Consider the following 57671-nt stretch of genomic DNA (forward strand, 5'->3'; position numbering starts at 1 on the left):
AGGCGGCGGACGCGCTGGCGTCGGGTCGGGTCGATGCGTTGTTTCTGCCGCCCATCCCCAACCGGATGGCGACCGATTTGAGCCGGCGCGTAGATCTGCGCGTCGTCGAATACGGGCCGGACGAGATCGATAAAATCGTTTCCGAGGTCGGCTACTACCGCAGGGTGACGATCGAGCCCGGCGCGCTCCGCGGGGTCGGCTCCGCGTCGCGGCAGATCGGCGTGATCAACGTCGTGGTGACGCACGCGCGGGTCCCGGAAGAGGCGGTGTATGCCATGGCGAAGACGATCGTCGACCACCTCGAGGAGCTGCCGCGAAAAAATCCGCTCTTCAAAGGGCTCGAGGATCTTTTCGTCTCGCTTCGGTCGGGGGACAGGGCGGCGTTCGAATTCGGCGGGGTGCCGCTCCATCCGGGCGCGGCCCGCGCGCTGAAGGAGAGCGGCTGGTTGAGCTGAGCGGGAGTTCGACCGCGCCTTCCTAGTTCGCTTCGCGGATCGACCAGCTCCCGGAATCCTGGCCGGAGGCCCAGATCCCACGCACGACCGCACGTCTTGCGGCCTCGAACATCTCCGGCAGCCGTGCCGATCCAGGAAGCCGCAGGTCGGCCGTCCAGCTTCCCGAACGCCCGCCGGCCCGGCCTTCGACCGATGCACGCCAGCTGCCGTTCCAGCCGGTGGAAAATTTTCGCGCCGACCAGGTGCCGCGCAGGATTATCTTGCCGTCCGGGCCCCGCAGCGTCCAGCGACCGGAGACCTCCTCCGCCGAGCTCTGCTCGACGGTATAACTGCCCTGGAACGCCTGACCACCGCTCGTCACGGCGTTCCAGAGGGCCTCGGCGGGCTCCTGAAGAGCCTCCTTCAGCTCCGCGCTGCCGTCGACCTCCGACGCCTGCACCCAGCCCACGAGCCCCTGGCGCGTTCGAACCAGGTACCAGACGGTGGTCCCCACGGCTTCCGCCAACGGGGTCAGCGGCTCGCCGGCGGCCAGCACGGCGAGCTTCTCCGACCGCACGTCCTGGCGACTGTAGAGCGAGGCTCCGGAGGAACCGGCACTGAGCCCTCCGCCCTTTCCGGCGGCGTGTCCCGTTACGGTCGGAAGGAGAAGAAAGACGAGGCAAGCGAAGCTGCGGAAAGCAAGCCCTGACATGGAAGACCTGCCGCTTTGCCGCGGTTCAATCGATCAAAGGTTCAATGAAAACCAGGAAAGGGCCCCGGCAAGAAGGCCGGCCTTCGATTCAGGCGGAAAGCTTCTCCCAGTCGGGCCCGGAAGCGTCACGCGCGATGCACAGCCCGCCGTCGGAGCCCGCAAACACCGGATCTTTCACCACCGTCGCACGCCCGCCGCCCAGCTCCTGTAGCGTCTTTTCCACCGCGCCGGCGAGGCCCGAGATCAAGGAGCTGCCGCCGGCAAGGATCACGTTGTTCCGCACCTTCTCCTGATATTCCGGGTCCACCCGGGAAATGAGATCGATCGCCGTCTCGCAGATCGGCGGCAGGATGCTCTCGCACGCCGCGCGCATCTCGTTCGTGATGTCCAGCTCGGTGTTCTTTCCCTTGACCGGCACGGTCACGACGACGCGGCTCGGAGGCTCGCCGACGAAGCTCCATTTCTCCTTCCAATCGCGAATCATGTGGATCGAGAACTGGGCTTCCGGGTGATGCTCGCGGATGAGCTTCGCGAGCTGCTCGTCGATCGCGTCTCCGGCGTTGGGTAACGTGCGTTGGTCCTCCTCGGTCGGGTAGCGGCCCCGCATCACGCAGAAGTCGGCCGTGCCCGCGCCGATGTCGATGATCAGGGCGTGCAGCAGAGCCTCCAGCCCGTAGGCCACGGCAAAAGGCTCCGACACCAGCATCACGCTGTCGGCGATGCCGTCCATCAACGCGCGCAGCCTCTGCTTGCTGCCGCGAAACGCCTCTGCTGGAACCCCGACCACCGCGCGGACCTTCGGCCGGCTCTTGCCCGCTTTGGGCTTGAGCCCGGCGAGGACGACCAGATGGCGCAGGATCTCGCGCACGGCCTGCTCATCCTTTTCGGAGCCTTCCTTGATCAGCCCCCTTTCGAGAGGGCGCCTGAGGTCCAGCATCGAGCGGTTCTCGAGGGCCTCGCGCCCGACGAGCAACGGTTTCTTGACCAGCTTGCGGGCGACCATGTCGACGGGCCAGCCGACATAGCTGTCAACGACGTGGCGCTGGCCGTTGGACGCCGAAATGGAGCTCCGGGAGGTGCCGAGGTCTATGCCGACGCAAAGCGTGTCCGTGTTCTCTTCCATAGCTCCTAGCCGCCTTTTTTGGCCGAGCCGTTGAGGCCGTCGGCGTACGCGCGGATGCCGCGCAGCAACGCCTGAGCGATCTTTTCCTGATAGTCGGGGTTTGTCAACAACCGGACGTCGTCCTCGTTCGCCAGCGAGGCCACCTCGACGAGGATCGCCGGCATCTGCGTGCCGATCAGCACGACGAACGGCGCCTTTTTCACTCCGCGATTGTCGAGGCCGGGATTGGACTCGCGAAGGGCGTGGTAGAGCTCCGCGTGGATCGTTTCGGCGAGTCTGCGGGACTCATCGCGGCGAGCGTGCATGTAAACTTTCTCCAGAAGCTCGCGATAGTCGGCGAGCGAATAGCCCGACTCGCGATTCTCGATTCCGGCAAGCCTCATTGCCGCCGGATCGTCGGTCGGCCCGACGTAATACGTTTCCAGAGGACGGAGCTCGCGCTGCTCCATCCAGTTGACGTGGATCGAGACGAAGAGGTCCGCACGGCTGGCGTTGGCGAACGCGACCCGCTTGTCGAGCGGGAGCGTCTGATCGCCCTCGCGCGTGAGGATCGCCTGAAACGAGGCCTGCTCCAGAAGCCGTCTCAGCCTGAGCGCGATCTCGAGGGTCAGGTGCTTCTCCGATACGCCGGACTGGGAAATCGCGCCGTGCTGGCGTCCGCCGTGGCCAGGATCGACGACGATCCGGCGCACGGAAAGCGGCAGGACCGCGCGGTGCAATGCCTGGGGCGGAGAAACCGGAAGCTCCGGCTCGACGGCCTCGGCCGGCGCCACGCCCTCGGCCGGCCCGGGCGCCGTCGCGACCTCAGGTGTCTCGAGGCCCGGGCTGGGGGAAGTCGCCTCAGATACGACCGGCGCGGGCGAGTAAAGGTAGCCGAGACCGGCGGCCAGGAAGCAGCCCCACAAGCACACGGGCAACAAGCGCCTGGCGCGCCCGGTGCGCCGCGCTTGGAGGGGCCTTGCCAACTCCAGGTTCCGCTCGATCGCTTCGCGGATCAAGCGAGCTTTCGTGCGTTCGAGCGTTTCCATGCCTCGTGCGGCCGAGTTGAGCCTGCGGAAGTTTCAAAACGTAACTCCGGCCGTTTTCCCTGTCAACAATTTTTCGCGGCGCGGCGAAAAGGGCGGCACTTCGCTCAGTTCTTCTGGTCCGCCCGTCGCCGCGCGAGCACGCTGTGATGGCGGCCGTAGCCGAAGTAGACACCGAGACCGAGGAGCAGCCAGACGAAAAGACGCAGCCAGTTCTCCCCGGGCAGGGAAAACATCAGCAGCAGGCAAAAACCGATGCCGAGGATCGGAACCACGGGAACCCACGGGCAGCGAAAAGGTCGCGCGATCTCGGGATGACGGCGGCGCATGATGAGCACCGCCGCGCAGACGATCGTGAACGCCAGCAGGGTTCCGATGTTGACCAGCTCCGCGAGGACGCGCAGGGGCAGCAAGGAAGACATGAGACCGACGACGGCGCCGGTGAGCAGCGTGGATTTCCAGGGGGTGCGGAAGCGGGGATGCACCGCCCCGAAAAACCCCTGCGGGAGCAGCCCGTCGCGCGCCATCGCGAACATGATGCGGGGCTGGCTGAGCATCAGCACCATCAAGACCGAGGTGATGCCCGTGAGCGCGCCGAGTGAAACTATGAAATGCACCCAGGGCAGGCCGACCCGGCTGAACGCGTCGCCGAGCGGGGCATCGATATTGATTTCCCGGTAGGGCACCATGCCGGTCAGCACTGCGGCGACTCCGATGTAGAGGACCGTGCAGACGGCGAGCGAAGCGACAATGCCGATCGGGACGTCGCGGGCCGGGTTGCGAGCCTCTTCGGCGTGCGTCGAGACCGAATCGAATCCGATGTAGGCGTAAAACGCTATCCCGGCGCCGGCCATCACGCCGAGCGGCTCTCCGCCGGGCCCGTGTTGCCCCAGCACGGTTTTGCCGAAAAAGCTGATCCCGGAGTAGCCGTAGGGCGCAAACGGCGTCCAGTTTTCCGGGACGACATAGAACGCGCCGACGGCGATGATCAGGAGGACCACGGAAAGCTTGATCGCCACCATCACGGCGTTGAACGCGGCGCTCTGGCGGATCCCGATGACCAGGATGGCGGTGAGCGCGGCGGTGATCGCCAGCGCGGGCAGGTCGAGGAGCGTTCCAGTGGCGACGAAAGCTCCCGTGGCGGGATCGTAGTCGAACGGCGCGCGCGCGACGGCCGGCGGGACGCGCAGGCCGAAGATCTTCAGAAAGTCCGCGAAGTAATGCGACCAGCCGTGCGCCACGCTCGCGGCGCCGACGCCGTACTCCAACAGCAGGTCCCACCCGATGATCCAGGCGAGCAGCTCTCCGAGCGTGGCATAGGCGTAGGTGTAAGCCGAACCGGCGACGGGGACCATGGAGGCGAACTCGGCGTAGCAGAGGGCGGCGAAGGCGCAGGCGGCGCCCGCAATCACGAAAGAGAGCATGGTCGCTGCGCCCGCCTTGTCCCGGGCGACCAGACCGATCACGACAAAAATACCCGCGCCGATGATCGCGCCGACCCCGAGGTTGGTGAGCTGGAGCGGGCCGAGGGCGCGGCGCAAACCCGTCGTCGCGCTCATCTCCCGAAGGAGGATCCCGATCGGCTTCCTGGCGAACAGCGTACCGGGCATCCTAGCTGAATAGCCGAAGTCTCCGGGCACTTCAAGGTTTTCGCGCGCTGGACGGCCCCGCTCCGCCGTGCTATACGCGGAAAAACCGCAACCGGCCGGCAACACGCCCGTTTCCTGCCGTCAAGGGAGCGCTACGCTGAGTCCGACGACGACCAAGCCCGAAGGGGCCGAGCCCCGAGCGTCCCGCCCTTCCGCCCTGTTCTCCAAGCGGTTCCGGATCGCCGGGCTGGAAGCGCTTGCCTTTCGCGACTTCCGCCTGCTGTGGTTCGGTCATTGCTTCGCGTCGACGGCGTTCTGGATGGACCAGGTGACGCGTGGCTGGCTGATCTACGAGCTCACCAATTCCGCGCTCCAGCTCGGCCTGGTGCGCGGAATCCAGGCGATCCCGACGCTCCTGCTCTCCCCGCTGGCGGGGAGCCTCGCCGACCGCTACTCGCGCAAGGCCCAGATCGTTCTCGCTCAGGTCGCCGACGGGCTCATGTTCGCGGCCCTGGCGGCGTTGATCGTGACCGAGCGGATCGAGGTGTGGCACGTCTACGCGACCGCATTCGGCATGGCGGCCGTTCAGACTTTCCAGCAGCCGGCGCGCGGCGCGATCGTCGCGGACGCCGTGCCGCCGAGCCGGCTGACCAACGCCATCGGGCTCAACTCCATCGTTTTTAATGTCGCCCGCAGTACCGGTCCGGCGCTGGCTGGCATCCTGATCTCGAGGTTCGGGACCGGCGGGTGCTACGCGGTGCAGGCGGCGTTCTACATCCTGGCGACGTTCTGGACGGCGCGCTTGCAGGCGGCGGGCCGGCCGGCCCCCGGCCGTCACGGCGCGGGCGCTCCTTCCCCCACGCTGGGACGCAGCATCATCGAGGGGTGGCAGTTCAGCTGGCGGACCTTCAGTGTTCGCACGGCCCTGCTCGTGGTGATGTTCGCCTCGTTGTTCATCGTTCCCTTCACCACGCTGTTGCCGGTTTTCGCCCGCGACCTTCTCGGGGTGGGGGCGACCGGGCAGGGCTTGCTGCTGACGGCGATGGGAATCGGAGCGCTCGGCAGCGCCATGATGATCGCTTTTGTCGGCGACCGTCTGCGACGGGGGCTTTTCATGCTCGCGGGGGTGGCCCTCTACGGCGTGAGCGTCGTCGCCTTCTCCGTTTCTCCGTGGTTCTGGGCTTCCATGGCGTTGATGGTGATCGTGGGATTCGCCAACGTCTGCTCGCACGCGCTGGTGCAGACGGTGATCCAGAGCTATTCACCTTCCGAGTTTCGCGGCCGGACCATGGCCGTGTTCCACATGAGCGGTGTGGTGTTGACCGTGGGCAGCATGCTGATCGGCGTGCTGGCGACGCTGCTCGGCCCGCGCTGGGCCGTGGCGCTCATGGGCGCGGCCGGCGCCGCGGCCATGGCCGCCATCCATTTCGCGCTTCCCGGAGCCCGGCACATCCGCTGAGGCGGTACCGCCGTCTCTCATCGAAGCATGCCGATTGATACCTCGTTCCGAGGTCCCGCTCCATCGTCCTTGCTGCGAAAAGAGCGGCCATCGCGTCCCGCGTCGGCCGCAACCGGAGGTCCAGGTTCATTCCACGAAGCGGTGGACGAGAAGAGCCGCCGCGAGGGCCACGGTCAGATGGAAGAAGACCAGCACGGAGCCGATCCAGCGACGATTGCGCCGCTCCGCAGCGCTCTCGCTGTCGCCCCGGTCGACGACGAGAGCCGTCGCGAGCTTTACCAGTCCGACGATGAGCGGCGGAAAGACCGCGAAAAGGAAGCCGGGCGCGAGCAGCTCGGGACGCGACAGAAGATGGGAGATGAACCGGCGCAAGTCGGCGCCGGGGCGGAAGGTGAAATAGGCTCGCGCGATCCACAGCACGACGAACAGGCAGGACAGCACCTGAGACATCGCCACCCCGGAATAAGGCTCCGGAGGGCCCGAGCGACCGCTCGTCGCCCAGTGCTGGCTCTTGCCCGCCTCGCCGACCAGGAAAAGGCTTACGGACCAGAGGAGCAAGGCCACCAGGAGCAGGATGAAGCTTCCCATCGCGTCGGTTCCGCTCGGCGCGTCTTCCTCGAGAGCCGATCTTCGTCGGGAGGCGTGGGTTCTCAGCGGCTGCGTCCGACGCTGGACGCGGTTCGCCAGCGCCTTTTTCGCGCGCCGTAGCCTCCTTCTTCCGTGCCGCCCTCGACCGGGGGCGCGCCGACCCAGCCTCCGGCGGAAACGTCGATCACCTGTCCATCAGGCCCGAGGCATTTCACCTCGTAATAGGAGCGGCGGCCCGGGTCCGTGGGCGGGGTCTCATCCCCTTCGGCGAGCGTGGTGCCGCCGCTTCGGCGGATGCGATCGAGGGCCGCCTCGAGGTCGTCCACCTGGAAGCCCAGGTGATCGAGGCCCAGACGCAGCGGCTCGCCATCGGCGCCGGCCTGAAAGCCGAGAACGGCGACGTTGAGGTAGCCGTCGGTCAGATAAACGCCGTTGCGGCCCAGCCCGACTTCCCTGAGACCGAACGCCGCCTTGTAGAACGCCGCGGTTTTCTCGACGTCCCGCGTTCGGATCGCGATGTGTTTGATCTTCGCCATGCCTGCCTCCTGTCGCCGCAGCGGGCGAGCTTTCGCCTGCGCCCGCGGTCACAGGTAACTTGCGCGCGCGGCCCGGCGCTCATTCCAGGCCGGCCAGCGCTTGTCGGTAGAAGCGCTCGTCGACGTATTTCTGCGGGCCCGGCAGCGGCGCCTTCATCAGGCCGGCGGTCTGGCGCAGCTCGAGGACCGTACGAATCCCGTCGAAATCTATCCGGCCGCGCGGCGTCAGCCCGAAACGAGCGCTAGTGGTCTCTTCGTAGGCTTCCTCCGCCCGCGCCCGCTTGTTGCCGCATTCCGGCAGCAGCAGCGCGACCACCTCTTCTTTGTTCCCGGCGGCCATCGCCCAGTCGGTCGCGCGAATCATCGCGCGAATAAAGCGTACCAGCAGCTCCTCATGGCGCTCCGCCCACTCGCGGCGCGTCGCTCCCAACCCTCTGGCGTAGTGAGGCACGTGGTCTTCGGCGCGCGCGAGAATTTTGAAGCCGAGGTTCCGGATGTCGTCATCGGCCATCCCGACCATCGCGGCCGACGCCTCGCCGCGCGCGAGCGCTGCCACGCGCCTGGGCGTGTTGCCGAAGGCTTTGAAGCCATAATCGCGATGCGGCTCGAGGCCGTGCTTCTTGAGAATGGCGATGCCGATGATGGCGTACCCGGTCGTGGGCGCGTCGACGGCGAAGACTTTGCCGCGGAGATCGGCGAAGTCGTCGATTCCCGCCGCGGCCACCAGCCGTTGCTTCACTCCCTGGAGCCCGCCCATGAAGATGACGAAATCGTTCGGCTCGGGATCCTCGCCCTGGCCTTCGGCCCAGGCGATGACGTTGTCGGCGTTGTTGAGAATGAGATCGTAGCGCCCGTTGATGAGGTTGCGGAGCAGCGTCGGCGAATCCGTCACCGTGTTCAGTTCCACCCGGATCCCCTCCGCTCTGAGAAATCCTCTGGCTTCGGCGGCGAGAATCGCCGCGTCCTTGTTGAACAGTCCGATTCGGATCAGGTCTTCAGCCATGGGGCCTCCGCAGGGTCCGGGCGAGCCGGCACTCGAGTTCGCCGGCAATTTCCCACTTCGGACGCCGGTTTGTCAAATTTGGCGGTCACGATCGATTCCGCCTGTGCGGCGCGGTCGGTCTTCGGCGGCGGCTCGATGACGGTTGGGGTTCCATGCGGGCAGAAACTACGGTTCGGAGCCGAGGCCAGGGAGGTAGTCTTCAAGCCTGATCCGCTGCATCACCTCCTCCGGGACCTTCAGCTCGGGCGGAAAACCTTCGAGCGGCTTGGTTGCGTCGAGGCCCATTTTGGCGTTGACACCGCCGGGCCCGGCGGAAGGGTCCAGCTCGCTTCCCTGGGCGTTGGCGATCACCACCAGGTCGCGGTCCGCCTGAAAACGATTGGCAACCGCCCACAGCACCCGTTCTTCGTCGAACACGTCGATGTCCTCGTCGACGACCACGACGTGCTTGAGCAGCATGTCGGCCGCCAGCGCGGCGCAGATGGCGTTCTTCGCCTGGCCGGGGGCCCGCTTGGCGATCGAGATGTACGCGTGGAATCGACAGTTGCCCGAGACCGGCATGCAGACGTCCTTGACCGTCGGCACGGCCTGGCGCACCGCCCGGAGCAGCGCCGCCTCGCGCGGCACGGCTCCCATCAGCTTATGCTCCGTAAAACCCGCGTGGATGTCCTGGAAAATGTAATTTCTCCGATGCGTGACGGCGGTGACCTCGATCACCTGCCGCTCGTCCGACTCGACGGCGTGACCGGTGAACTCGCCGAAGGGTCCCTCGGAACGGCGCACGTGGGGCAGAATCCGTCCCTCGATGATCATCTCCGCGTCGGCCGGCACGAGGAGCGGGACGGTTCGACCGCGCACGAGGCGAAGCGGCTCGTTCATGATGCCGCCGATCACCGCGTATTCGTCCTGGTCGGCCGGCGTGAGCGCCTGGGCCCCGAGCGAGAACAGGGGATGGACCCCGATCACGATCGCGACCGGCAGCGGCTCGCCGCGGCTCTCCGCGCGGTGGTGCAGGGTCCAGAGGTGGCGGCCCACCGCCATGAAGATCCGCAGCTCCCGCCTTCCCGCGAGCATCAGGCGGTTGTAGCTGGTGTTTCGAACTCCGCTCTCGGGATCGGCGGCCACCACGATTCCGGCGGTAATGTAAGGCGCCGCGTTGACGTCGTAGTGGGTCAACACCGGGACGCCGTTGAGATCGACCTCGTCGCCGACCCGGACGACCTCGTGGACCGGGGCGTCGCCGATTTCCACCGGGGCGATCGGGCGTGACTGCCGCTCGGCGAACACGCGGGCCAGATTCCCGGGGCTGGTCTCCAGCGCAAACGCCATCAGCGCGCGGCTCGCCTGAGCGTTGATCAGCACGGGGGCGTCCGCGCCCTGGACGTTTTCGAACAACAGCACCGGGAACCGCTTTCGCCGCTCGAGGTGCGCGAGGATCGCGGAAATTTCGTAACGGGGCGAAATCGCCTTCGAGACGCGGACGACGCTCGCCGGCGAGGCGGCCTCCAGCCGGGCGACGAAGCTGCGCAGATCCTTGGCCATAGGGCCCTTATAAACGGAGTCCCGGCGGGAAGCAAAGCCGGCGGCGCCTCCGGAGCCGAAGGCCCGTCACGGAGAGACGCCGGGGCGCGCCCTGGCATCCGTCCGGCGAGAGCCCGGCTCGAGGCGCCCCGTTACAGGTTGTAAAGCGCGCGCGGGTTGTCTTCGAGGATCTTCTTCTTGGCGGCTTCGTCGACCGCCGGGTTTCCGCGGAACACTTCGATGGCATCCACCTGACTCGAAGCGTCGGTGTGACCGTAGTCGGTGCCGATGACGATGTTGTCCTCGCCGGCATATTTCAGGACGTAGGAAAAGTCGTCGTCGGTCTGCGCGCTGATGTAGATCTTGAATTCACGGCAAGGATTCTTCGGAAACCCCTTGGCGCCGGAGCGGCGGATGGCCTCGTTCACCACCCAGGGTACCCACTGGGCCGAGGCCTCGATGAAGCCCCAACGCAGCCGCGGAAACAGCTTGGGGACGTCGCTCATCATCAACGACAGGCAGGTCACGACCGTCGGGATCCTGAACTGAGCGAAGCCGCCCATGCGGTCGTAACGCGGCTTGAAGTAATCCAGGAGCACCGGACTGCCGTTGGCGATGTGGATCGCCACCGCGAGGTCCAGGCGGGCCGCCTCTTCGTAGATCGGATAGAAATAGGGCTCCACCAGGTGCTTCTCGTACTCGAAAGGGCGGAGGCTCACGGCCACCGCGCCGTTTTCCCTGGCGAAACGCATCTGCCGGAGCGCTTCCGGAATCGTCATGGCCGGGACCACGCACGACCAGCGCAGACGACCGCGGCCTTGCCTCCAGATGTCCGCCATCCAGCGGTTCCACGCGCCGCACAGGGCGATCTCCGCTTCGGGCCTGTCGGCGACCCGGGCGATCCACAGCGTGTTGAAGAGGACCTGCACATCGATGCCGAGCTCGTCCATGTGCTTCAGGCGAAGCTCGACATCGCGCAGCTCGCGGGCTTCCGCGGCGGTTTCGAGCGTGCGCCCGGTTTCTCTGGACAGCTCTTCAAGCTCTCTTTCGCTCAACGTGGGGTTGCGAAAGCCGATGACTTTGCCGTCGAGAAACCAGTACTGGGCGTTGGGGTTCTCGGGCGACTGGAAGAGCTGCGGCCGATACTTTACGTCGGAGCCCTCGAGATAGCTCCAGGTCTGCGTCGTCTCCACCACGTGCGCGTCCGCGTCGATGATCATGCTCTTCGCTCCTCCGGGCGTTCGGCACCCTGGCAGAAGGGCGCTCGCCTCCATTAGTTATTCGAAGACCCGATGGGCGTCAAGCTGAAGCGAACGCCGGCGAGATTCGCGACCATGCGGACATCGCATCCCCGCGGCTCGCGGCCGGGAGCAGGGACCTTCGTGCATGCTTGCGGCCCCACCGTTGTCCGTCGGAGCCGGTTTTGATAAAAGGCTTCTAGCTTCGATGAGGTCGCAACGGACGGCTCGAACGGGGCCATGAAAACGGAGCGTGAACGATGAGCGAAGGGTCGAGCGCGCCGCAGTGGCGCTACGGCGACTTGCGCGAATGGATGCGCGAGGCCGAGAAGCTCGGCGAGCTGAGAACGGTTCGCGGAGCTTCGTGGCAGGAGGAGATCGGCCTCGCCGCCGACGTGGTGGTCCCGCGCGACGACGCGCCCGCCGTCGTGTTCGACGAGGTTCCCGGATGTCCGAGAGGGTTTCGGCTGCTGGTCAACGTGTTCGGCGGGCGGCGGCGCAACATGACGCTCGGATTTCCCGACCACCTGACCAAGCAGGAGCTGAGCGAAGCCTACTTCGAGCACTACCAGAAAAATCCACGGTACATCGCCCCGGAGTTCGTCGAGGACGGGCCGGTGCTCGAAAACGTGCTGACCGGCGAGGACGTCGACGTCGAAAAATTTCCGGCGCCGATCTGGCACGTTCACGACGGCGGGCGCTACATCGGCACCGGGGGATATTCGGTCACGATGGACCCGGACGAGCGGTGGATCAACGTCGGCTGCTACCGCGCCATGATCCACGATCGCAGGACCGTGGGCATGCTGATCGTGCCGGGCAAACACGGCTACATGCACCGGGAAAAATACTTCGGCCGCGGCCAGCGGATGCCGCTGGCGCTGGTCGTGGGCGGCGACCCGGTCCTGTTTTTCATGGCGGGTACCGAGCACCCTTACGGGGTGTGCGAATTCGACATCGCCGGCGGAATGCGCGGCCGGCCGGTCAAGCTCGTGCGCGGCCGGGTGACCGGTTTGCCGTTTCCGGCCGATGCCGAGGTCGTGCTCGAAGGGTTCGTGAGTCAGGAGGACCGGAGGCGGGAAGGGCCGTTCGGGGAGTGGACCGGCTACTACGCGGGAGGCGCGAGCCCGCAGCCGGTCCTGCACGTGGAAGCGATCTATCACCGCAACGATCCGGTGCTGCTCGGCGTGCCTCCGCTCGGGGGCGGATCGGACGAGATGGCGCGCTACCGCGCGGTGATCCGCTCGGCGATGCTCAAGCGCGAGCTGGCGAACGCCGGGGTGCCCGACGTCAGACAGGTTTGGTGCCACGAGGTGGGCGCGTCGCGGATGCTCCACGGGATCGCCATCAAGCAGCGCTACCCCGGACAGGCGAAACAGGTCGGCGTGCTGGCGGCGAGCTGCGGCTCGACGGTTTACGGCTGCAAGTTCGTCATCGTCGTCGACGACGACGTCGACGTGTCGAACTTCGAGCAGCTCATGTGGGCCATGGCGACCCGCTGCGATCCGGCGACCTCCATGGACATCCTGCGGCGCATGCGCACGTCGCCGGCGGACCCCCGGCTGACGCCCGAGCAACGGGCGATGAAGGATCTCACCAATTCGCGGGTCGTGATCGACGCGACGCGACCCTTCGAGTGGGCCGACAAATTCCCGAGGGTCAACGCTCCCGCTCCCGAGGTCTCGCGGAAGGCGCGCGAGAAGTTCGGCTATCTCCTCGAGTAGCGGCCTTTACGCGGCGGGCATGACGCCGCCGCATCGTTTGCACGTCCGGAACTCCTCGCTCTCGAAGAAGCGCCGGTAGGCTTGCGACACCGGATCCGCGGCGTAGTCGTCGACCACGAACTCCTCTTCGTGGAGGAGAGCGTCGCACTGCGGGCAGTACCACCGGAAACGATCCACTTCGCCCGGGCGGCGCTGCCGTTCCACGATCAGGGCGAAGGCGTCGGGAGGAAAGCGCGGAGAGTGCGGCGTCCCGGCGGGCGTGTAGATCAGCGCACCCTGGCGCAGATGAGCGATCTCTTCCTTTCCGTCCGCGGTGCGGTAATGGAGCCGCATCTCCCCCTGGATCATGTACATCAGCTCGTCGCTCGGGTTGATGTGGAATTCGCTGCGGTATTCCCGGCCGCGCGCGACGAACGCCAGCGAGTCGGGCTTCTGCCAGAGAACGCTCACGCGCTGTCCGCTCTGCGCGAGGGCTTTCGCCCTCTCGGATAGATCGACGATCGGCATCCGATCCATGAGAACCTCCCGGCCCGCTCCGGCTCCCGCCTCGGCGGAAAGATCTGCTCCCCGGCCCGCTGCTTACCCGAAGCCGTACAGCCGGGCCGGATTCTCGACCAGGATTCTGTTTCTGGTCGGCTCGTCAGGCGCGAACTCGGCCAGGAGATCCACCAGGTCTCCGTCGTTGGGCGTTTTTCCCGGGGTGAAGTGGTTGGAGTGCGGCCAGTCGGTTCCCCAGAGAACCCGGTCGGGAGCGGCGGCGATCACGGCGCGGGCGTACGGGATCACATCGATGAAGGGAAGTCCGAAATAATCGTGGACACGCGTCCGGCAGAGCTTGTCCGCGCCGGTGACCTTGACCCAGAAACGGCTGTCTTTCAGCAGGTCGAGAAGCAGCTGAAAAGCCGGCTGGCTCGGTCCGGCGCCGGGATCGATGCGCGCCATGTGATCGATGACCACCGGCCCGGGAAGCGCGCGTATTCGCCGCTCGTGCGCGAGCAAGTTCCTGGGATCGATGTGGAGATCGACGGACCAGCCGATCGCGGCGGCCTTCTCGACCGCCCGCTCGAAGACGTCGAGCTCGACGTTGCCGCGCGGACGGTCCAGCAGGTTGAAGCGCACTCCGCGAATGCCGGCGTCTTTGAGGCGCTTCAGCTCGTCGTTCGCGGTCTGGTCGTCGATCCGCGCGACGCCGAGAAAGCGGCCCTCCGATTTTGCGATGGCGTCGAGGGTGACGCGGACATCGAGCCCGTGCACGCTCGGCTGGACGACCACGCCGCGCTCGACACCGATCACGCTCGCCATCAGCCGGTAGTGCTCCAGTGGCGCGGCGGGGGGCGTGTATTCGCGGGTGGCGGCGAACGGGAACTCCTCCGGCGGGCCGAAAATGTGGAAGTGGGTATCGCAGGCGCCCGGCGGCGGCCTGAAGCACGGCGTGCGAGTGTTGGGGTCCGGCGGCATGCAGTAGCGCATCGTCGCGGCGCTCCGGCTACAAGCCCATCTGGCGGAGCACGGCCCGAGCCAGAGGGTCCTCGGGGTCGGCCATGCGGTCGGAAACCGTGTAATGGTTAGCTCCGGGAACGACGAGAAACTCCGCCGCAACGCCCCGGTTTCTGCAGAATTCAAAATAATCGAGCGACATCTGCCGCCAGCCCGTGGGCTCGTCGCCGCCGACCGCCACCAGAACGGGGCAGCCGCAGCGCGGCGGGTTGCGGAAGGGGTCGAACTCCCGGGCGAGCTCAGGAGTCAGACGAACCTGGTCGTTCACGCTGATCCGCATTACCACCTCGAGATCATAGACGCCCGAGGTGAGCGCGGCTCCCTTGATCACATCTGCGGGCAGCCCTTCGCCCGCCCAGTCGTGGGCGAGCGCCATCGCGCCGAGGTGCGCGCCGGCGGAGTGGCCGCACACGTACAGCCTCCCCGGGTCCGCTCCATAACGCGCAACGTTGCGGAAAACCCAGGCGACCGCAGTCCGGATCTGTCGCACGATCTCGCCGATCGTGACCGACGGGCAGAGATCGTATTCCACCAGCGCCACGGTGGCTCCGCGCTCCACGAACAGGGGCACGAAGCCGCAGTGATCCTCCTTGTTGCCGCTGCGCCAGTAGCCGCCGTGAATGAAGATCAGGACGGGGCCGCCGAAGCCGGGAAAAACATCGAGCGTCTGCCGCGGGCTGTCTCCGTAGCGGACGTCGAGGTCGTGCGCGACAGAATGGCGGATGATCCGGCTCTTCTCCGAGCGCCGCTGCGCGAGTTGCGGGAATTCCGGCACCGAGACCCGTGGATTGAACTGGTACTCCAGCTCCGCCGCTCGAAAGCCCTTGTAAACCCCGCCGTCCATGCCGTTCACTTGCCGCGCTTGCACCCGTGAACCTAAAGGAAGGCTCGGGGCCTGTCAACGTGCCTTTGCGGATCCGCCGTCCGATTCTGTGTACTTTTCGCCTGTGCGCTGTCTACAAAAGGATACGCCGGGGATCCCTTTCCGGTTCCGACGCCGCCACGGAAGCCCTTCTGCCGCCGGAACTTTTCGCGCCGATACCCGTTTCGGGGGGACGCCGGTCGGATGGTATTCGATTCGCTCTGCCGCGCCTCCTTTTTTCCCTTTGCACGCCCCGAAGCGGTTCTGCTATAGATGCACGCCTGTGGGCTGATCGTGGCGAAAATGGGAGTCCGGCTGTAACCGCGGAGGACGACCGCAATGTCGTTAACGGGACAGGGGCGTCGGGTGCTGCGAAGAACGCTCCTTGTCGGCGGGCTGGCGGCATGCGTGATTGCGGACTTCCCGTGTCGAGGAATCGCTAACCCGCCGGATCCCGGAGACGTCATCGGGCCGCACAACTGGTCCAGGGTCCAGGGGCTGGTCGGAGAGAACCTGCTGAACCGGATCAGATCCGGCTACACCCTTCGCATCAAGCATCCCAGGAAATACGCCGTTCCGGCGGAATACCGGCGGGCCACGGAGACGTATTCCGGAAAGGTCGTTCTCGGGGCCGGCGGGGAGCTCGTCAACTACGTGGCCGGTCTGCCGTTTCCGAACATCGCTCCTTCGGACCCTCGGGCCGGCCTCAAGCTCGCCTGGAACTTCTACTGGCGCTGGCTCGGCGACGATTCCAAGACCGGCGGGGCGATGAGCGGCGGCAAGATCGTCCGCGTCGCGATCGAAAGGGACGGGTCGGAGCGGCGCGCCGACGTGGTTCACTATTATCTGAAGGTCCGGGGGCGGGTGAGCATTGCGAGCCGGCCCTCCTTCCACGGGTACGAGCACATCGACTGGATGCAGCTGCGCGCGGACGAATACCCGCGCGACACCTCCGGTACGACGACCCTCGAGATCCGCTACGCCCAGCCCGACCGGGAGGACGATCTCTACGTCTACGTTCCCAGCATCCGCCGGGTGCGGCGCTCGCCTCCGATCCAGCGGTGCTCGACGCTTGCGCCCAGCGAGTTCACGTTCGACGACATCAACAATTTCAACGGCAAGATCACCGACTTCAACTACCGGCTCCTCGGCGAGAAAAAGGTCCTCGGCAACTTTTTCCAGGAACACGTTCCTTTCCGTCGCAGGCCCGGGGATTACCTGCCGCTCGACGAAACGTGGGAAGTGCACGACACCTACGTTCTCGAGATCACGCCGAAAAATCCCGCTTACTGCTATGCGAAGAAAATCGTCCACATCGATAAACTCAACTACGAGGCGCTCTGGACCATGAGCTGGGACGGCAAGGGGAACTACTGGAAGGAGCAGTTTCCTTTCCTCACGCCGGTGACGCTGTCGGACGGGCAGGAGGTATTGTCGGTCGGCACCGTGGCGGTCGTCAACGTTCTCAACGGCCGCTCGACCCTCGTTACCGCAACGCGAGCCTACAATCAGGGATACCAGCCCACGCTCTTCACGCTGGCGACGCTCCAGACCGTGATGCGGGGCGGGGCGATTCGGTGACGGTCCATGTTGGCATCCGGCCGTTTGCGCGTTTTTGCCCTGCTTTTGGTTTCGGCGAGCCAACTTGCGATCGGGCCCCAAAAACGGCTTTACCGTCTCGCGCTCGTCATCGACGAGCGCCCTGTCCGCGTCCAGCCGCAGGAACAGGGACTGCGCGACGGGCTGGAGGAACTGGGCTACACGCGAGGCCAGAATCTCGCGATCGACTGGATTCACGGGCCGGAGCCGGAGCGCCTGCGTTCCGCGGTTTCGGCCTATCTGGCCGGGCACAGGGCCGATTTGCTGGTGACGATGGGAACCCTCGAGACGAAGGCCGCGTTGAGCAGCACGTCGACCGTTCCGATCCTTTTTGTGCCGGCCGCCAATCCGGTTCTGTCGGGTCTGGTCAAGTCCCTGGCCTCGCCGGGAGCCAACGCGACCGGACTTGCGTTTTTCACCGGGCCCGAAAACGTCGTCAAGCAGATCGAAGTCTTCAAGCACGTGGCGCCCGACATGCGTCGGACCCTGGCCCTTTCCGACGTGCGGGACCCGGCATCGGCCCGGATCGTGGACAGGATCAGGCTCATGGTGCCGAGACTGGGGGTCGAGCTCGTCCATCGTCCGATCGAAGCGATGGCGAGCGCCGTCGCGGCGGTCGATGCGCTGCCCCGGCGGGAGCACGGCTGGAGCGTTTTTACGATCTGCTCCGGGTTGTTCAAGGATCTGAGGGCGCTCGCAGCAGCGGCCCTCAAACAGCGGCGGCCGTTCTTCGGCTGCAATGCGTTCCAGGTCGCGGAACAGGACGTGTTCCTCAGCTACGCGCCCGACCTCTATTCCATCGGCTACCGGGCGGCGTGGTTCGCCGACCAGATTTTCAGGGGAACGAAGCCCGGGAGCCTGTCGGTCGAGAGGCCCGCGAGGTTCGACCTGTCGGTCAATCGCAGGATCGCCTCCGCGATCGGCCTGAAGATCGCGCCGGAAGTCCTGATGCTGGCCGACAGGGTATTCGATTGATGACGAGGTCGACGACAACCCTGCGCCGGGCCCAGGCGCTTTTGCGGCTGGCGTTTTCTACCGCGAGACCGAGGCGCCGCCGGGGAAGGCTGGTTCGCCAGTATTTCCTGATTTTCGTCGCGCTGACGGCCGGCGGATTGATCGCAAGCGGACTGCTCGAAATCTACTTCCGTTACCACGAGAGCCGAGAAGAGATCGGGCTCAGGCAGGCCCAGGTAGCCGGACGGGTGGCGGCCGATATCGCCGCTTACTTCCTTCAGATCGAGAAGGAGATGAAAATCGCCAGCACGAATCGGGCGATCGCGAACCGCCGTTTTTCCGCGGAATACAAATTTGAGCTGATGAAGCTTTTGTCGGTGACCCCCGCCATTACCGACCTCGTGGCGATCGACGAAAGGGGGGAAGCGCGAATCCGTGTGTCGCGCTTCCACGTGGTCCCTCCGGAGGCAGAGGCCGACTACTCCAAAGCCTCCGGGTTCCTTCAGGCACGGCAAGGAGTCACGTTCTTCAGCCCCGTCTTCTTTGCCGACGACAGCGATCCGTACATCACCGTCGCGGTGGCCGTCGAGCGTTTTCCGGGCAGCGTGATCGGGGTGCTCGAAGCGACCGTGAGCCTCCGGTATGTCGGCGAGCTCATTCGCGACCTCAAGGTCGGGAAGACCGGCTCGGCCTACGTGGTCAGCCGCTCGGGCGACATCGTCGCCCATTCCGAGAGCGGCGTGGTCCCGCAGCGCCGCCGGGCCGGCTCGCTCGAGCAGGTCAAGCGGGCGCTGCAGCCCGCGCCGTTCATTCTGCAGCCGCAAACGCTCGTCTCCCGCGACATCGACGGCCGGCGCGTGCTGAGCGCGTACGCTTACCTGCCGGGCCTGGACTGGGCGGTGATCGTCGAGCGACCTCTGGCGGAAGCCTACGTTCCCCTGTACGCCTCGGTGGCGCGGACCTCGACGCTGTTGTTCTTCGGACTGGGGATCGCGTTGCTCGCCAGCGTCGTCGTGGCGCGACGGGTCGTTCGTCCGCTGGAGGCGCTGCGCCGCGGAGTGGAAACGATCGGCCGCGGGAACCTGGACCATCGCCTGGAGATCAAGACCGGGGATGAGATCGAGATACTGGCGGAAGCCTTCAACCGGATGGTCGGCGACCTCAAGAAATCCTACCAGCGCCTCGAAGATCAGGTCGCACAGCGGACTCGGGAGCTCTCGGCGTTGTTCGATATCACCGCGACCGCGACTCGATCTCTGGACGTCGAGCCCGTGCTCGGAGAGGTGACGGCCAAGATCAAGGAGATTTTCGGATTGGACGCGACGACGATCTATCTCTTCAGCGGCGAGCGCGAGACGTTGTCGCTCAAGGCGAGGTTCGGAGACACGCTGGAGTTCCCGAGCGAGCTGCGGGTCGGGCAAGGTCTTCTGGGGAAGGTCGTCGAGTCGGGCGAGCCTCTGATCTTCGAAGACATCCAGCGGGAGCCGCGTTATGACCGGCTGAGCCGCACGCGCAGGAGCAAGGAGGCCGGATACCGGTTCCTGGCGCTCTTTCCGGTCCGGGCGAAAGGGGGGGTGGTCGGCGCCATCTCGTCGCACGCGCGCGGACCGCGAAGCTTCACGCCCGGAGAGGTCCGGTTGATCGTCGCGATGGCGGACCAGATCGGCGTGGCGATCGAAAACCTCACCCTCTTCGAAGAGGTGAAAGCCAAGACGGAGGCCCACGAGCAGGCCAACCGCGAGCTGGTCGACGCCCTGGCGCGGCAAACGGCGGTGGCGGAAGTGTTGCGCGTCATGGCGGCCTCGCCGCTCAACAGCCAGGCGCTGCTCGACTCGATCACCGCCCATGTGGTGAGGCTTGCCCGGGCGACAGGCGGCGTGATCCGGCTTCTCGAGGAGCAGGGATTGGTGTTCGTGTCCCACTGTCGGGAGGAGGGCTCGCGGCTGGAAGAGCTGCAGAAGCTGCCCCCGCGGCCGGACGAGGACAGCGCGACCACCCGGGCTATCCGCGAGGGGCGGCCGGTGCAGATCGTCGACATCGCCAACGTCGGTCCGGATTTTCGCGGGCCGGTGCCGCAGACGCCGGCCCGCACCGTCATGGCCGCCCCCATGTTCCGCGAGGGAGCGCCTGTCGGCGCCATCGTCGTCTATCGCGACGTGGTCGAGCCGTTCAGCGAAAGCGAGATCGAGCTGGCCGCTACGTTTGCGGACGAGGCCGCCGTGGCCCTCGAGAACGTTCGCCTGTTTCGCGAGCTCCAGGCGCGCACGGCCGAGCTGGCGCGCTCGAACCGCGAGCTGCAGGCGACGAACCGGCGGCTCCAGGAGCTGGATCAGCTGCGATCGCGTTTCGTCTCCAGCGTCTCGCACGAGCTCAGGACGCCGCTGACCGCGATCCAGGGGATGGCGGAAAACATGCTGGACGGGATCGTCGGTCCGCTGAATCGCCAGCAGCTGCGCTACGCTGGGGACATCAAGGACAGCGCCGAACGGCTCGCCAGGCTGATCGACGACCTCCTGGATCTTTCGGTCATCGAGGTCGGACGGATCGAGCTTCGCCGGGCGCGATTCCCGATCGGGGACCTGATCGCCGAGGTCGCCGCCGCCCTGACGCCCCTGGCGAACGAGAAGAGGGTTCGTCTCTCGGTCGCTCCGGCCGCGCACGGGCTCCGCGGATGGGCAGATCGCGACAAGATCGTTCAGGTGCTCACCAACCTGATCGGGAATGCGCTGAAGTTCACTCCGCCCGAGGGGCGGGTGACCGTAGGAGCGCGGCGAGCGGAAGACGGCTGGGTGGAGCTGTCCGTGTCCGACACCGGGCCCGGGATTCCTCCGCAAGAGATCGAGAAGATTTTTCTCGAATTCTACAAGATCGACCGCAACGGCTCCCGCGGCGTGGGCCTCGGCCTCGCGATCTCCAAAAAACTGGTCGAGCTCCACGGCGGGAGAATCTGGGTACAGAGCCGGGAGGAAAGCGGCAGCACGTTCTTTTTCACGCTCCCCGCCGCCGGGAACACCGAATGAGGGGGATGCCATGGATTCCTCTGGCGAGACCATCCTGGTCGTCGACGACGACCCTTACATCGCGACGGTCCTGAAGGACCGGCTGGAGTCGCTCGGTTATCGGGTGGCGGTGGAAACCGAAGGGGTGCGGGCGCTCGCCGCGGTCGAGCGGCGCGAGCCGCACCTGATGCTGCTGGATGTCGAGATGCCCGGGATGAACGGGCTCGATATTCTGAGGGAGCTCCGGCGCAGAGGGCGCGATTTTCCCGTCGTGATGATCACCGCGTACGGCACCGTCGACCGGGCCGTCCAGGCGATGAAGGAAGGGGCGTACGATTTCGTTTCCAAGCCTTTCAAGCCGGGCCACCTCGCGCTCGTGGTGCAAAAGGCGATCGAGGAGCAGCAGCTGCGACGCGAGGTGCAGGTGCTCTCCGAGGAGATCGACCGGCGCTACCGTTTGGTCATGGGCAAGAGCCCGAGAATGGCCAGGGCGGTCGACGCCGCTAAAAAGGCCGCGGACAGCAAAAGCACGATCCTCCTCCTGGGCGAAAGCGGTACGGGGAAAGAGCTCTTCGCGCGCGCGATTCACGGCTGGAGCGACCGGCGGGGCAAGCCTTTCGTCGCCATCAACTGCGTCGGGCTGTCCAGGGAGCTGCTCGAAAGCGAGCTTTTCGGTCACGAGCGCGGCGCCTTCACCGGCGCTTATCAGCTGAAGCGGGGCAAAATCGAGCTGGCCCACGGCGGCACGGTTTTCCTGGACGAGATCGGGGACGTCTCTCAGGAGCTGCAAACGAAGCTGCTGCGGTTCCTGCAGGAGCGCGAGTTCGAGCGCGTCGGCGGGAACGACACCATTCGCGTGGACGTCCGCATCATCGCCGCCACCAACCGGGACCTCGAGGCGGCGGTAAAGCAAGGGGCCTTCCGTCAGGATCTCTATTATCGCATCAACGTCGTCCCGATTTTCCTGCCGCCGCTCCGGGAAAGAAAAGAAGACATCCTGCCCCTTGCCCAGTATTTCGTGGAACGCTTCTCCAAAGAGGCGAAGAAAAATATCGCCGAAATCGCCCCGGCGGCCGCGGAAAGGCTGCTCGGCTACGACTGGCCCGGTAACGTGCGCGAGCTGGCGAACGTGATCGAGCGGGCGGTAGTGTTGGGGCAGGGGCGCAAAATACAACCGCAGGACCTCAGTCCCGGTTTTGCCTCGACCGCCCGATCGAACCATTCCGAAGCGCAATCCTATCACGAGGCGGTCAACGGCTATCGACGGGACGTGATCGTCCAGGCCCTGGCGCGCACGCAAGGAAATCGCGCCGCCGCCGCGCGGCTGCTCGGACTGGAACGAAGCTATTTGCTGAAGCTGATGAAGTCCTTCGAGATCCGGTGACAGATCCTGTCGGTCTACCCTGGAAGATGCGCTCAGGCTGCGGGGACGCCGGGGACGGTGCCTCGACGAGGCCCGGGGACGACCTCGGCAAGGCTTTTTGAGCTCCCGTTCGACAGAGCCGAAGAGGGATCACGCGGGAATCTCGCCTGAGCGGCTGTGTTGCATCCAACACGGCCTGTGTCGCATGAACGCGACGCTCTCGCGGGGGAGCAATCGAAAATGGCCATGATTTCGTGCACCTGGGCTCCGGTTGCCGGCTGGCGGTCCCCTGGCATGGCTCGTGCTCTTCAGGACGGCGGGAGTAGGCATGCCGAGGCAAATCCTGGTGCCCCTGAAACCGTCCGACCGCATCGAACAGTTTCTGCCCTATCTCGAAAAGCTCGCCCAGCCGGGGATGCGTGTCGTCTTCCTCGTTCATTACGGTCTGGCCGGCCTGTCGGATTTCACGGAGCAGCTCCTGCCGGGCCTGCCCTTAGAGCCCTCAGCAGGCGGCAGAGCCACGAGCCACGATCGGCCAGAAGATGCCGCAGCCATCGTCGTTTTGTGCGATGAGCTGCGAAGAAGGGGGATTGAGATCGGGATGAGCGTTTATTCCGGGGGCACGCGAAGGGTCCTGAAAGACTACATCCGAAGCGGCGATGTCGACCTCATCATGATGAGCGAAGGACCAAAGGGTTGGATGGCGAGAAGCTTGCAGCAAATCCGTTCCCTTCTCGTTTCAGGCAAACGACGACCTCATGCGCCGGTCTTGATTTCGATCCCGGCTGCCGCGACGGGCGAAAGGGCCGAGTCGGGACCGAAACCGGACACGGGACCTCCGTCGCGCTGAGTCTCGACGCTTTTTCGGACTTTCTCATACGCTATCGTATCCGAATGTTCACGAAGCCCGCGTTCCGCGGGCGTGCGGACCCCGCCCATAGGGCCTTGATGCGTGGGTTTTCTTTTCAGCCGACGCGCTGTTCGAGCTGGCACGGAGCCTGCAGCGGTGCAGGACAGGGGAAGGAGGGTCCGTTATGGCGAGCCGAATCGTGGTGCCGTTGAGAAGCTCCGATTCCATCGAGCAGTTTCTTCCATACCTCGAAAAGCTCGCTCAACCGGGGATGAAGCTCCTGTTCGTGGTCCGCTCCAGCCGGAATGGAATCGACGGTCTCATGGATCAGCTTTCGGTTTTTCCCTCGGCCGTCCGGCCGGTGGTTTCGTCGGGAATGCCCCGGGCGAGTTCCATCCGAGACCAGATTCGTTCGGCGGAGGGGTGGATTCTGCCGCGCTGCGAGGCGTTGCTGAAGGCCGGGGTCGAGATCGAGGTGGCTGTGCACGGAGGCGCTCCCAGCAGGGTGGTCCGCGACTTCGCCCGGCGGCCGGATGTGCATCTGATCGTCGTGGGCCGAAGGCGCGGCGATCTCCGGGCGCGGCTCGAGCGGGCGCTGCGGCTTCTTTTTCGCGCAGTCGAGCCGCGGAGGCGGCCGCCGATGCTGGTTTTTTCGGCGAGCCGGACTGCCGGTCCCGCAGGTTGAGCCGTGCCCGGCGCCCTTGACAGTCGCCGTGAGGCTGGAGTATGAGGGGAAGAAGTATCTGGCCGGCCGATTCCGATCGGGCGTCGTCCGCGATCCGACTTCTCGAGAGCCTGGGTCCAATGGCTGGCTGTTTTGGGTTCTCAGGAAGATTGCGGCGATAAGCAGGAATCGTCCATGCCGGCGCGCCCCATCCCCTTCGCCCGTAACTCCTCTCATTGCTTGCATATTCAAGACATCCTGGCCTGTGTCCTGCGTGATCTGAAGGAAATTCCCGTTGCCGGTGCCAGGGTATTGTGGGTCTCGTGCCGGCTCAATCGGACCGGGCAGACGGACAGCCCGGTGTTCTGCGGTTGGGTCGAAGACGTCGAGGCGACCGCCATCAGGCTTGCCAAAGGTCAACCGTACGCGCCGCTCGAGCTCCGTTTCGGCGACACCCACCCCTCCCGGCTCTTCTCGGATTGCCTGAAAGTGTCGCCGGGCGATTGGGTCCGGCGGGATTGGTCCAAACCGCCGCAGGCGGACCCGACGAGCCAGAGAATCGGCGAGAGCTTTTACGGCGAAACGCATCGCAGGTCGGTTCCGATCCTGATCGACCGCGTCTACGCCGGGACGCTGAACGCCGCGTTCCTGGGCGATCCCTCCGCGAAGGACGACGAGATTAAAGCGAGGCTGGTTTCCTGGAGCCAGAAACCCGCTTCGGAGCTCGTTCGGTACGTTCGGACGAACCTGGCCTACTCCGGGCCTCCACACCCTCCCTGAAATCCGGGATTCGTTTCTCGCGCACGGGGACGTGGACAAGAACTCTAGGCCCGCTGATCACGCGCCCGCCACCGAGGGCTCCGGCGCGAACGCGAAACTGCTTGCGAGCGGCCGGGACCTGGCGGCGCTGCTCGCCGTCACCGAAGTTGCTACGCAGTCGCTCGAGATCGAGAAGATCCTCAACGATACCCTCGACAAGTCGCTCGAGATCCTCGGGTTCGATCTGGGCTTCATACGCATCCTGGACGAGGAAAAGACCGGAATGGTCGTCCGCGCGGCGCGCGGCCTGCGCTCGCCGGAGTTTCTCGCGGGGGTCACGCCCGTCCAATCGGACCGGCGCAACGTCTCGCGCATCGTCTTCGAGACCAAAGAGCCGTATGTCTGCTCGGATATCCGCAAGAACCCGATCTACAAAAACCGCACGCTCGAACGAGAAGGCGTGATCTCGACCGCGGCCGCCCCGGTCATGTCCAAAACCAGGGTCCTCGGGCTCATCGTGGTCGGGAGCCGGAGATATCATCGCTTCGCCCGCCGCGAGATCCGCCTCCTCAATGCTTTCGGGTCGCAGCTCGGCGTGGCGTTGGAGAACGCTCAGCTCTACCTCGAGATCGCCAAAGGCAAAGCATACGTCGAGAACCTCGTGGAAAACGCGGCGGATCTCATCGTCGGTACGGACCTCGACGACCGGATTCAAACCTGGAACCGCGGCGCCGAGGTGCTGGCCGGTTACTGCAAGAGCGAGATCATCGGGCAGAACATCTCCGTTCTGTTCGCGCCGGAAGAGCGCCGCCGGCTGGAAGAGATCCGCGTCAAGGTGCTGCTCACGGGGCCGCTGCGGGATCTGGAGCTCAGGGCCACGAGAAAGAACGGCGAGTTGCTCTATCTCTCGGTTTCGGTCTCTCCCATCCGGGACGAAAACGGGCGCATTCTCGGCCTGCTGAGCGTGGGCAAAGACATCAGCGAAAAAAAGAAGGTCGAGCGGAGGCTGAAGGAAGTCGACCGCTTGAAATCGGATTTCGTCTCGAATGTCTCCCACGAGCTGCGCACGCCGTTAACCGCGATCAAGGCGTCCGTGGACAACATGCTCGACGGCCTTACCGGACCGCTCACCGAGAAGCAAACGCGCTATCTGTCCCGCATCAAGAGCAACGCCGATCGGCTCGGGCGGCTCATCGCCGACCTCTTGGACCTTTCCAGGATCGAGGCGGGGAAAGTCGCCCTGCACCCGGCGTCGTTGAACGCCGGCCAGCTGACGGCCGAAGCCGCCGAGACGCTGCGCCCAGCGGCCGCCGAGAAACTGATCGAGCTGGAAGTGACGCTGCCGGAGGAGCCGGTGTTCGTCTGGGCCGATCGGGACAAGACGATCCAGGTGCTGATCAATTTGCTGGGAAACGCGATCAAGTTCACCCCGCCTCGCGGCCTCATCAGAGCCGGCGTGGAGGACGATGGATCGGGGTGGATCAAGCTATGGGTCGAAGACACGGGACCGGGGATTCCGGAAGAGCAAAGCGTCAGGATCTTCGACAAGTTTTACCAGGCGGAGCAGTCGAACAGACCAAAGACCGCGGGAACCGGGCTGGGGCTTTCGATCTCGAAATCCCTGGTCGAAATGCACGGCGGAAGGATCTGGGTGGAACGGAGCGCTCGAGGCGGCAGCCGCTTTTGCTTTACGCTGCCTGCCCGCGCGCCCCTGGGCGTTTAGAGCAAGGAGGAGGCCATGGCGTTGAGGGTGCTCGTGGCCGATGACGAGAGCGATATCCTGGAGGTCATTCAAGACCGTCTCGAGGCCTATGGCTTCGCCGTGGCCACGGCCGCGAACGGGATCGAGGCTCTGAGGAAGATCATGACCGAGAGGTTCGACGGCGTGTTCCTCGACGTCAAGATGCCCGGGATGAGCGGCATCGAGGTGCTGGAAGAGGTTCGCAAGCACGACAACCGTCTGCCCATCATCATCATAACGTCGTCGATGTCGCGCGAGGCGGCGATCGGCGCGGTCGCCAAGGGAGCGAACGAGTACGTCCTGAAACCGTTCGACTGGGAAGAGCTCAAGTCGAAAATCGAGAAAGTCATGAACGTCTCCTTGTAGCGCACATGGAAGCCCCGGGCGATGTCATTCTGGTCGTCGACGACGACGCCGACACCTGCGAGGCGCTTCGTGACCGCCTCGAGTCCCTGGGTTATCGGGTGCTGACAGCGGCCGGCGGGCGTGAATGCCTCGAACTGCTCGATCGGCACGAGCCGCGGCTGGTGCTTCTGGACGTGATGCTGCCCGACATGAACGGGCTTGAAGTCCTGCGGGAAATCCGCCGGCGGGAAAGCGAAGCGGCGGTCATCATGATCACCGCGTACGCCACGATCGAGCGCGCGGTGCAGGCGATGAAGGAGGGAGCCTTTGACTTTGTCCCCAAACCGTTCGAGCCCGACCATATCGCGCTGATCGTGGCGAAGGCCCTGGAGCGGGAAACGCTCAAGCGGGGCGTCGCCGTGCTCGCGGAGGAGCTGGACGAGCGCCATCGGATGGTGGTCGGCCGAAGCCCGGAGATGGGAAGGGCGGTCGCGCTCGCGCGCCGGGCGGCCCCGAGCAAGTCGACGATCCTGCTGCTGGGGGAGAGCGGCACGGGTAAAGAGGTTTTCGCCCGCGCGATCCACCGCTGGAGCGAACGAGCGGGCGGGCCGTTCGTCGCGATCAACTGCGCAGGGCTTTCGCGCGAGCTTCTCGAAAGCGAGCTGTTCGGCCACGAGAAAGGAGCATTTACCGGCGCGCTGCACCTGAAGCGCGGAAGAATCGAGCTGGCTCACGGCGGGACCGTGTTTCTCGACGAAGTGGGCGACGTCGCGCCCGAGATTCAGGCGAAGCTGCTCCGCTTTCTCCAGGAAAGGGAATTCGAGAGGGTGGGAGGAACCAGGCCCATCGGCGTCGACGTCCGCATCATCGCGGCGACCAATCGCGACCTCGAGAGCGCCGTTCGCCAAGGGCGCTTTCGCGAGGATCTCTTCTATCGCCTGAGCGTGGTCGTCATCAAGCTCCCGCCGCTGCGCGCGCGCAAAGCGGATATCCCCGAGCTCGCGGATTACTTTCTCGGACGCTTTGCCGCCGATATGAAAAAGCCGTTCACCCGCATCGCGCCCGAAGTGCTCGCCAAATTCCAGGCTTACGACTGGCCGGGAAACGTGCGCGAGCTCGCCAACATCATCGAGCGGGCCATGGTGCTGGGGCAGGGGCCCGAGCTGGCCATCCCGGACCTTCCCCCCAACTTCCTGGCCATGGTTCCGCCGATCGGCCAGAGCCGGTTCTCCTACCGTACGGCGGTGGACGAATACCGGCGGGAGCTGATTTCGCGGATCCTCGCCCAGACCGAGGGCAATCGCGCGGCAGCCGCGCGGATATTGGGTCTGCAGCGCACCTACCTCTCGCGCCTGATCAAGAGCCTGCGGGTGAGCTAGAGCGCTCGGGCAGCGGGCGCCGGACCGCGCTCACCCCGATGCCGTCGAGAGCTCGCCGTAGCTCGCCAGAGTGAGCGGCCGCCTTCCGGCCTCCAGCTCGTGGATCATGGCGAGAACCTTGCGGCAGAGCGGTGTCGGAACGCCGAGACGCTCGCCTTCGCGAACCACGTGGGCGAGCGTGAAGTCGACCTCGGTCACCATCCCCTGCTGGATCTGGCGCAGCGGGCCCTTGCGGTCGTAGGATTTGAAGCCTTTCGCCATGTCGTCGAGCGCCGCGAGGCGCGCCGGCAGCGCCCGTGCGGGATGGAAATCGGCGGGGTCGTATTCCGCCAGCGGAACGAACCTCACGCCGCCCGCGGCCCCGACGGCGACCACTTCGCCCAGGAAGTCCACGAGCGCGCGGCGGTTCGAATCCTCCTCGCAGATCGTTTTCAGGGAAGCGTCGGCAAGCGATCCGAAGTAGCCGAGGCAGGTGTAGGTCAGCTTGCTCCACAGCACGCCGAGGATGTTGTCGGTGGTCTCGCTCGGGATCACCGGGTTCAGCAAGGCGACCAGCGATTCCAGCCGTGGGGTGGTCCGGCCGTGGAGGTGGCCGAGATAGAGGTGGCCGCGGATCGCTGTCTGGACCCGGCCGGGGGCGACCTTGCGGCAACCCATCCGGATCGCCACGCCGACGGCGCGGTCCGGCCCGACCTCGGCCGCGAGCAGCGGAGGGTTGATGCCGTTCTGCAGCGAGACCAGGAGGCCGCCGGCGGCCAGGTGGGGCAGGGCGGTGGCCAGCGCGTCGGCCGTGTAGTTGGACCTTACGGCGAGAAAGACGGTATCGAAGCTTCCTTGGAGCTCGCCGGGAAAGCCGATGCGCACGTTCACCCGGAACGCTCCGTCCGGTACGTCGACGTGAAGTCCGTTCGCGCGGATCGCGGCCACGTGCTCGCGATCGACGTCCACGAAGTAGATGTCGTGTCCGGCGCGGGCGAGCCGTCCGCCGATGATCCCGCCGATGGGTCCCGTTCCTATCATCAGCATGCGCATCGCGACCCGCCTCCTGATCCGCTTTCTCCGCACGCCATATCACAGAGCAGCGGGAGAAGGAAAGCGGTGCGAAACTTGAAGCGGCGTGCCGATGCGAGTAGATTGAAATCGCCGCCGAAAGCGAGGAGATTGTGAGCCGTTCGACATCGGGGAAGACACGACAGCCGGCGGAGCGGTCCGCCGATGCCGCGCCGTCCCATTTCATTCGGGCGATCATCGCGGAGGACGTCAAGGCGGGGAGGTACGGCGGGCGGGTGAGGACCCGGTTTCCTCCCGAGCCCAACGGTTATCTTCACATCGGTCACGCCAAGTCGATCTGCCTGAATTTCGGACTGGCGGCGGAGTTCGGAGGGCTCTGCAACCTCCGGTTCGACGACACCAACCCGATCAAGGAAGAGGTCGAGTACGTCGAGTCGATCAAGGAGGACGTACGCTGGCTCGGGTTCGATTGGGGCGACCGCGAATACTACGCCTCGGACTATTTCGAGCAGCTCTATCAGTTCGCCGTTCGGTTGATCGAGGCCGGCCGGGCTTACGTCTGTGATCTCACCGCCGACCAGATCCGGGAGTACCGCGGCACGCTCACCGAACCGGGGAGGAACAGCCCCTACCGCGACCGTTCCGTGGAAGAGAACCTGGATCTGTTTCGCCGGATGCGGGCGGGGGAGTTTCCCGACGGGTCGCGGACGCTGCGGGCGAAGATCGACATGGCCTCGCCCAATCTCAATCTGCGCGATCCGGTGATGTATCGCATCCTTCACGCCAGGCACCACCGGACGGGCGACACCTGGTGCATCTACCCCACGTACGACTTCGCCCACGGTCAGTCGGACTCCCTCGAGGGCATCACCCATTCGATCTGCACCCTCGAGTTCGAGGACCATCGCCCGCTCTACGACTGGTTCCTCGACAACCTGGGGATCCATCACCCGAAACAGATCGAGTTCGCGCGGCTCAATCTGAGCTATACCGCGCTCAGCAAGCGCAAGCTCCTGCGGCTGGTCCGGGAGGGATTTGTCACCGGATGGGATGATCCGAGGATGCCGACGATCGCGGGCATCCGGCGGCGCGGCTATACGCCCGAGGCGATCCGGACTTTCTGCGAGCGCATCGGCGTGGCCAAGCGCAACAGCACCGTGGACATCGCGATGCTCGAGCATTGCGTGCGGGAGGATCTTAACAAGCGGGCACCCCGGGCGATGGCGGTGCTGAGGCCGCTCAAGGTCATAATCGAGAACTATCCCGAAGGACGCGTCGAGCAGGTCGAGGCCGTCAACAATCCCGAAGACCCGAGCATGGGGACGCGCGCGGTCCCGTTTTCGCGGGTGCTCTACATCGAGCGGGATGATTTCCGGGAGGAGCCGCCGAAGGGGTTTTTCCGGTTGTCGCCCGGGCGGGAGGTCCGCCTCCGATACGCTTACATCGTCAGGTGCACGGGGCTCGTGAAAGACCCCGGGAGCGGGGAAGTCGTCGAGCTGCGCTGCCAGTACGACCCGGAGACCCGAAGCGGCTCGGCGCGCAGCGACCGCAGGGTCAAATCAACGATCCACTGGGTATCCGCGGCGCACGCGGTTCCCGCGACCGTCCGCCTCTACGATCACCTGTTCACGAAGGAAGACCCTGACGACGTTCCCGAGGGCGAGGACTGGGTCGCCAACGTCAACCCCAAGTCCCTGGAAACGCTGCGAGGCTGCTTTCTCGAACCGGCGCTCGCCGCGGCCAAGCCAGGAGAACGCTATCAGTTCGAGCGGCTCGGCTATTTCTGTGTCGACACGGTGGATTCGCGGCCCGGAGCCCCGGTCTTCAACCGGACCGTAACGCTCCGCGACCCGTGGGCGAAAATGGAGAAGGCACGGTGAGGCCGATCTCCGAAGAGGGCCTCTAGAATCGGTAGCTGAGCGACACCGACAAAAAGTTATTGAAGGTTTCGTAGGTGTCGCGACCGGGAGCGCCGCTGAAGAACAAGGGGGCGGTTGCCGGAAGCCCTTCGAGCTCGTTGTTCGTGACGCGCCGGGTCTTGTAAAAGACGGCCATATACGCAAAGTCCAAAGAGAGCTTCTCCCATTTGTAGCCCACGCCCGCGTTCAACGTCAGAAGATCGGCTCCCGGAATGGCAGGGTTCAGTGTTCTCGAGGGAATCGGCGTTTCCTCGACCGTAAATCCTCCGCGCAATTCCCACGCCGGGCTCAGCTTGTAGTGGCTTCCAAAACGCAGGGTGCTGGTGTTCTTCCAGTCCTCCGGCAGACTGAACCCGGACACGAGGCCGGCTCCCCCTAGGGGAAGAAAAGTCGGAGCGGGAACAAACGAAGCGGTAAAACGCTTGAATTCTTTCCACCGCGTGTACTCGTATACGAGTTCCGCCCCCCACGCGGGGTTGATCTGCCAGTGCACGCCTACATTGATGACGGGCGGCAGCGGAAGAGGCCGGACCTCGGCTGTGGTCAGGGGAATGGAAAACGGCCCTCCCAATTTCACGTCGGCGTCGTCGAATCGAAGATCCGCACGCGATCGATAGCTGAAGCCGATCTTCACGGTATCGGCCGGCTTTACCAGAAAACCCAGGTTGTAGGCGAAAGCGTTGGCGGTATCGTTGAGCCTCATTCTTCCCTCGAACCCGATCGGCGCGGTGCACCCTGTGACCGCATCGAAGCAGAGAGACCGGGAAAACAGGCCTGAAGCGTGAATGAAGCTCGCGCCCGCCCCTACGGCAAAGCGTTTGGAGGGGTGCCATGAAACCGCCGGTGTAACGTATATCGTCTTCAACTCCGTACGCTCAGCGGCAAAGCGGGTGAAATCCTCTTCGTAGGTCGTGGCGAGACCGAAAGGGCTGTAAGTTCCGGCGCCGACGGTGAAGTCGGTTCCGGGAATGTGATAGTTGAAAAAGAGTGTGGCCAGAAAGTTGTCGTCGTGTTTGTTCGCCGCCTTTCTGCCGCTGTTCTCCACGCTGTTGACCACGTTGATGTACAGCCCGTTCAGCAGGATATTGTTCCCTTTGATCTCGCCCAAAGCCGCGGGATTGTAGTAGACCGCCGACGGATCGTCGACGCCGGCGGTCATGGCATTCGCCAGCCCCAGGGCCCTCGCCGTCTGGTGGGGAATGATAAAGCCGCCCGCGTAAACACGGACAGACATCCAAACAGCCAGCCCGCTGCCTGCGAGGATTTTCAGCAAAATCGAAGGCTTTCCCCTCATCCACATCCCCCTAAAATCGCTTGACTGCGGGCGCCAACTCTTATATACCAGTGCCAAATGTTGCAAAAGGTTGCCACAGAAGATTTTAAATTGCAAGAAGTTTTGCTAACCACGGCCCAGGTCGCGAGATATCTGAAGGTGGACAGATTCACCGTTTATCGCCTCGTGGCCCGGAAAAAAATTCCCGCATTCAAGGTCGGCAACCAATGGAGATTCAAGAAAAAGCTTCTGGAAGCGTGGCTAAAGGAAAACTCCAATCTCGGTCTCCAGGAGGAGCCCGAGTAGGAACTTTTCCGTCGATTGTTCCGGAGAAGCTCCGATGAGATCAATGAAAAACAACGGCTACGACAACCGGCGGGTAGTGGTGACCGGCCTCGGAGTAGTTTCCGCGATCGGCACAGGCAAGGATGCGTACTGTCAGTCGCTCCAGGAGGGTCGCTCGGGAATCAAAAGGATCTCGGCGTTCGATGTCTCATCCTACTCCTGCCAGATCGCCGCTGAAATTTCGGGGTTCGACCCCTTGACTTTCATGGCAGCACAGCAGGCGAGACGAATCGACCGGTTCGCCCAGCTCGGCGTAGCCGCGGCGACGCTGGCGTTGCAGGACGCGGGAATTCGCCCCGGCACTAATGGCACGCGCGCAATGGGGGTCATTCTCGGCACGTCCGTGGGGACGCTCTGTTATGCCGAGCAGCAAATTGCTCTCTTTTACGAAAAGGGGGTCAAGCGCATCAATCCGTTTTTTGCTACTTCCGTTATTCCGAGCAGCGCGGCGACGCAGATCCTGCTGAGCCTCGGCATCAAAGGCCCTTCGCATACGATCACGACCGCATGTGCATCCGGCACGTGCTCGGTCGGCGAGGCGTTTGAAATGATCAGGCACGGCGCGCTCGACGTCGTGCTTGCCGGCGGCGCGGAAGCGCCGATCACGCCCCTGGTGCTGGCCACGCTCGGATCCATTCACTTACTGACATCCGAAAACGAGACCCCTGCGACTGCCTATCGGCCCTTCGCCAGGAACGCGGCGGGCTTCGCGTTGGGAGAGGGCAGCGGGATCCTGGTATTGGAGGAGGCCGGGCACGCCTTGAAGCGAAACGCAAAAATCTACGGAGAGGTCGTGGGGTTCGGCAGTTCGTGCGACGCTTACGACGTGATGGCTTTCGATCCGACCTTTGAAGGGCCGGTTGCCGCGATTCGCCATGCGATGACGTCATCCGGGGTGAGGCCGGATGAAATCGGCTATGTCAATCTCCACGGGATTGCGCTGCCCGAGCACGATCGAGGAGAGGTGTCGATCCTGAAGCTGGCCCTCGGGGAGTCCGCTTGTCGGATTCCCGTCAGCGTAACCAAACCGCTGACCGGGCACACTCTCGGAGCCTCCGGGGCGATGGAGCTGGTCGCCTGCTGCCTGATGATGGAAAAGGGGTTTCTTCATCCGACCATCAATCTGGAGGAACCGGACCCTCAATGTGATCTGGATTTTGTCCCGAACCAGGCGCGAGCGGCCCGGGTCGACACCATGATGTCCGTATCGTTCGGGTTCGGGGGGTACAATGCAGCCTGCATTATTCGCGCCTTTGCCCAGTGATCGGGGGGTCGATCGATCTCGAGAATGAACATCGCTTCGATTCCCACGCTGGTCACGGCCCTCCTGTCTCTGAGTCTCGGTCTCTTCGTTCTCACCCGTAACCGGGCAACCAGCCACGCGCGGATGTTCGCGCTGTGGTGTTTTCTGACGGCCTACTGGCAGGGGTCGTGGACCGTGCTGTTCAACGTTCAAGACCGGTCCCTGGCCGAATTGGTCGCCCGCATCGGCTATTCGGGGATCATTTTCATCCCGATCGTCTTCTTTCATTTCGTGGTGGCGTTGACGCGCGAACGGCGGAACCGAAGACTTTGTTTGCTGTTTTATTCGCTTGGAGTTGCCTTTCTCGGGGTCACCTGGGTCGACCAATATTTCGTCGACGGAGTGTACCGTTACAGTTGGGGGTACTATCCGCGAGCGGGAACCTTGCACGTACTCTATCTTCTTTTCCTGGTGATCATGCTGGCGACGGGACTGCGCATCCTGGTGCATCACAAAAACGTGGCGCGGACTCACCCGGTGCGGGTCAACCAGCTGAAATACATTATTTTCTCGACCGTCATTTATTCGCTCGCCGGAGTGGACTTCCTGGGCAATTACGGCATCGCCTATTATCCGATCGGTCTGATCTTTACCAACGCCCACGCCGGGATCATCGCCTACGCCATCATCCAGTACCGCCTGCTGGATATCAGCGTTGTCATCAAGCGCAGCCTGATCTATGCGCTGATCCTCTTCGCGATGTTGATCCCGTGCTTCGTGATCGTCATCGGAGGTCAGCTCCTCGCTTTCGGAAGTCTCCACTACGGTTTTACGCTGATCCTTCTGGGGTTGCTCACCACCATAGGGTTTGTCTTTCCGAAGCTGCGGTTTATGACCGAAGACGCGCTGGAAAAAGCGCTGTTCAATAAAAAAGTCGATTACCGGGAAACGCTGCTGCGGTCGAGCCGGGAAATGGTCGCCGTCGTGGACATGGAGGCTCTGTCGCAGAGCTTGGTCCAGACCGTTGCCCGTGCCCTGGCCGTGGAGAAGGCGGCGCTCTACCTGCTCGACGACTCCAAAGACGCCTTCGCCCGAATTGCGAGCCGAGGAATGGCCGATGCCGAGGGCGCGCGCGACACGATCGCGAGAGCGGACCCGATCGCCGAACGGTTGTCCAGGCTCGGACAGGCGATCGTGATGGGCGAGCTGCAAATGGCGGGGGACGACCCTCGAGCGCTCGCGACTGCAAGAAGAATGGAACAGCTCGAGGCCGAGATCAGCGTTCCGATCGTTTCCAAGGGAAAGCTCATCGGCATTCTCAACCTCGGGCACAAAGAGGGGAAGGAAATCTATTCCAGCGAAGATATCGAGCTGCTGTCGACTCTCGCCAACCAGGCGGCGATCGCCATCGAGAACGCCCGGCTCTATCAGAACCTGAAACAATCCCAGGACACGTTGCGCCGGGCCGACCGCCTCTCGTCGCTGGGTCTGCTGACCGCGGGGCTGGCGCACGAAATCCGGAACCCGCTCGTGGCGATCCGCACCTTCACGCAGCTCTTGCCCGAGCGCTACGACGACCCGGAGTTCCGCGAGGGGTTTCAGGGGCTGGCGCTGAAAGAGGTCGATCGGATCTGCGGATTGATCAACGATCTCCTGAGCTTCGCCCGCCCGTCGCGGCCGAACGTTGCCGAGGAGAACATCAATGACGTCGTCGACAGCATCACGCGCATCCTGGAGACCGAGGCCAAGGAGAAAAACGTCGAGATTATCAGGAATTTCACTCCCAACCTCCCCAAAGTATGGATTGACAGAGAGCAGATGAAGCAGGTATTTATGAACCTCGTACTGAACGCCATCCAGGCGATCAAGGACGGGGGAGCGATCTCCGTCGCCACCCGGCTTTATGGTCGAAGCGAAAGCGGCGAACCGGCGCAGTTCGTTCAGGTCGAGGTGCGCGATACCGGAGTCGGAATTCCCGAAGAGAATCTCGACCACATTTTCGATCCGTTTTTCACCAGCAAGGACGAGGGCAGCGGCCTGGGGCTCTCGATCTCTCACCAGATCGTCCAGGAGCACGGAGGGTTTGTCACCGTCGAAAGCAAGGTCGGCAAGGGAACCTCGTTCTTCGTCAACCTACCCGTCGGCAAGCCGATGCGGAGCGTGACCAACGGGCGCATGCGCAATGAAGCGAATTTTAGTCATTGACCGCTCGGAAGCATTGCGGGAAACGCTCGGGCTGCTCCTGGAGGCGGAATTCGAGGTCGAGAAATCCCCCGCCGCGGGCTCCTTGCTCCGGAGCGGCGATACCGGACGGGAAATCGACCTGCTGATCCTGGGAGCCGATCCGGCGGAGATTCGGGAGCCCTCCGCCTTGCTGCAATCCGCGGCGCGCGCTCCTTTCCCGGTCCTCCTGCTGGTGGATTCCAGGGCGGCCGCGCGGGAGATCGAGAGCCGCCGCGGGATCGAATGCCTGGCCAAGCCGTTCAATCCTTACGAGCTGAAGCGCAAAGTGTCGACGCTGCTGTCCTCGCGGCGTTCGCCGACCGTCCCCTCCGCGCGGCAGAGCGATACAGGTTCCGGTTGCCTGGATTTCCCTTTCGTCACCCGGGCAGCTTCGACGGTGCTGCCTCGGTTCGCGACGAGCGGGCTGCCGGTCCTGATTTTCGGCGAAATCGGCTGCGGGCAACGGAGGGTCGTTCGTGACCTCTGTCGGCTGGCGAATCCGGGCGGTCCGGTCGTCTGGCTGCGAGCCGAGGAGATCGCTCCGGAGTATCTGCGGGAGAAGCGCCGGGAGCTGGAATCGGTCGGCCTGGAAGCAGGCGCATCGATGGTCGTTGTCGAAAACCTCGAGCGCCTTTCGCCCGCTCAGCAGGCGGCGCTGCTGGAGTTCCTGGATGAGGAAGAGCTGCGCCGCGGGCGGGCGAAACTGGCGGCGACCGCGGCCTGCGATCTGCTGGAGAAAGTCTACTCCAGTGAGTTCTCCGAGGACCTCTACGCCAAACTCGCCACCTTGACCGTCAGGCTGCCGCCGCTGCGGGAAAGGAGCGGAGATATTCCGGATCTCGCCGCCTGGTTCGCGCGGCGGTACGGCGACGCCCTGCAGCTCGGGCCCGTCGCCCTGGCGCCCGATGCCGAGAGGCGGCTGGTGAACTATCTGTGGTTCGGCAACCTGACCGAGCTCGAAATGGTGATCGCCCGGACGCTCGCGGCGCGACGAAAATCGCGGATCGAGGCGGCTGATCTGATCTTCGATTTTTCGCCGGAGCCGGTTGCTCAGACCGCGGCGAAGCTTCCGGCCGGCTCCGAAAAACCTTCCCCCGGGCAGTGGCGGGCCCCGGCCGACGAAGCCGGGGCAAACGGCCGGGTGCCGGCGGTCGATTTGAAGACCTTGATCCATGAGCTGGCTCACGAGTTCAAGAACCCGATGGTCACCATCAAGACCTTCGCGCAGCTCCTGGCGGACCGCTACCAGGACGAAGATTTCCGCTTGCGCTTTCAAGACGTCGTGGGAGGCGACATCGAGCGGATGGACGATCTGCTCGAGACCATGATGGAATTCTCGGACTTTTCAGCGCCCCGGGCACGGCGCGTCTCGCTCGAGGAGCGCCTGCGCGCCGCTCTCGACGAGCTTCAAGACGAGTGCGCCAAGCGCGACGCTCGCATCGCCTGGCGCGGCAACGGGACAAACGGGGAGGTCCTGGCGGACGATACCCAGCTCAAGTTCGCTTTCAAGAACGTTCTCGCGGCGGTGCTCTCCCAGATCAAGAACGCGACCGAAATCGAGATCGACCTGCAGCGCCGGGGAGCGTTGGCGATCTCCTACGCTCGCGAAGGGGCGCGCGTCGCTTCGATCGCGCAGTATTTCTCATCCGACGCCCCCGACCCCGCCCCGGTGGTGCTGCCTTTGAGGCTTCTCCTGGCGAAGCTCTTGATCGAGCGCAACGGGGGGCGCCTGGTCTGCAGCGCGGCCCCCGGGGACCGGGAAATCCTGGAAATGGAGTTCGTGAGTTCGCAATGGGAAAAAAGGATATGAGCCAACCGGTGTTGCTGGTCGTTGACGACGAAGCGGGCGTCCGGCAGTCCCTTCAGCTGGTGTTCAACAAGACTTTCAGGGTCGTCGAAGCCGGTTCGGCGGACGAGGCGATGCAGAAGCTCGCCGAGCACCGGCCCGAGGTCGTGCTCCTGGATATCGTCATGCCCGGCACCGACGGCCTGGCTGTGCTGAAGCAGATCAAGTCGGTCCACCCTGACTGCCAGGTCATCATGCTGACCGCGCTCAATACGGCGCGCACCGCCTTCGCGGCCCGGGGAACCGGCGCCTTCGACTATGTCACCAAGCCGTTCGACGTCGAGGAGCTCCGTTTGCGGGTGGAGCACGCTCTCGAGAAGGTCCAGCTTTCGCGCGAGCTGGAGCGCCTCAAGGAGGAGGTGGGCCGCAAATACGGCATCGATCACATCGTCGGCAAGTCGAAGCCGATCGTGGACATATTCAAGGCCGTGAGCATGGTGGCGGCCAAGAAGAGCACGGTCTTGATCCAGGGGGAGAGCGGGACCGGCAAGGAGCTGATCGCCCGGGCCATTCACTACAACAGCGACCGCCGCTCCAAGCCGTTCGTGGTGGTGAATTGCGCGGCGTTGCCCGACACGCTGATCGAAAGCGAGCTGTTCGGCTACGAGAAGGGCGCGTTCACGAACGCGGCGCAAAAGAAAGTGGGCCGCTTCGAGCTCGCCCACGGCGGCACGTTGTTCCTGGACGAGATCGGGGAGCTCAACCTGGGGACTCAGGCGAAGTTCCTGCGCGCCATCGAGCACGAAACCTTCACCCGCCTGGGGGGCACCGACGAGATCAAGGTCGATGTGCGGGTGATCGCGGCCAGCAACCGCGACCTCGAGGTCATGGCGAAAGCGGGGGAGTTCCGCGCCGATCTCTTCTACCGGCTGAACGTGGTCTCGCTTCACCTCCCGCCCCTGCGCGAGCGGCGCGAGGACATCCCGCTGCTGCTCGACCACTTCCTGAGGCTCAAAGCCCAGGAGCATTCGATCGCTCCCAAAACGCTGTCGCCCGAGGTGATCGATTTCTTCACCTCGTACTACTGGCCGGGCAACGTCCGGGAGCTGGAAAACTTGATCGAGCGGCTGACCATCCTGACACCGCACGAGACGGTCATGCTGCGGGACTTGCCGGCCAGCATGCGATCGACCGATCAGACCGCGACCTTGAAGGAGGACGTGCTGAGCGGCGCGCGGCCGCTGAGCGAAGCCGTCGACGAGTTCGAGCGCGAGCTGATCGTCAAAGCTCTGCAGCGCACCGGATTCAATCAGACGAAAGCCGCATTGCTCCTCGGAACGAGCCGCAGGATCCTCAAATACCGCATCGAGAAATTGAAGATCAACGAATCGAGCGGTGACGGGGTTAAATTGTCGACCTAATCGGACAAATTTGTTTTTTCCAGCGTCTTTTTTCTTTCCCACGTCTCGAACTAAGTTCTTTGAAATCGGGCGGTTAGGGGGTGGCATGCTCCTTGCTGCTCCCGGCCGGTATGGAAAATACCAAGCCCCACATTCTTGTGGTCGACGACGAGCTGGGGCCGCGGGAATCTCTCAAGATGATTCTCAACCCTCGTTACCACGTCCACGTGGCCGAGCGCGCGGCGCAGGCGATCGACATGCTCGGCCGTTACCCGATCGACCTCGTGACGCTGGATCTCAAGATGCCGGGCGGCAGCGGGATCGAGGTTCTCGAAAAAGTCAAACGGCACGACCCCGACATCGAGGCGATCATCATCACCGGGTACGGGTCGCTGGATACGGCGATCGAGGGGCTCCGCCTCGGCGCGTTCGACTACATCTCCAAACCGTTCGACGTCAGCCACGTCCTCAAGCTGGTCGGGCACGCGATCGAGAGGCGCAACGCCAAGACCAGGCTCCGGCAGGTGAAGTCGGATTTCCTCTCCAACGTTTCGCACGAGCTGAGGACGCCGCTGAGCGTCGTCGTCGGGTTCGTTTACCTGCTGCTCAACCAGGTCATCGGAAAGCTCACGGAGGAGCAGCAGAAGGTCCTGGAGACGGTCTATCGCAACTCCGAGGAGCTGCTCGAGCTGATCGACAACGTGCTGTGGATGACGTCGCTGAACGCCGGAGACAACACGACGATCGTCCAGCGGTTCGACGTGCGCGACGTGGTCGAATGCGCGGTGAAGCGCTACGAGCGCGCCGTGCGCGAAAAGGGTCTGCGCCTCTCCGTCGAGATCGAGGAGCCGGCGCTGCCTCTCGTGAGCGATCGGGCGAAGGTCGAGCGCATCTTCCAGAACGTGTTCAACAACGCGGTCAAGTTCACCGAGAAAGGGGAGATCCGGGTCAAGGCGCGGTTGTCTCCCGACGGCGACGGCGTGGAGCTGGAAATCGCCGACACCGGGATCGGCATCGACAGGAGCAAAATCGACACGATCTTCGAGCCGTTCCAGCAGGGCGACGGCTCGATGCAGCGTTCGTTCTCCGGGCTCGGAATCGGCCTGACGGTGGCGCGCCGAATGACGGACGTGATCGGCGGCACGCTCGAGCTCGCGAGCCAGCCCGGATTCGGCACCTCGGTTCTGATGCGGTTTCCCCACAGAGTGCTCGCGGCGCAGCCGAGCCGCGAGGTGCAGCACACCTATGGATAGAGACAGATTCATCTGGTGCCGCCACTGCGACGCCGTCCATCACGTCACGCCCTTCGACAAGGCGCCCGTCTACCGCCGCTGCGGGGAAGAGGTCGAAGAACTCGCGGCGAACGACTGGCAGGATTTCATGCGCCGCCACGCGGGGCACCGGCTGGAGCCCCTCGAGGCGGTCGGAGAGCGGCGCTTTCTTCACGGGGCGCCCTGGGATCCGATGACCGCCGGCTATGTCGAGGTTAGCGACGGTCGCCAGCGACTCCTCCTGCGGCAGTCGCGCGCCAGCATCCAGGAGCCGTTGCGTTACGAGCTCGTGAGCGGCCGCCTGATGGACCGGGGCATAAGGCTCGCGGTCCAGGAGGAGGCCATCCGGGAGGAGATCAAACGGCGCTTCTCCTGGGCTCCGGCCGCCGTTCCCGACGATTCCAAGATCGAGACTTTCATCGGGCTTTTCGCGGAGCTGGTCGCGGAGCTGGATCCCGCCGCAATCGAGGTCGGCGGCTATTCGCAGGACGACGACAACGTGACGTACGGTGTGCTCCCGCGCGCGACCGTCGAAAAACTGCTCGACCGCTGCGCGCTCCACTTTTCTCCCGCCGAGCTCGCCGCAGTGCGGAGATTTACTTTAAGTCATCTCGACGGCTGCGACGTCATGGCCGTGGTCATGCGGCGGGAGCTGGAGCTGGAACGCGCGGCGGGGTAGCGGTTTCTCATTCCTCGACCGGTACCTGAACGGCTTCCTGCGGCGCAAACCCCGAAGCCACCCCCCTTGCCCGCCCGAAACACCGGCCGAAGCGAGCACGACGCCCGGTCTCCGTCAAGGCCGCTGCAAGCCGATCCGGACCTCGTCGACCCGATCGACCTCTCTTACGCGGACACGAACGTCGGATTGCGGCGGCAGCCGGAGCTTTTTCCCGACGTAGTTGGCGGCGATCGGAAGTTCGCGGCCGCCGCGGTCGACCATCACCGCGAGATGAATCATCCGCGGTCGTCCCAGATCGATCAGATGGTCCACGGCGGCGCGCGCGGTTCGGCCGGTATTGAGCACGTCGTCGAAGAGCACGATGATTTTGTTGCGGATATCGAACGGAATCCGCGTGTGGTCGACTCGGCCGCCGGGCAGCAGGGCGTTCAGGTCGTCGCGGTACAGCGCGATGTCCATCTCGCCGACGGGAATCTCCCGGCCGTAGCGCTTCTTGATGATGGCGCTCAAGCGCCTGGCGAGATACGGCCCGCGCGTGCGAATGCCGATGAACACCACCTGATCGAGGTCGGGGTATTGACGGACGATCGCGCGCGCGAAGCGCTCTAAAATCGCGGCCATCTGCGCGCCGCCCAGGATTTTCGTCTTGCCGTCAGCTCTTTTCATCGGCGAGCCGTATCATCGCCTCCATGAGCAGTTGCGTTCCCAGGCAGATATCGTCGGGATCGCTCCATTCCTCGGGATTGTGGCTGATCCCGCGCCGGCTCGGCACGAAGATCATCGCCGCCCGGGTGATCTTGGCCATCTGCATGGCATCGTGTCCGGCACCCGAGGGCATGATCTCGTAGTCGATTCCCTTCTCCTCGCAGAGGCGGCGCGTCAACCGCAGCAGGCCCCGGTCCAGCGGCACCGGCTCCTCCTCCCGGATCGTCAGCACCTCTACCTCGAGCCCCCGCCGGCGGGCGATCGCTTCCGCCTGGCGCCGGACCATGCGCGCCACGCGGTCCTTGGCCGGGCCGCTCGTGCTGCGGATGTCCACCGCAAGCTCGACCCGTCCGGGCACGGCGTTGATCACGCCCGGCTCGATTTTCATCGCGCCGACGGTCCCCACCACCCGTCCCCTGGCCATCGATGAAAACCGCCTGCAGGTCTTCTCGATATACTCGATCAGCCATGCCGCGGCGACCAGCGCGTCCTTGCGCATTTCCATCGGCGTGGTGCCGGAGTGGTCCGCCCGGCCGTGAAAGACGATGCGGTAGCGGCTCGGCGCGGCGATCGAGGTCACGAGCCCGATCTTCTTTCCCTTCGCCTCCAGGATCGGCCCCTGCTCGATGTGCAGCTCCAGGTATGCCTTGACGGTCTTCGGGTCGCGCCTGAGCGCCGCCAGGTTGCGGCGCGAGATCCCCAGGCCGGCGAGCACCTCTTCGAGCCGGGTCCCGTGGGCGTCGACGGCGTTCGCCAGGTCGCGCGGCCGCACCTCGCCCGCGAGCAGGCTGCTGCCCAGGGTCGAGAAGCCGAAGCGGCTCGATTCCTCGCCGATGAAGCAGACCACCTCGACGGGACAGCGCGGGACCAGCCCGTTCTCGCGCATGGTCCGAACGGCCTCCAGGGCGCCGATGACGCCGACGGGGCCGTCGTATTTGCCGCCGTGGACGACGGTGTCCAGATGCGAACCCGCCAGCACGGCGGGCGCCGTTGGGTCGCGCCCCTCGAGGCGCCCGAAGATGTTGCCGATCGCGTCGATGCTCACGGAGAGCCCGGCCTGGCGCATGAGGTGAATCAGGAGCTGGCGGCTGCGGAGCTCCTTCACCGAGAAAACCAGCCGCGTGACCGCGCCTCGCGGGCCCAGGCCGATGCGCGAAACCGCGTTGAGATCCTGCATCAAGCGGCGTTTGTTCACGGCGGGCGCTGGCGGCGCGGGCTCCCGGAGCGAGGCTGCCTTCATCACGGCTTATCTTAGCAAGTTCCCTGCGAGGTGAAAAACGCGCCGGCCGAAGGGCGCTGTAAAGGCGATATTGGCAAGGCGATGGCGCTGTGTTATATGCGACTGAGCTTTTGCGGAGGCGTTCATGCGCGAGGTTGCTTCGAGGACGGCCGAAATTCTGCTCCAGACCCAGGCCATTCAGGTCTACAAGGAAAAACCATTCGTGTTCGTGTCGGGGCGGATCTCCCCGGTCTACATCGACTGCCGCAAGCTCCTCTCGTTTCCCGCCGAGCGGGAGTACATCGTGACGCAGCTCGCGCGTACGGCGGAAACGGAAATCGGGCTCGACCGTATCGACGTGGTCGCAGGCGGCGAGACGGCCGGCATCCCGTACGCCGCCTTCGTGGCTCATCTGGTCAGGAAGCCGATGATCTACATCCGCAAACAGCCGAAAGGCTACGGCGGAACCAAGCAGATCGAGGGAATCCTGGAGCCGGGCAAGCGCGTCTTGCTGGTCGAGGACCTGATCACCGACGGGCTGAGCAAGCTTCGCTTCAACATCGGGATCCGCGCGGCCGGGGCGAAGATGACGCACTGCCTGTGCGTGTTCGATTACGCTTCGGACCGCCTGCAGCAGCACGAAGGGCGGGACAACCTGGCAAGGAACGACATCGAGCTTCACGTGCTCGCCAACTGGGACGACGTGCTCGATACCGGTCTCGCCAAGAGCTACTTCAGCCCGGCGGCGAGCGAGCAGATCCTCGATTTCCTGAAGGACCCGGAAAACTGGGGCCGGAAGATGGGATTCGTCTGAGCCGCATGTTCCGGCGGCCGCTCCGGGTTTCCGGGTTCCCCGTGCCGAACCTGTGAACACATGGACGGGCGAGCCACCGCGAAGCGGCAGGGACGGAAGGTCCGGCCGGCACGCTGTCACCGCATCCACGAATCCCCCGATGCACAGGCGGGTGCCGGCAGGCCCGGCCGCGCGCAGCCTGTTCCACATCGATGAGAACCCTTGTCGCCCATCCCCTGATCGTGACGATGAACGAATCGCTGGACGTGGTCGAGCGGGGCGCCGTCGTGATCGAAGGCTCCCGCATCGCCTACGTCGGCCCGTCGGAATGGACGCCCGCGGGTCCCTTCGACCGGACGATCGACGCCGACGGCATGATCGCCATGCCGGGCATGGTCAACGCCCATTGCCATTCGCCGGCCAATCTGGTGCGCGGCATGATGCCGAGCAAGCCGCTGGAAATCTGGCGGGCCTATTACCGGGCGTCGCTGCGCGGCATGCGCGAAGATGATTTCTACGCCAGCGCGCTCCTGGGCGGCATGGAGATGCTGAAAGCGGGAGCCACGACCGTCCTCGACCATTTCGCCGGCAGCCAGGCCTGCCGTTTCATGGGCGCCGGCGCGGCGATCCAGGCGATGCGCGACCTCGGCCTGCGCCACGTCGTCGCGCTGACGATCACGGACAAGAGCTACGAGGAGACGGTCCCGATCGGCGAGACCGATGCGGCGCTCGGCGACGAGATCAGGCGCATGAGCGCGAGCGAGGCGAGATCGACCCGGGCCTGGCTCGATGAGTGCGAGGCCTTCATCGAGACCTTTCACGCGCCGGAGAAGCTGACGACCGCCTGTCCGGGACCTTCGGCCGTGCAGCGCTGCAGCGACGAGCTGCTGTCCGGGACAGCGGCGATGGCCCGGAAAAGAAAGCTGCCCGTCCACGTCCATCTCGCCGAGACCAGGGCTCAGGCGGTCATGGGCCAACGGCTTTACGGCACGTCGCTGCTCAAGCATCTGGACGCGATCGGCGCGCTCGACGCAACCGTATCGCTCGCGCACTCGATCTGGATCGAAGAAGACGACGTCGATCTCTTCGCGCGCCGTGGCGCAACCCCGGTGCACAATCCCGCGAGCAATCTGCGCATCGGGAGCGGTCTCGCCCCGGTCAGGCGGTTTCTCTCCGCCGGCGTAAACCCGGCGCTCGGAACGGACGGCTCGGCTTCCAACGACGGTCAGAACATGTTCGACGCGTTGCGGCTGGCGGCCTTGATCCACAATCAAGCGGGGTCGGACTTCAACGAATGGGTCACGCCCGCGCAGGCTCTCGCCATGGCGACGCGCAACGGGGCGAGAGCGTTCGGCCTCGACGCCGGCGTGCTGGCGCCCGGCAAGCTCGCGGACCTGGTCTTGCTGCGCCGCGACGCTCCCGCCTTCACTCCGCTGAACGACGTCATGAGCCAGCTCGTCTTCTGTGAAAACGGCGCCGACGTCGATACGGTCATCGTCGACGGCGAGATCGTCGTCGAGGGCGGCCGCCTGACCCGGGTCGACGAACGGGAGGTTTTGCGCCTCGCCCGGGAGGCGCGCTCCCGGCTCCACCCGTCGATCGAGCGGGAGCTGGCGGCGGCAAGGATCGTCGAGCCCGCGCTGGCCGAAATGTATTTCCGGATTTTCGCAAAGAGCCGCTAGCGCCAACGAGCGCCGATAGCGGAATCCCTTCTACCTTTGCCGGCTTGCTTCATTGGCGGGCAGACATCTATCCGGAATGCGCCGCCTGGAGAACGACGGTTTCCGGTTTTCACGTTGAACCCTGGAGCTTTTGAACATTGCGTCTTGGTTCGAACCGCCGCGAAGCGGACGGCTCGAACGGAGTAAAGCGGTTGAACGGCTTGAACGGTTTGAACTCACTTGAACGTTCGAAGCGCACGACGCAACGGGGCCCGGAGGTCCCGGCCGCGAGTCGCCTTGATACAGTGTCTGCATAATTGCGAGCTCACTGATGAAGCGCCGGGTGCCGCGCGCGCCACTCGGTCGCCCGCTCGTAGGCGCAGGCGACTCGCAACGCCAGAGCTTCCGCGAACGGCGGCGCGGCGATCTGCAGGCCGATCGGAAGACCCGCCGCGGTGAAGCCGCAAGGAACCGACGCCGCGGGCAGGCCGGCGAGGTTGAACGGGTTGGTGAAGTTGGGCCGGAGGATCTGTTCGTTGGGGTCGAGCGCGGCAAAAGCCTCGGGCGGACGCGGGGCGGTCGGGGTCGCAAGCACGTCCACGCGGGAGAAGCTGGCCGTGATCTGTCCGGCCAGGGTCGTGCGCGCCCTGAGCGCCTGGATGTAATCGGCCGCGCTGAGAAAAGCCCCCTCGAGGATGCGCCGGCGGACGGCGCTGCCGAACTTTTCCGGCGCCTCCCGCAGCCGCTTTTCGTGATAAGCGTAGGCTTCGGCGACGAGAATCGTCTGGTTCGCCTTTCGCGCCAGGGAGAACGGCCGGCCATCGAGATCGATGAGGTTCGCGCCGAGCTGCTCCAGGGTCCCAAGCGCGGCGTCGAAGGCCGCCAGCACTTCGGCGTCCACCCCGAGATTCTCGTCGAACCAGCCGTTGCGCGGCACGCCGATGCGCAGACCGCGCACTCCCCGTCCCAGATCCACGGCGAAGTCGGGAACGGCGACGTCCGCCGACGCCGGGTCCTCAGGGTCGTGTCCGGCGATCGCGCGCAGCAGGAGGGCGCAGTCCTCGACGCTCCGCGCCATCGGACCGGCGTGATCGAGCGACCAGCTCAAGGGCACGATGCCGCGGCGGCTGACGCGGCCGTAGGTCGGCTTGACGCCGACCACCCCGCAGTGCGCCGAGGGCGTGCGGATCGAGCCGCCGGTGTCGGAGCCGAGCGCGCCGAAGCAGAAGCCGGCGGCCAGCGCCGCGCCGCAGCCGCTGCTCGAGCCACCCGGGATGTGCGCCGGGTTCCACGGGTTGCGCGCTGCGGGAAACGGCGCGTCGACCGAGGGTCCGCCGAAGGCGAACTCGTGCATAGCCAGCTTCCCCAGCAAAACGGCGCCGGCCACGCGCAGCTTTTCGACCGCGGCGGCATCGCGCTCGGGCACCCAGTGCTGCAGGACGGCGGAGTGGCAGGTGGTGCGGACGCCCCGTGTCGCGTACAGGTCCTTGAGGGCGAGGGGAATGCCATGAAGCGGCCCGCGGTCGGTCCCCCGGAAAAGCTCGCGCTCCGCTTGCCGCGCGTCTTCGAGCGCCTGTTCGGCGGTGACCGTGATGAAGCTGTGGAGGGCGCCGTCGAAGGCTTCGATGCGGTCGAGGCAGGCGCGCGCCAGTTCGACAGGCGAGCACTGCTTGCGCCGCAGCAGGACGGCGGCCTCGGCGATCGTCAGGAAGCACAGCGGCGCGTCGGCCATCGACGGGTCAGCTCCCGCGCGGGAGGGGCGGCGCCAACGCCCGTGCGGGCTCGGTCTCGGGCTCGATCAATTCGCGAAGCTCCGACGCCTGCCTGCGGGAGCGGGCGATTCCCGGCGCGAGCCGCTCGATCTCCTCGTCCGATAACGCAAGCCCCGCGCGCTCCGCGTCGCGCCGCAGCTCCTCCAGCCAAACCTCTTTCACCCGGCCGCTCCGTTGCGTCAGCGGTCACTTCTTCGGAACCAGCACTTCACGGATTCGCGCGACGGTCGCGGAATCCATCTGGAAGAGCTTTCGCACGATCGCCTCGACCTCCTCGCCGGAGAGCGGGTTGACCTCGAGCCTGGACTTGTTCATCTCGGCGAGGAAGGCCTGATCTTTCATGGTCGCCGCGAAGGCGCGGCGCAGCAGGCCAAGCCGTTCTTTGGGCGTCCCGGGGGGAAGCGCGTAGGCGCGCAGGATCGCCGACGGCGCGTGCACGCCGGCTTCGATCAACGTACGGGCCTCCGGGGTCTTCGCGTAGTCGATTGCGTTCGGAACGTCGGGGATGTCGGCGGCCTTCTTGGGGTTGATCTGGAGGATCGGCTTGACCATCCCCGACTCCAGGCCCTTGGCCCAGGTGGTCCGGATCGACGCCCAGGTCCAGCAGCCCCCGTCCACTTCGCCGGATTCGGCAGCCAGGCGGATGTTCGACGTTCCCTTGAATCCCTCGATCAGCTGAATCGGCAGCCCGAGGGCCGCCTTCAGAACGCGGGGCACATCGGAGTCGTTGGCCCCGGGGGCTTCGCCCCCGAGCTTGACCGGTTTTTTGGCCGCGAACCAGTCGTCGAGGGAATGGATGCCGCTGGCCTTCGTCAGCGCGCACACGCCTTCGTCCTGGACCGGCGCACCGAGCCACTCGAACTTCCGTCCGTCGAACTCGATGCCCTTGTCCCCCATCACCTGCTGCAAGACCAGGGAGCCGATGAAGTTGCCGATGGTGAGCCCGTCGCCCTGAGCCCTGAAAAGATAGTTCGCCGCGACTCGGCTTCCCGCGCCCGGCATGTTCTCGACGATGACGGTCGGGCCGCCGGGAAGATGGCGCCCCAGATGGCGGGCGATCGCGCGGGCATAGGCGTCGAAGCCTCCCCCGGCGGAAAAGCCGACGATGATGCGGACCGTTTTCCCTTTGTAGAAATCCTGCTCCGCCGCGGCGGCCTGAGAAGCAGGAAAGCCGACGACGAGCGAAGAAAGCAGCAGAGCCCAGGCGATCCCGACCATGGTGTCCTCCCGGGAGCGGAGGTTCATCCGCCGCCCCGCTCGCCGGCCGCGGGTCGACACCCCGAGGCCGGCTCGACTACGCCTCATACCGGAAACGGCCCGGTCAGCGCAAGTTCCCCGTGTGGCCGAGCGAGTAGCGGCCGGGTTGCGGCCAGACGGTGAGCCCGTGGGGCTCCTTCTTGACTGGAATCGACCGGACGGACCCGGTGGTGGTGTCGATCACGTAGACGGCGTCGTCGAACCGTCCGGAAAGCCAGAGCAGCCGGCCGTCGATGCTGACGTTGCCCATGTCGGGGCTGCCGCCCCCGGGAATCGGCCAGTGGGCGACCACCTTGCGCGTCGCGAAATCGACCACCGAAACGCTGCCTTTTCCTTTCGGCGGCCCGTAAACCCGCGCCGCGCCGCGGTTGGCGACGTAGAGCTTGGTCCCGTCCCTGCTCGGGTACAGGCCGTGCGCTCCCACGCCCGTCTTGATATGGCCGACCTCGACGAAACGGTCGCCGTCGACCAGGAAGATTCCCTCGGATTTCATGTCGGCGATAAAGAACAGTTTGCCGTCGGGCGAGACCCGAACGTCCTGGGGCATACCTCCGCGCGAGAGCCGCAGGTAGCCGGCCGTCTTCTTCCCGACCAGGTCGATCTTGGCGAGCCTGCCGCTGTACTCGCACGTGAAGATCGCGTAACGCCCGTCGATCGAGAAATCCGCGTGGTTGATCCCGTCGCATTCGGGCGTCTCGATGGAGTACTTCATCGCCATCGTCTGCGGGTCGCGGAAATCGAGGCGCTTCCTCGCCTCCGCCACGATGATCGTGGCGCTGCCGTCGGGAGTGAAATACATGTTGTAGGGATCGTCGACGGGGATCGACTTTCCGGGCTTGCCGGTGACGGGATCGATCGGGGTGACGCTCCCGTCCGTGCGCCCCTCGGCATTGTTGTTGACCCACAGGGTCTTGAGGTCCCAGGAAGGGACGACGTGCTGCGGGTGGATTCCGACGGGGAACTTGTCCACGACCCGGAAGGTCGCCGGGTCGATCACCCAGACGTCATTGGAAGCCCGGTTCGGCACGTAGACGCGCGAGAGGTGGCGGGCGACGACCGGGCTCAGCTTGGTCGGAGCCGTCTCCCCGTACAGGTTGTTGGGATCGACAACCGGGGGCATTCCGGGAACGGTCCGGATGGCGCGAGCGCCCGCGGGCTCGGCGCCCGGGGCGTCGAAGCACCATCCCAGGAAAATCGTCCCCGCGAGCGCCGCCGCCGCGATCCGCCGACGGCATTTTTTCGCCTTCTCGGCCGGGCGGGCGTTTGCAGAGCCGGGAAATCGCCGCTCAGGCGGCATTTTTTTTCCTTTGCATCGCCCAGTAGACGTTTTCCGGCTTGAGCGGCAGGTCGTAGACGCGCACGCCGATCGCGTCCGCGACGGCGTTGCCGATGGCCGCTGGGGTAGGCGCGAGCCCCGGCTCGCCGAGCCCCTTGGCGCCGTAGGGGCCTTCGGGCTCGGGGCACTCGACGATGATCGGGATCATCTCCGGCAGATCGAGCGACGTGACCAGGTGATAGTCGAGGAACGAGGGATTGCGCACCTTGCCGGAGCTGTCGACGACCATTTCCTCGTGCAGCGCCGAGCCGATGCCCATGGCCAGCCCGCCTTCGATCTGGGCCACGCAGTTGAGCGGGTTGATCGCCTTGCCGACGTCGTGCGCGGCCGACATGCGCACCAGGCGCACCCGGCCGCTTTCCTCGTCGACCAGCACCTCGGCCGCCTGGGTCGCATACATGTAGAAGGCCGAGGCGTGGTCGCTGTGACCGGTCTCCAGGTCGAGGTCCTTGCCGATCTCGTAGGTATACGAGCCGTCCCCGCGCACGGATCCTTCCGGACCGAACTTCCGGCGTACGACTTCTCCGATCGGCAGCGCCATCTGCGGCTGGTCCTTGAGGAACACCTTCCCGTCGGCGAACTCGAGATCCGCGGGCTTCGCCTCGAGCATGGGCGCGGCCGCTTCCGCGATCTGCTCGCGGGCATGGATCGCCGCCCTGCGCACGGCGTTCCCCATGTGGTACGTGCTCCGGCTTGACGTGGTCGACGCGTCGTACGGGATGACGTCGGTGTCGAGCGGGTGCATCCGGACCCGCTCGATCGGCACCGCCAGCTCCTCGGCCGCGACCTGGGACAGGATCGTGTTGCAGCCCTGGCCGATCTCGACGGTTCCCGCCAGCACGGTAACCTGTCCCCGGGAATCCACGATCACGCCCGCGTTCGAGGTGGTCGGGGAGCGAGTGGGCTTCTGGATGCAGGCCAGGCCCTTGCCCGAGCGCATGCCCGGCTTGGCCGGGGCCGATCTCTTGCCCCACTCGATGGCCGCCGCGGCCTTGAGCAGCGTCTCTTTGAGGCCGACGCTGTGGAGCCGCTCGCCCCAGTAGGACACGTCGCCGTCGACGAAGATGTTCTTGAGCCGCAGCTCCAGCGGATCCATTCCGAGTCGCCGGGCGATCTCGTCCATCTGCTGCTCGCACGCCCACGCGCCCTGCGGGATCCCGTATCCCCGGTAAGAGCCCGCCACCGGCTTGTTGGTGTAGACGGCGTAGCCGTCGACCTTGACGTGCGGAATGCGGTAGGGGCCGGGCGCCGGCAGGCTGCCGCGGATGCAGACCGTGGGGCTTTTTTCCGCGTACGCACCCGCTCCCCAGTAAAGCGTCATCTCGCGCGCCATCAGCGTGCCGTCCTTCTTCACTCCCGTCTTGCAGTACACGACGCATTCGTGGCGCGTGAGGGTCGAGATGAAGGTCTCTTCCCGGTTGAACTTCACGCGCACCGGCCTTCCGCCGGTGTGGAACGCGAGCGCGACCGCGATCGGCTCGACCTTGAGCCCGCCTTTGGAGCCGAAGCCGCCCCCCTGCAGAGGATTGATGAAACGAATCTTCTCCTTGGGCATTCCGAGAGCTTCCGATATCTCGTGGAGCGCCCGGAACGGGGCGTCGTTGGCCACCCAGAGGGTCAGCCGTCCGCTTTCCCGGTCGAACTGTGCGTGCGCCGAGTGCGGCTCCATCGCCGCATGCTGTATGATCGGCACGAAATATCGTTCGCTGAGGACGAGATCGGACTGCGCGAAGCCCTGCTCGACGTCGCCGGTTCGCAGCTTGAAATGCTCCGCGATGTTCGGCAGATGCGAACCGACGATGAAATCGGCCTTGCGGTAGGAGGCGAAATCCTCGTGGATCTGGACGGCCCCCGGCTTGCAGGCCTGCTCGGGGTCGGTGTAGACGGGCAGGTCCTCGTACTCGACCTCGATGAGCCTGACCGCGGCCTGCGCCGTGTCCTCGTCCTCCGCCGCTACTGCGGCCACCGGCTCCCCGATGTAGCGCACCTTGCCGCGCGCCAGGAACGGTTTATCCTTGATCGACTCACCGTGCGTCCAGGGCGCGTCCTCTCCGGTCACCACCGCGACGACTCCCGGGTGGCGGCGTGCCTTCTCGACGTCAATCCGCTTGATTCTGGCGTGGGCCCTCGTGCTGAACAACACCTTGCCGTAAAGCATGTTCGGCAGGACGAGATCGTAACCGTAAACCGCCTCCCCGGTGACCTTCTCCAGGGCATCCACCCGGGTCACGGGTTTGCCGATGAACTTCAGCTCCGACATTTCCGCTCCTTCGGGCCTTTCAAAAGCTCGCACCTTCAGGCGACGATCGAGCCGTTCGCTGAAAAGAAAAAACCGCAAGCCATGACGACATCAGCCGTTCCTCGACCTCAGCTCCGCCGCCGCGTCCCTGACCGCCTGAACGATCTTGACATAGCCCGTGCAGCGGCAGAGATTCCCGGAGAGAGCGAAGCGGATCTCTTCCTCGCTCGGGTCGGGGTTTTCGTCCAGCAGCGCCTTGGCCATCATCAGCATCCCGGGCGTGCAGTAGCCGCATTGCGCGCCGCCGTCGCGGATGAACGCTTTCTGGATCGGATGCAGCTCGGGACCGATCTTCAGCCCTTCGATGGTGACGATTTCGGCGCCGTCGAGCTCGGCCGAGAGAACCAGGCACGAATTGACCGGCTTGCCGTTCAGGTAAACGGTGCAGGCGCCGCAGTCCCCGGTGCCGCACCCTTCCTTGGTCCCGGTGAGCCCGATCTCGTCCCGCAGCAGGTCGAGCAGCAGGCGATGGTTGGGGACCTCCAGCGAAACCGCCTTCCCGTTCAGCTTGAAGTGGATCTCTTTTTTCATCGTTCCCCCGGGCCGCGGCTAGTACCGGCGGTCGCGCCGGTCGCGCCACGGGATCGCGCCCCCGCGCGGCGCGGCGGCGTTCAACAGGGCCCGCTTCGTCATGGCCCCGACCATGGCCCTGCGGTACTCGGCCGAAGAGCGGACGTCGCTGATCGGCCTGCTCTCGCGCGCGGCCTCCTCTCCCGCCGCCGCGGCGACCTCTTCGGTCAGGACGCGCCCCTCCACCGCCGCCTCGGCCCGGCGCGCGCGCAGCGGCGTGGGCGCCACCGCCCCCAGCACGATGCGGACGCCCGTGCAGCGCCTCTCGCCCGCTTCCAGGGCGAAGGCGACCGCCACGCCGACATAGGCGAGGTCCATCATGTCGCGCGGCGAGAACTTGATGTACTCGCCGACCAGCCCGGGCGCGCTTTTCGGGATGGTGATCGCGGTCAGGATCTCCTCGGGACGCATCACCGTCTGACCCGGCCCGCGGAAGAACTCCTCCAGCGGCAGCGAGCGCTCGCCGTCGGCGCCGGCGATCGTGACCTGGGCGTCAAGCGCGATCAGGCTCGGAGCGACGTCGGCCGACGGCGTGGCGTTGGCCATGTTGCCGCCCACCGTCGCCCGGTTGCGGATCTGGATCGATCCGACCTCGGCGGCGCTCTGGGCGAGAAACGGGTATTTCCGCCTGAGCAGGGGCGAGGTCTCGATCTCGCGCATCGTGGTCAGCGCTCCGATGACGATACCCCCGTCGCCGTTCTCCTGGATTCCCGTCAGGCCGGGGATGCGCTTGAGATCGACGACGTACTTGGGCAGCAGCCCCTTCTCCTTCATCGCGATGACGAGGTCCGTGCCGCCGGCCAGGAAGCGGCCGCCCGGCCCCTTCTCGAGGACGATCCGGCTGGCTTCCCGCAGTGTCGCCGGCTGATAGAACTCGAACGGTTCGGTTCGCTTCATGGCCCACGCCGATCCGTGCGCTACACCAGCGGGCGGACCATCCGCCCGATCGGCCGGCCGCAGGGCTCGCCGTCGCGCATCTGGACGTGGCCGCGGACCACGGTGCAGACGGGAACGCCCTTCACCTTCCAGCCATGCCACGGCGACGGCTTGTTCTTGCTGTGGAGCTTGTTCACGTCGATCACCGCTTCCTTGTCCATGTCGACGATCGTCACGTCGCCGTCGGAGCCGAGCCGGATCGCTCCCTTTTTCGGATAAACCTGCCAGACCCTGGCGGGATTCTCACAGGCCACCTTGACGTACTGGTTGAGCGTGAGGCGCCCCTTGTTCACTTCCGTAAGGATGAGGGGGACGCCGGTTTCCACGCCGCAGAAGCCGGAAATGCAGTCCCAGATCGCGGGCTTGGTGAGTTTGCCGTAGAGATCCGAGCCCTTCTCTTCGAGCGTGTGGGGGGAGTGATCGGTCGCGAGCATGTCGACGAAGCCCTTCCGCAGCCCTTCCCACAGCACCTCGGCGTGGTCCTTGGTGCGCACGGGCGGATTCATCTTGAGCAGCGGCCCCACCTGATCCATGTCGGCGGGCTCCCGCAGGAGATAGTGCGGACCGGTTTCCGCCGTCACGCGCAGGCCGCGGGCCTTGGCGTCGCGCACCATGTAGGCGGCCTGCTTGGAGCTCATGTGGAAGACGTGCAGCTTGGTCCCGAAGGTCTCGGCGAAAAACAGCGCGTGGTGGACCGATTCCGCCTCGCAGATGTCGGGCCGCGAGGCTTCCCAGTAACGCGGCTCGTTCTTGCCTTCGGCCTTGAGCTTGTTGGTGCAGTACGCCATGATCTGCCGGTTCTCGGCGTGGATCCCCAGCGGCAGCTTCGACTGAGCGATCAGGTCGAACGCTTCCATGCACATCCCGTCGTCGGGAAAGGGGAGATTGCCGATCGTTTCTCCAAAGAAGATCTTGAAGCCGATCGCTCCCGCGGCCGCCATCGGCAGGATTTCCTTCGTGTTCGTCTGAACGACGACGCCGGTGACCCCGAAGTCGACCAGCGACTTCTCCTCGCCGAGCCGCTGCTTGATCCGGACCTGCTCCGCGTCGGCGGTCGGGGGCACGGTGTTCGGCATATCGATCACGAAGGTCACCCCGCCGCAGACGGCTGCGGTCGAGCCGGTGGCGAAGTCCTCCTTGTGAGTCATTCCCGGTTCGCGGAAGTGGACGTGGCCGTCGATGATGCCGGGGAGGATGTGACGCCCCTTCGCGTCGATCTCTTCCTTGGCGGACGGCAGGGAGTCGTCGGAGCCGATCGCGACGAACTTCCCGCCCGTGATCGCGACACCGCCCTTGAAGGTCTCTTCCGGGGTGGTCACCCAGCCGTTCTTGATCACCAGGTCTGCAGCCATAGAGTTTCCTTTCTTTTCTGAGTTTATTCGAAAAATTCGTTTCTGCGAAGCCGGCGGATCGCCTGCCGCTGCCGGAGATCGGCCAGCACGTTTTCCTTGCCCTGCCGGACGTGGGACCGGACGATTCGCACCGCTTCCTCCGCATCGCGGCTCTCGATCGCGGCCAGCAGGTTGAGGTGCTCCCGATGCGCGGCCATGCCCCGGGCCGGATCGTACAGCCCGTCGGTGCGGCGCTTGAGCACAATTCGTTCGAAGACGTGCCGGAGCGCGTTCTTGAGCGTCTGGTTGCCCGCCAGGTCGGCGATCGCCAGGTGCACGTCCTGATCGTAAATCAGCCGGTCGCGGGTGAAGCGTTTCCCGACATCCCGCCCGTACAGCTCCACCTTGTCGCGCAACCGCCGCAACGACGCCGGCGTGAGATTGCGGACCGCCTTTTCCACCGTAAAGGCTTCCAGGGCCTCGCGCAACTCATAAAGCTCCTCGGCCTCTTGAATTCCAATTTCTTTGCAGGTAAAACCCCGGTTCGGCAGGAAGGAGACGTACCCCTCCTGCACGAGTCGGGTCAGGGCCTCGCGCACCGGCGTCCGACTGACGCCGAGACGCTCGCTCAGCTCTTGATGGTGAAGCTTCTGCCCGGGCATGACCTCGTTGGACAAGATCAGTTTCTTGATTTCATGATAGACGCGGCCTGAGAGATTTTCCCCGGCCCGGACCTTTAACTTGGGTTTCCTGACCAGATTGCTCATGCGTAGGCGAGTTGCATAAATTTTTTTATGCAAACGTCTCGGAACCTATCCGATCGTCGACCTCTTGTCAATCAACGAAACGCGCTTGAAAAAAGCAATAGAAATGATAATACGCTTGCGACCCGGGCCCGGGCCCTCCTGGGCGCGGCGTACGGCGAGCGGCAACGACCGGCACATTTTAAGGAGGCAATGTGGCACAGACCAAGTTGCAGGCCATTGGATTGAGGCACGAGTACTACCAGCCGCGAACGGGCGGGCGCCTGCTCGCTCTGGACAACATCAACCTGTCGGTTGAAGACGGGGAGTTCGTCACGATCGTCGGCCCCAGCGGCTGCGGCAAGACCACCTTTATTAACCTCGCCGACGGCCTGTTGAAGCCGACGGCGGGCCAGATCCTCATCGACGGCAAGCCGGTTACCGGTCCCGGCACGGACCGGGGCATGGTGTTCCAGGACTCCTGCCTGATGCCTTGGCGGACGGTTTTCAAGAACGTAATCTTCGGTCTGGAATGCCAGGGGTTGGACAACGCCGAAGGGCAGGAACGGGCCAGAAGGTTCATCAAGCTGGTCGGCCTCGAGGGATTCGAAGACCATTACCCGCACGAGCTCTCCGGCGGCATGCAGCAGCGCTGCAACCTGGCGCGGGCGCTCACGGTGGATCCCAAGATCCTCATCATGGACGAGCCCTTCGCCGCTCTCGACGCCCAGACCCGCGAGATCATGCAGCTCGAGCTGTTGCGCATCTGGCAGGAGGCGGGCAAGACGGTGCTCTTCATCACGCACCAGATCAACGAGGCAATCTACCTGGCCGATCGGGTGATCGTCTTCGGGGCGAGGCCCGGCAAGGTCAAGCAGACGATCAAGATCGATCTGCCGCGCCCGCGGCCCCTGTCGGTGAAGCGCGATCGGAAGTTTCTCGACTACGAGGATCAGCTCTGGAACCTGATCGAGGAAGAAGTCAAGAAAACCATGGTCGCGGACCAGGTCGTCCACAACATCAACGCGTAACGGATCGCGTCGGGAGGGAAGGGTGAGGAGGATCAACTCCCAGACCCTCATCCTGGTCGGGGCCAGCCTTTTCGTTCTCTATCTGGCGGGCGTTCCGCTCGTCATGCTCCTCTATGGGAGCGTGCGCACGGCGCCGATCGGCGAGCCGGGCGCCGCCTACACCATCGAGAACTACGTCAAGGCCTATTTCGACAAGGAGTTCTATCTCCTGCTCCTGAACTCGCTTTACTATGCGCTGGGGACCTGCATCGTCACCTTCCTGATCGGCACCTATCTCGCCTGGGTCAGCGAGCGGACCAACACGCCGTTCAAGAAGCTCTTCGTGGTCATGTCGCTGATCCCGTTCATCATCCCCGGCATTCTCAGCACGATCTCCTGGATACTGCTGCTGAGCCCCAAGATCGGGCTGATCAATATCGTGCTCAAGGAGCTGCTCGGCCTCGAGCAGCCGCCCTTCAACATCTACTCCATGTGGGGAATGATCTGGGCGGAGGCCATCCATCTCTACCCGCTGGTGTTCCTTCTCATGTCCGCCGCCTTCCGGAACATGGACACTTCGCTGGAGGAAGCCGCGCTGACGGCCGGGTCGAGCACCTGGAGCACGCTCCGGCGGATCACGCTGCCGCTGATGCGGCCGGCGATGGTCAGCGTGCTGCTGATCATCTTCATCCGCGGCATCGAGGCCTTCGAGGTCCCGGCGCTGATCGGGGTGCCGGCGAAGATCTCCGTCTTTACGACCAAGATCTTTCTCGCGATTCATCAATTTCCGTCCGACTTTGGCCTCGCCGGCGCCTACGCGGTGACGCTGCTCGCCATCAGCACGGCGGGCGTGCTGATCTACGGCCGGATCACGCGGCGCGAGGAGCGTTACGCGACGGTGACCGGAAAGGGATACCGCCCGCGC

The 57671-nt window shown here is 64.9% G+C and carries 50 protein-coding genes (2 of these 50 cut by a window edge); 25 read left to right on the forward strand and 25 right to left on the reverse strand.

All coding sequences use genetic code 11. From position 1 onward, the window contains the following. On the forward strand, positions 1-455 hold the 3' portion of the coding sequence (locus VNN77_19705; GenBank protein ID HXG53633.1) for a TAXI family TRAP transporter solute-binding subunit. 436 nt of this gene lie to the left of the window's left edge; the window shows 455 of its 891 coding nt (coding positions 437-891); its start codon lies beyond the left edge, outside the window; the stop codon is at positions 453-455. A gap of 22 nt (positions 456-477) precedes the next feature. Here VNN77_19705 and VNN77_19710 read toward each other — a convergent pair whose 3' ends face one another. The 4 genes from VNN77_19710 to VNN77_19725 form a co-directional block, all read right to left on the reverse strand. After that, a complete protein-coding gene (locus tag VNN77_19710; GenBank protein HXG53634.1) occupies positions 478-1146 on the reverse strand; it encodes an SH3 domain-containing protein in 669 nt (222 codons plus the stop codon). An 88-nt stretch (positions 1147-1234) separates the two neighbouring features. Further along, positions 1235-2269, reverse strand: a complete 1035-nt coding sequence (locus tag VNN77_19715; protein ID HXG53635.1) for a rod shape-determining protein — start codon at positions 2267-2269, stop codon at positions 1235-1237. A 5-nt stretch (positions 2270-2274) separates the two neighbouring features. Beyond that, entirely contained in the window at positions 2275-3297 is a 1023-nt protein-coding gene (locus tag VNN77_19720) for an N-acetylmuramoyl-L-alanine amidase (GenBank protein HXG53636.1), read from the reverse strand. 104 nt (positions 3298-3401) lie between these two features. Then, complete coding sequence (locus VNN77_19725) at positions 3402-4904, reverse strand: amino acid permease (protein ID HXG53637.1); 1503 nt, start codon at positions 4902-4904, stop codon at positions 3402-3404. Between the two features lie 67 nt (positions 4905-4971). Here VNN77_19725 and VNN77_19730 point away from each other — a divergent pair, with 67 nt between their 5' ends. After that, positions 4972-6342, forward strand: coding sequence for an MFS transporter (locus tag VNN77_19730; protein ID HXG53638.1), 1371 nt, complete (start codon positions 4972-4974; stop codon positions 6340-6342). Positions 6343-6468: 126 nt separating this feature from the next. On the opposite strand, the gene VNN77_19735 is transcribed toward VNN77_19730, so the two are convergent. The 5 genes from VNN77_19735 to VNN77_19755 form a co-directional block, all read right to left on the reverse strand. After that, positions 6469-6930 (reverse strand): hypothetical protein, encoded by a 462-nt coding sequence (locus VNN77_19735; GenBank protein ID HXG53639.1) that lies wholly within the window; start codon positions 6928-6930, stop codon positions 6469-6471. Between the two features lie 62 nt (positions 6931-6992). Next, positions 6993-7466 carry a VOC family protein gene (locus VNN77_19740; protein HXG53640.1) on the reverse strand — a complete coding sequence of 158 codons (474 nt, stop codon included), beginning with the start codon at positions 7464-7466 and terminating at the stop codon, positions 6993-6995. A gap of 79 nt (positions 7467-7545) precedes the next feature. Next, positions 7546-8469, reverse strand: a complete 924-nt coding sequence (locus VNN77_19745) for an ABC transporter substrate-binding protein (protein HXG53641.1) — start codon at positions 8467-8469, stop codon at positions 7546-7548. A gap of 165 nt (positions 8470-8634) precedes the next feature. Beyond that, positions 8635-10011 (reverse strand): UbiD family decarboxylase, encoded by a 1377-nt coding sequence (locus VNN77_19750; GenBank protein ID HXG53642.1) that lies wholly within the window; start codon positions 10009-10011, stop codon positions 8635-8637. 131 nt (positions 10012-10142) lie between these two features. Then, the gene (locus tag VNN77_19755) at positions 10143-11210 is read right to left on the reverse strand and encodes an amidohydrolase family protein (GenBank protein ID HXG53643.1); all 1068 of its coding nucleotides are present in this window, start codon (positions 11208-11210) and stop codon (positions 10143-10145) included. 278 nt (positions 11211-11488) lie between these two features. Between VNN77_19755 and VNN77_19760 the strand changes: the two genes are divergently transcribed. Then, the gene (locus tag VNN77_19760; GenBank protein ID HXG53644.1) at positions 11489-12952 is read left to right on the forward strand and encodes a UbiD family decarboxylase; all 1464 of its coding nucleotides are present in this window, start codon (positions 11489-11491) and stop codon (positions 12950-12952) included. A gap of 6 nt (positions 12953-12958) precedes the next feature. Here the strand turns inward: VNN77_19760 and VNN77_19765 are convergent, their stop codons facing one another. The 3 genes from VNN77_19765 to VNN77_19775 all read right to left on the reverse strand — a co-directional run bounded on the left by VNN77_19765 (position 12959) and on the right by VNN77_19775 (position 15293). Continuing rightward, a complete protein-coding gene (locus tag VNN77_19765) occupies positions 12959-13468 on the reverse strand; it encodes a cupin domain-containing protein (GenBank protein ID HXG53645.1) in 510 nt (169 codons plus the stop codon). A gap of 63 nt (positions 13469-13531) precedes the next feature. Continuing rightward, positions 13532-14422: an amidohydrolase family protein gene (locus VNN77_19770; GenBank protein ID HXG53646.1), complete on the reverse strand. Its 891-nt coding sequence runs from the start codon at positions 14420-14422 to the stop codon at positions 13532-13534. A gap of 16 nt (positions 14423-14438) precedes the next feature. After that, the gene (locus tag VNN77_19775; GenBank protein ID HXG53647.1) at positions 14439-15293 is read right to left on the reverse strand and encodes an alpha/beta hydrolase; all 855 of its coding nucleotides are present in this window, start codon (positions 15291-15293) and stop codon (positions 14439-14441) included. Positions 15294-15650: 357 nt separating this feature from the next. Here VNN77_19775 and VNN77_19780 point away from each other — a divergent pair, with 357 nt between their 5' ends. The 10 genes from VNN77_19780 (at position 15651) to VNN77_19825 (ending at position 27964) form a co-directional block, all read left to right on the forward strand. Further along, a complete protein-coding gene (locus tag VNN77_19780) occupies positions 15651-16892 on the forward strand; it encodes a DUF1329 domain-containing protein (GenBank protein HXG53648.1) in 1242 nt (413 codons plus the stop codon). Between the two features lie 6 nt (positions 16893-16898). Next, on the forward strand, positions 16899-17885 hold the full coding sequence (locus tag VNN77_19785; protein ID HXG53649.1) for an ABC transporter substrate-binding protein: 987 nt from the start codon (positions 16899-16901) through the stop codon (positions 17883-17885). Further along, positions 17885-20884: a GAF domain-containing protein gene (locus VNN77_19790; protein ID HXG53650.1), complete on the forward strand. Its 3000-nt coding sequence runs from the start codon at positions 17885-17887 to the stop codon at positions 20882-20884. The genes VNN77_19785 and VNN77_19790 overlap by 1 nt, the downstream gene beginning before the upstream one ends. Positions 20885-20894: 10 nt before the next feature. Beyond that, a complete protein-coding gene (locus VNN77_19795; GenBank protein ID HXG53651.1) occupies positions 20895-22247 on the forward strand; it encodes a sigma-54 dependent transcriptional regulator in 1353 nt (450 codons plus the stop codon). Positions 22248-22554: 307 nt separating this feature from the next. Next, positions 22555-23076: a hypothetical protein gene (locus VNN77_19800; GenBank protein HXG53652.1), complete on the forward strand. Its 522-nt coding sequence runs from the start codon at positions 22555-22557 to the stop codon at positions 23074-23076. Between the two features lie 184 nt (positions 23077-23260). Further along, on the forward strand, positions 23261-23761 hold the full coding sequence (locus tag VNN77_19805; protein ID HXG53653.1) for a universal stress protein: 501 nt from the start codon (positions 23261-23263) through the stop codon (positions 23759-23761). A gap of 174 nt (positions 23762-23935) precedes the next feature. Next, on the forward strand, positions 23936-24520 hold the full coding sequence (locus VNN77_19810) for a hypothetical protein (protein ID HXG53654.1): 585 nt from the start codon (positions 23936-23938) through the stop codon (positions 24518-24520). A 31-nt stretch (positions 24521-24551) separates the two neighbouring features. Then, a complete protein-coding gene (locus tag VNN77_19815; protein ID HXG53655.1) occupies positions 24552-26222 on the forward strand; it encodes an ATP-binding protein in 1671 nt (556 codons plus the stop codon). A gap of 15 nt (positions 26223-26237) precedes the next feature. Continuing rightward, positions 26238-26606 carry a response regulator gene (locus VNN77_19820; GenBank protein ID HXG53656.1) on the forward strand — a complete coding sequence of 123 codons (369 nt, stop codon included), beginning with the start codon at positions 26238-26240 and terminating at the stop codon, positions 26604-26606. Positions 26607-26611: 5 nt separating this feature from the next. Further along, on the forward strand, positions 26612-27964 hold the full coding sequence (locus VNN77_19825) for a sigma-54 dependent transcriptional regulator (GenBank protein HXG53657.1): 1353 nt from the start codon (positions 26612-26614) through the stop codon (positions 27962-27964). Positions 27965-27994: 30 nt separating this feature from the next. Here VNN77_19825 and VNN77_19830 read toward each other — a convergent pair whose 3' ends face one another. Further along, positions 27995-28996: a 2-dehydropantoate 2-reductase N-terminal domain-containing protein gene (locus VNN77_19830; protein ID HXG53658.1), complete on the reverse strand. Its 1002-nt coding sequence runs from the start codon at positions 28994-28996 to the stop codon at positions 27995-27997. Positions 28997-29127: 131 nt separating this feature from the next. Here VNN77_19830 and VNN77_19835 point away from each other — a divergent pair, with 131 nt between their 5' ends. Further along, the gene (locus VNN77_19835) at positions 29128-30855 is read left to right on the forward strand and encodes a glutamine--tRNA ligase/YqeY domain fusion protein (GenBank protein ID HXG53659.1); all 1728 of its coding nucleotides are present in this window, start codon (positions 29128-29130) and stop codon (positions 30853-30855) included. A gap of 22 nt (positions 30856-30877) precedes the next feature. On the opposite strand, the gene VNN77_19840 is transcribed toward VNN77_19835, so the two are convergent. Continuing rightward, entirely contained in the window at positions 30878-32284 is a 1407-nt protein-coding gene (locus VNN77_19840) for an outer membrane protein transport protein (protein HXG53660.1), read from the reverse strand. On the opposite strand from VNN77_19840, the gene VNN77_19845 reads away from it, so the two are divergent. The 7 genes from VNN77_19845 (at position 32246) to VNN77_19875 (ending at position 41114) form a co-directional block, all read left to right on the forward strand. After that, complete coding sequence (locus VNN77_19845; GenBank protein ID HXG53661.1) at positions 32246-32473, forward strand: helix-turn-helix domain-containing protein; 228 nt, start codon at positions 32246-32248, stop codon at positions 32471-32473. The two genes, VNN77_19840 and VNN77_19845, sit on opposite strands and share 39 nt — an antisense overlap. A gap of 43 nt (positions 32474-32516) precedes the next feature. Next, a complete protein-coding gene (locus VNN77_19850; GenBank protein HXG53662.1) occupies positions 32517-33776 on the forward strand; it encodes a beta-ketoacyl-ACP synthase II in 1260 nt (419 codons plus the stop codon). A 24-nt stretch (positions 33777-33800) separates the two neighbouring features. Further along, positions 33801-35960 carry an ATP-binding protein gene (locus VNN77_19855; GenBank protein ID HXG53663.1) on the forward strand — a complete coding sequence of 720 codons (2160 nt, stop codon included), beginning with the start codon at positions 33801-33803 and terminating at the stop codon, positions 35958-35960. Further along, on the forward strand, positions 35938-37788 hold the full coding sequence (locus VNN77_19860) for a histidine kinase dimerization/phospho-acceptor domain-containing protein (GenBank protein ID HXG53664.1): 1851 nt from the start codon (positions 35938-35940) through the stop codon (positions 37786-37788). Before VNN77_19855 ends, VNN77_19860 begins: the two co-directional genes overlap by 23 nt. Beyond that, positions 37785-39185 carry a sigma-54 dependent transcriptional regulator gene (locus tag VNN77_19865; protein HXG53665.1) on the forward strand — a complete coding sequence of 467 codons (1401 nt, stop codon included), beginning with the start codon at positions 37785-37787 and terminating at the stop codon, positions 39183-39185. The genes VNN77_19860 and VNN77_19865 overlap by 4 nt, the downstream gene beginning before the upstream one ends. Before the next feature lie 80 nt (positions 39186-39265). Further along, a complete protein-coding gene (locus VNN77_19870) occupies positions 39266-40417 on the forward strand; it encodes a response regulator (protein HXG53666.1) in 1152 nt (383 codons plus the stop codon). Next, the gene (locus tag VNN77_19875) at positions 40410-41114 is read left to right on the forward strand and encodes a hypothetical protein (GenBank protein ID HXG53667.1); all 705 of its coding nucleotides are present in this window, start codon (positions 40410-40412) and stop codon (positions 41112-41114) included. The genes VNN77_19870 and VNN77_19875 overlap by 8 nt, the downstream gene beginning before the upstream one ends. A 114-nt stretch (positions 41115-41228) precedes the next feature. Here VNN77_19875 and pyrR read toward each other — a convergent pair whose 3' ends face one another. After that, on the reverse strand, positions 41229-41780 hold the full coding sequence (pyrR, locus tag VNN77_19880) for a bifunctional pyr operon transcriptional regulator/uracil phosphoribosyltransferase PyrR (GenBank protein ID HXG53668.1): 552 nt from the start codon (positions 41778-41780) through the stop codon (positions 41229-41231). Continuing rightward, complete coding sequence (locus VNN77_19885) at positions 41767-43014, reverse strand: M20 family metallo-hydrolase (GenBank protein ID HXG53669.1); 1248 nt, start codon at positions 43012-43014, stop codon at positions 41767-41769. The genes pyrR and VNN77_19885 overlap by 14 nt, the downstream gene beginning before the upstream one ends. Before the next feature lie 169 nt (positions 43015-43183). On the opposite strand from VNN77_19885, the gene VNN77_19890 reads away from it, so the two are divergent. After that, positions 43184-43852 carry an orotate phosphoribosyltransferase gene (locus VNN77_19890; GenBank protein HXG53670.1) on the forward strand — a complete coding sequence of 223 codons (669 nt, stop codon included), beginning with the start codon at positions 43184-43186 and terminating at the stop codon, positions 43850-43852. Between the two features lie 191 nt (positions 43853-44043). Beyond that, on the forward strand, positions 44044-45513 hold the full coding sequence (locus VNN77_19895) for an amidohydrolase (protein HXG53671.1): 1470 nt from the start codon (positions 44044-44046) through the stop codon (positions 45511-45513). A gap of 304 nt (positions 45514-45817) precedes the next feature. On the opposite strand, the gene VNN77_19900 is transcribed toward VNN77_19895, so the two are convergent. The 9 genes from VNN77_19900 to VNN77_19940 form a co-directional block, all read right to left on the reverse strand. Then, complete coding sequence (locus tag VNN77_19900) at positions 45818-47224, reverse strand: amidase (GenBank protein ID HXG53672.1); 1407 nt, start codon at positions 47222-47224, stop codon at positions 45818-45820. 7 nt (positions 47225-47231) lie between these two features. Next, positions 47232-47426 carry a hypothetical protein gene (locus VNN77_19905; GenBank protein ID HXG53673.1) on the reverse strand — a complete coding sequence of 65 codons (195 nt, stop codon included), beginning with the start codon at positions 47424-47426 and terminating at the stop codon, positions 47232-47234. 24 nt (positions 47427-47450) lie between these two features. Continuing rightward, positions 47451-48482 carry a tripartite tricarboxylate transporter substrate-binding protein gene (locus tag VNN77_19910; GenBank protein ID HXG53674.1) on the reverse strand — a complete coding sequence of 344 codons (1032 nt, stop codon included), beginning with the start codon at positions 48480-48482 and terminating at the stop codon, positions 47451-47453. Between the two features lie 103 nt (positions 48483-48585). Further along, entirely contained in the window at positions 48586-49641 is a 1056-nt protein-coding gene (locus VNN77_19915; protein HXG53675.1) for a hypothetical protein, read from the reverse strand. A 166-nt stretch (positions 49642-49807) separates the two neighbouring features. Beyond that, a complete protein-coding gene (locus tag VNN77_19920) occupies positions 49808-52117 on the reverse strand; it encodes a xanthine dehydrogenase family protein molybdopterin-binding subunit (protein ID HXG53676.1) in 2310 nt (769 codons plus the stop codon). Positions 52118-52207: 90 nt separating this feature from the next. Further along, the gene (locus VNN77_19925) at positions 52208-52687 is read right to left on the reverse strand and encodes a (2Fe-2S)-binding protein (GenBank protein ID HXG53677.1); all 480 of its coding nucleotides are present in this window, start codon (positions 52685-52687) and stop codon (positions 52208-52210) included. Between the two features lie 18 nt (positions 52688-52705). Further along, entirely contained in the window at positions 52706-53623 is a 918-nt protein-coding gene (locus VNN77_19930) for a xanthine dehydrogenase family protein subunit M (GenBank protein ID HXG53678.1), read from the reverse strand. A gap of 20 nt (positions 53624-53643) precedes the next feature. Continuing rightward, the gene (locus VNN77_19935) at positions 53644-55014 is read right to left on the reverse strand and encodes a dihydroorotase family protein (protein HXG53679.1); all 1371 of its coding nucleotides are present in this window, start codon (positions 55012-55014) and stop codon (positions 53644-53646) included. A gap of 23 nt (positions 55015-55037) precedes the next feature. Beyond that, the gene (locus tag VNN77_19940; protein ID HXG53680.1) at positions 55038-55760 is read right to left on the reverse strand and encodes a GntR family transcriptional regulator; all 723 of its coding nucleotides are present in this window, start codon (positions 55758-55760) and stop codon (positions 55038-55040) included. Positions 55761-55951: 191 nt separating this feature from the next. Between VNN77_19940 and VNN77_19945 the strand changes: the two genes are divergently transcribed. Together VNN77_19945 and VNN77_19950 are read left to right on the forward strand one after the other, a co-directional pair. Continuing rightward, a complete protein-coding gene (locus VNN77_19945) occupies positions 55952-56767 on the forward strand; it encodes an ABC transporter ATP-binding protein (GenBank protein HXG53681.1) in 816 nt (271 codons plus the stop codon). A 22-nt stretch (positions 56768-56789) separates the two neighbouring features. After that, positions 56790-57671, forward strand: partial view of an iron ABC transporter permease gene (locus VNN77_19950; protein HXG53682.1) — the 5' portion only. Its footprint extends 843 nt past the window's final position; only the first 882 of its 1725 coding nucleotides appear in the window; the start codon lies at positions 56790-56792; its stop codon lies off the right edge, out of view.

It is taken from the genome of Candidatus Zixiibacteriota bacterium (genome assembly GCA_035574315.1).
Classification (GTDB): domain Bacteria; phylum Desulfobacterota; class Binatia; order UBA9968; family UBA9968; genus DATLYW01.

Bases quoted from the DNA above. Each gene is read 5' to 3' on its own strand.
- VNN77_19710 (HXG53634.1), bottom strand. From the start codon at position 1,146: ATGTCAGGGCTTGCTTTCCGCAGCTTCGCTTGCCTCGTCTTTCTTCTC.
- VNN77_19715 (HXG53635.1), bottom strand. From the start codon at position 2,269: ATGGAAGAGAACACGGACACGCTTTGCGTCGGCATAGACCTCGGCACC.
- VNN77_19720 (HXG53636.1), bottom strand. From the start codon at position 3,297: ATGGAAACGCTCGAACGCACGAAAGCTCGCTTGATCCGCGAAGCGATC.
- VNN77_19725 (HXG53637.1), bottom strand. From the start codon at position 4,904: ATGCCCGGTACGCTGTTCGCCAGGAAGCCGATCGGGATCCTCCTTCGG.
- VNN77_19735 (HXG53639.1), bottom strand. From the start codon at position 6,930: ATGGGAAGCTTCATCCTGCTCCTGGTGGCCTTGCTCCTCTGGTCCGTA.
- VNN77_19740 (HXG53640.1), bottom strand. From the start codon at position 7,466: ATGGCGAAGATCAAACACATCGCGATCCGAACGCGGGACGTCGAGAAA.
- VNN77_19745 (HXG53641.1), bottom strand. From the start codon at position 8,469: ATGGCTGAAGACCTGATCCGAATCGGACTGTTCAACAAGGACGCGGCG.
- VNN77_19750 (HXG53642.1), bottom strand. From the start codon at position 10,011: ATGGCCAAGGATCTGCGCAGCTTCGTCGCCCGGCTGGAGGCCGCCTCG.
- VNN77_19755 (HXG53643.1), bottom strand. From the start codon at position 11,210: ATGATCATCGACGCGGACGCGCACGTGGTGGAGACGACGCAGACCTGG.
- VNN77_19760 (HXG53644.1), top strand. From the start codon at position 11,489: ATGAGCGAAGGGTCGAGCGCGCCGCAGTGGCGCTACGGCGACTTGCGC.
- VNN77_19765 (HXG53645.1), bottom strand. From the start codon at position 13,468: ATGGATCGGATGCCGATCGTCGATCTATCCGAGAGGGCGAAAGCCCTC.
- VNN77_19770 (HXG53646.1), bottom strand. From the start codon at position 14,422: ATGCGCTACTGCATGCCGCCGGACCCCAACACTCGCACGCCGTGCTTC.
- VNN77_19775 (HXG53647.1), bottom strand. From the start codon at position 15,293: ATGGACGGCGGGGTTTACAAGGGCTTTCGAGCGGCGGAGCTGGAGTAC.
- VNN77_19780 (HXG53648.1), top strand. From the start codon at position 15,651: ATGTCGTTAACGGGACAGGGGCGTCGGGTGCTGCGAAGAACGCTCCTT.
- VNN77_19785 (HXG53649.1), top strand. From the start codon at position 16,899: ATGTTGGCATCCGGCCGTTTGCGCGTTTTTGCCCTGCTTTTGGTTTCG.
- VNN77_19790 (HXG53650.1), top strand. From the start codon at position 17,885: ATGACGAGGTCGACGACAACCCTGCGCCGGGCCCAGGCGCTTTTGCGG.
- VNN77_19795 (HXG53651.1), top strand. From the start codon at position 20,895: ATGGATTCCTCTGGCGAGACCATCCTGGTCGTCGACGACGACCCTTAC.
- VNN77_19800 (HXG53652.1), top strand. From the start codon at position 22,555: ATGCCGAGGCAAATCCTGGTGCCCCTGAAACCGTCCGACCGCATCGAA.
- VNN77_19805 (HXG53653.1), top strand. From the start codon at position 23,261: ATGGCGAGCCGAATCGTGGTGCCGTTGAGAAGCTCCGATTCCATCGAG.
- VNN77_19810 (HXG53654.1), top strand. From the start codon at position 23,936: ATGCCGGCGCGCCCCATCCCCTTCGCCCGTAACTCCTCTCATTGCTTG.
- VNN77_19820 (HXG53656.1), top strand. From the start codon at position 26,238: ATGGCGTTGAGGGTGCTCGTGGCCGATGACGAGAGCGATATCCTGGAG.
- VNN77_19825 (HXG53657.1), top strand. From the start codon at position 26,612: ATGGAAGCCCCGGGCGATGTCATTCTGGTCGTCGACGACGACGCCGAC.
- VNN77_19830 (HXG53658.1), bottom strand. From the start codon at position 28,996: ATGCGCATGCTGATGATAGGAACGGGACCCATCGGCGGGATCATCGGC.
- VNN77_19845 (HXG53661.1), top strand. From the start codon at position 32,246: ATGTTGCAAAAGGTTGCCACAGAAGATTTTAAATTGCAAGAAGTTTTG.
- VNN77_19850 (HXG53662.1), top strand. From the start codon at position 32,517: ATGAAAAACAACGGCTACGACAACCGGCGGGTAGTGGTGACCGGCCTC.
- VNN77_19855 (HXG53663.1), top strand. From the start codon at position 33,801: ATGAACATCGCTTCGATTCCCACGCTGGTCACGGCCCTCCTGTCTCTG.
- VNN77_19860 (HXG53664.1), top strand. From the start codon at position 35,938: ATGAAGCGAATTTTAGTCATTGACCGCTCGGAAGCATTGCGGGAAACG.
- VNN77_19865 (HXG53665.1), top strand. From the start codon at position 37,785: ATGAGCCAACCGGTGTTGCTGGTCGTTGACGACGAAGCGGGCGTCCGG.
- VNN77_19875 (HXG53667.1), top strand. From the start codon at position 40,410: ATGGATAGAGACAGATTCATCTGGTGCCGCCACTGCGACGCCGTCCAT.
- pyrR (HXG53668.1), bottom strand. From the start codon at position 41,780: ATGAAAAGAGCTGACGGCAAGACGAAAATCCTGGGCGGCGCGCAGATG.
- VNN77_19890 (HXG53670.1), top strand. From the start codon at position 43,184: ATGCGCGAGGTTGCTTCGAGGACGGCCGAAATTCTGCTCCAGACCCAG.
- VNN77_19895 (HXG53671.1), top strand. From the start codon at position 44,044: ATGAGAACCCTTGTCGCCCATCCCCTGATCGTGACGATGAACGAATCG.
- VNN77_19900 (HXG53672.1), bottom strand. From the start codon at position 47,224: ATGGCCGACGCGCCGCTGTGCTTCCTGACGATCGCCGAGGCCGCCGTC.
- VNN77_19910 (HXG53674.1), bottom strand. From the start codon at position 48,482: ATGGTCGGGATCGCCTGGGCTCTGCTGCTTTCTTCGCTCGTCGTCGGC.
- VNN77_19915 (HXG53675.1), bottom strand. From the start codon at position 49,641: ATGCCCCCGGTTGTCGATCCCAACAACCTGTACGGGGAGACGGCTCCG.
- VNN77_19920 (HXG53676.1), bottom strand. From the start codon at position 52,117: ATGTCGGAGCTGAAGTTCATCGGCAAACCCGTGACCCGGGTGGATGCC.
- VNN77_19925 (HXG53677.1), bottom strand. From the start codon at position 52,687: ATGAAAAAAGAGATCCACTTCAAGCTGAACGGGAAGGCGGTTTCGCTG.
- VNN77_19930 (HXG53678.1), bottom strand. From the start codon at position 53,623: ATGAAGCGAACCGAACCGTTCGAGTTCTATCAGCCGGCGACACTGCGG.
- VNN77_19935 (HXG53679.1), bottom strand. From the start codon at position 55,014: ATGGCTGCAGACCTGGTGATCAAGAACGGCTGGGTGACCACCCCGGAA.
- VNN77_19940 (HXG53680.1), bottom strand. From the start codon at position 55,760: ATGAGCAATCTGGTCAGGAAACCCAAGTTAAAGGTCCGGGCCGGGGAA.